Source organism: Thioalkalivibrio sp. AKL12 (assembly GCF_000377925.1).
In the GTDB taxonomy this organism is placed as follows: domain Bacteria; phylum Pseudomonadota; class Gammaproteobacteria; order Ectothiorhodospirales; family Ectothiorhodospiraceae; genus Thioalkalivibrio; species Thioalkalivibrio versutus.
Window position 1 is genome coordinate 55291 of sequence record NZ_KB898899.1, and the last position, 57671, is coordinate 112961.

The window sequence follows — 57671 nt, forward strand, 5'->3', positions numbered from 1 at the left end:
CGTACCGGTGGCACCGGAACTCTACGGGGTGTGGCTGAACTGCATGGTGGAGACGGCCCGCGAGGTGGATCCGCGCTGGGAGGAGTCCCTGGCGCAGCGCTGGCGCGGCGCGCTGAGTCCTGCGATCGATCTGTTCATCGAGCGCTACTGACGCGAGCCGGGCCGTTTCCGGCGGCCCGGTCAACCACTGCGAAGTCCCGCCCGCGGGCGTGCCCTGTTGATCTTGGGGCGCCCCCGGCGTGTAATGCGCGCATTTCCTGTTGCCGGCGTCCGCCGGAAGAAGCCTGGTCATGTCCGCAGCACCCGATTCCCTGTTCGCCCGCAAGCCCTACTGGGCCAAGCGCTTTGGCACGGCGCCGTTTCTGCCAACCACGCGCGAGGAAATGGACGATCTCGGCTGGGACAGCTGCGACATCGTGCTGGTGACCGGCGATGCCTACGTGGACCACCCGAGCTTCGGCATGGCGATCATCGGCCGGTTGCTGGAGGCGCAGGGGTTCCGCGTGGGGATCCTTGCCCAGCCGGACTGGACCTCGGCCGAGCCGTTCCGGGCCCTGGGGCGGCCGAACCTGTTCTTCGGCGTAACCGCCGGGAACATGGACTCGATGGTCAACCACTACACCGCGGAGCGGAAGATCCGCTCCAACGATGCCTATACCCCGGGGGACGTGCACGGCAAACGCCCGGACCGCGCGGTGATCGTCTACGCCCAGCGCGCCCGCGAGGCGTACAAGGACGTGCCGGTCGTTGCCGGAGGAATCGAGGCCAGCCTGCGGCGTATCGCGCACTACGACTACTGGCAGGACAAGGTGCGCCGTTCCGTATTGCTGGATTCGCGGGCCGACATCCTGCTGTTCGGCAACGCCGAGCGCGCCTTGGTGGAACTCGCCCATCGCGTCGCGGCGGGCGAGCATCCGCGCGAGATCACGGACCTGCGCGGGACGGCCCTGCTGCGGGATGCCGTGCCCGCCGGCTACGTCGAGCTGGATTCCAGCGAGGTCGATACCCCTGGACCGGTGGATGCCAACCCCGATCCCTACGCCATGGTCTCGCCCGAGACCTGCGCCGATGCCGAGGCACAGGATGCGCAGGCGGCAGGAGCGGAGGCGGGCGCGAAGGTCGTGCGTTTTCACCGGGATATCCCGCGCGGCACCCCGCGCGACCAAACGGTCATCCGTATTCCGGCCTTCGAGCAGGTGAAGGGCGACGCGGTGCTCTACGCGCATGCCTCGCGGGTGCTGCACCTGGAGACCAACCCGGGGAATGCCCGTGCGATCGTGCAGCGCCACGGGGACAAGGAGGTCTGGCTCAACCCGCCGCCGATCCCGCTGTCGACACCCGAGATGGACGCGGTGTTCGATCTGCCCTATGCACGGGCCCCGCATCCCTCCTACGGGGATGCGCGCATCCCGGCCTGGGAGATGATCCGCTTCTCGGTGAACATCATGCGCGGCTGTTTCGGCGGCTGTACGTTCTGTTCCATCACCGAACACGAAGGGCGGATCATCCAGAGCCGCTCCGAGGACAGCGTGCTGCGCGAGATCGAGGAGATCCGCGACAAGGTGGACGGGTTCACCGGCGTGATCTCGGATCTGGGCGGCCCGACCGCCAACATGTACCGCCTGGCCTGCAAGGACCCGAAGATCGAACAGAGCTGCCGGCGACTGTCCTGCGTGTACCCGGGCATCTGCAGCAACCTGGACACCGACCACGCGCCGCTCATTCGCCTGTACCGCAAGGCACGGGCGTTGCCGGGCATCAAGAAGATCCTGATTGCCTCCGGGCTGCGCTACGACCTGGCGATCGAGTCACCGGAGTATGTGAAAGAACTGGTGACCCACCATGTGGGGGGTTACCTGAAGATTGCCCCGGAACATACGGAAACCGGACCACTCTCGCGCATGATGAAGCCGGGCATGGGGACCTATGACCGGTTCAAGGCCATGTTCGAGAAGTACTCGAAGGCGGCCGGGAAGGAGCAGTACCTGATCCCGTATTTCATCGCCGCGCATCCCGGGACCACCGACCAGGACATGCTGCAGCTCGCGCTCTGGCTGAAGCGCAACGACTTCCGCGCCGACCAGGTGCAGGCGTTCCTGCCCAGTCCCATGGCCCTGGCCACCGCCATGTGGCACTCGGGGCGTGACCCGTTGCGCGGCATTCGGCGCACCACCAGCGAACGCGTCCCGGTGCCTCGCGGGGTGCGCGCGAGGCGTCTGCACAAGGCGTTCCTGCGCTATCACGATCCGAACAACTGGCCGCTACTGCGTGATGCCCTGCAACGGATGGGGCGTGCGGATCTGATCGGCAATGGCAAGCATCACCTGGTGCCGACCTGGCAGCCGGCTGGGACCGGTCAGGGTGCGGCACGTCCGTCCACCGGCGGGCGCATCACCCGTGGCGGCAAGGCGCTGAAAAAGCGCGGCCAGACCTTCCAGACGCAGCACAACGGCGTCGAGGCTGCGGCGCGTCCCGGTGGCAAGCCAGCGCCAGCGGGCAAGGCCGGGGCACGCTCTGCCGCGCCCAAGGGCGGCAAGCCGGGCGCGGGTAGTGGGAAGGTGCGCAAAGGGCGCCCGGCCGGAAAACGACCGCGCGCCTGACGCCCCTGCGGTTCAGGACGCCGCGTGGGGGACCGGGACCTGGCCTTCCAGGCTGATGTTCAGACCGGTGGTGGTGCGGTCGCCGGGGTCCAGGAAGTACAGATAGGGGCCAACCACGGCCTCGGGCTCGGGCAGTAGGTCGGGGTTTTCCCCGGGATAATGGCCGGCGCGGAAGCGGGTGCGTACGGGCCCGGTGTCGATACCGTTCACGTGCAGGAAACGCGGTTCGTTGCGATGCTCGTGCGACAGGATGTCGATCAGGCCGTCCTGGGCCGCCTTGGCCATGCCGAAGGCGCCCCAGAAGGCCTTGCGCGCGTTCTGGGTGGACACGACCAGGCTCCCGGTGGGACTGGCCTCCAGCAGCGGCAGGACGGCCTGCGTCAGGAAGAACGGGCCGTGCAGGTTACTGTTGATGACCTTGAACCACAGCTCGGGGTCGTAGTTCTTCATCGGCATCAGGGCGCCGGCCCAGCCGGCGTTCAGTACCAGCCCGTCCAGGCGGCCCAGCGAGTCGCGGATGTTCTCCGCCAGGTCACCATAGTCCTTGACCGTCGCGCCTTCGAGATTCAGTGGGTAGATCGCGGGCTGCGGGTAACCGGCCTGTTCAATCCGGTCATAGACCGCTTCGAGGCCCTTCAGGTCCTTGTCCAGCAGGACCACGATTGCGCCGGCCGCGGCACAGGCCTCGGCAACCGCGCGGCCGATGCCGTCGGCGGCCCCGGTGACCAGGATCACGCGTTCATCGAAGGCGCCGGGTTCCGGGCGGTAGGCGAGCAGGCGGGGAATATCGAGATCGGTCAAGGATGGTCCTCCAGGTACAGGTGCGCCGATTCTAGTCCAGATTGTACGGCCGCTTCGAGCGTGGACGGCAGTGCAGGCGTCAGGTAATCCCCGGCCAGATAACACCCCGGCCAGGGCGTGCGGGCCGGCGGGCGACGTGCATCCAGACCGGCTTGCGCGTCCAGCGTCGCGCGGCGTTCGCAAATGCTGTGGCCGGTCTCGGGTTCGCCCAGTTCGGGGAAGGTTTGGGCCAGGGAGCGGGCGACGGTGCGCCATCGCGCATCCGCCGTCAACGGTTCGAGGTCGTCGGCCGCGGAGATCACGACCGCCAGCCAGTGTGGCGCCCCGGCGACATTCCGCGCGATCAGCCATTGGCCATGCTGGTCCAGCAGCCCCTGTAGTGGCGGAAGATCATCAAGGCGCCGCGCATAGCGCAGGTAGACCGTGCAGATGCTGCGGGCGCCCATGGCATTCAGGCCCTGGTGCGTCGCCTCCCAGCCGGTTTCGTGCGGAAGCAGGGCAGCGGCGGCGGCTGGAGGGGCGGCCAGGATCACGCCGCGCGCCGGGCTCGCCACGCCCTGGCGATCGCGCAGGCGGTAGGGGGCGGCGTCGTGAGTCGTGCTGCGCTCAATGGCGGTGATGCGGCGGCCAAGATCCACTCTAGCGCCACGCTCCCGGAGTTCCTGGACAGCCGGTTCCGGGAACAGCTCGCCGAGTGGCCGCGCGGGGAGGAGAAGGCGCGCGGCCTCCGGGCCATGATTGAGTGCCAGGCGCAGGACGTTCTGGAAGATGCGGGCCGAGGCGGTTCGGGTCGGGGTGTTCATCACCGCCAGGCACAACGGGTCCCACAGGCTCCGAATGAGGGCGTCGGGCTGACGACGCTGGCGCAGCCAGTCGAGGACGGGGAGATCGTCGCGCAGGGGCCGGTGCAACATGGCGGCGGCGCCGGACAGTGCACGCAGGCGTGTACCAAGAGAGTGCTTCGCAAGCGCCCGGTAAAGCGCGGCGGCCAGGGCGGGCAACCGGGGCGAACGCGGTTCCAGCTGGAACGCCGGGTCCTGCGGCCGGCCGGTGGGCTCGAACATGCGCAGGCCGAAGGGCAGGGCCTGAAACGCCTGCTCGGGGTTGATGCCGACCGAACGGATCTGCTGCAGGGTCTGCTGGCAGGCCCCGACCAGGATGTGCTGGCCGTTGTCGAGCGGGGTGCCGTCCAGGTCGAGGCTGCGGGCACGGCCACCGGGGGCCTTGCCGGCCTCGATCAGGTGCACGGGGTGCCCGGCGCGTGCAAGCGCCAGCGTGGCGGTCAGGCCGGCCCAGCCCGCGCCGACCACGACGACGGGCGCGTGGGGTGAGCCGGAGATCATGGCATCAGGTCGCGCGGCGGCGTTGTTCGCGCTTCAGGCGGCGTGCGGTGCGCCACGCGATCCACAACTTGCGGATCGGGGTCAGGCGCACGCGGTGTTCCAGCACGCGGTAGCCATCGTCCGCGATCTCGTCGAGCAGGGTGCGGTAGATGGCCGCCATGATCAGGCCCGGGCGCTGGGCGTAGCGGTCGGCGTCCGGGAGGTGTTCCTCGGCGCGTTCGTAGTAGCGTTGTGCTCGTTCCGCCTGCTCCGCGAACAGGGCGCGGTGGCGGTCGTCGGTGATGTTGATCTGGAATTCCTCCGGCTTGACCCCGTGCTTGCTGAGCTCGTCCATGGGGATGTACACGCGGCCGCGCATGGCGTCCTCGTGCACGTCGCGCAGGATGTTGGTGAGCTGCAACGCCATGCCGAGGTCGTGGGCGTACTTGAGAGTGCGCCGATCGGTGTAGCCGAAGATGTGAGCGGACAGGATGCCCACGACGCTGGCCGCGCGGTAGCAGTACAGCGACAGCGTGGTGAAGTCCGGATAGCTGTCGTAGTCGAGATCCATTTGCATGCCGTCGATGATCTCGTCGAAGTACTCGCGCCCGAGGTCAAAGGCGGCGATGTGCGGCTGCAGGGCCTGGGTGATGGGGTGGCGGGGTTCGCCGGCGAACAGGCGTTCGATCTCCTGGCGCCACCAGTCGAGCTTGGTGCGCGCAATGCTCTCCTCGCTCACCTCGTCGACGATGTCGTCGACTTCCCGGCAGAAGGCGTACAGCGCCGTGATGGCGCGACGGCGATCCGGCTCCAGAAAGCGGAACGCGTAGTAGAAGCTGGAGCCGCTTTGCGCGGCCTTCTCCTCGCAATACTCGTCGGGGGACATGCGCTCTCGCGTGGCGGGTGTCGAACAGGGAGGAGAAGGCTAGCACAGGCAGCACAGGGGGCGGGAGAGGGCGCCCTGAAGGCGGATTGTTGACCTGTATCAAGCTCGGGTCCGGCCTGCGGCCGTAGTCTGCAGAACCAAGGTCGCGAGTGCGCGGCGACGGCTGTGGAGCTCCCAATGGAACAACGCCTGGTGTTTGATCCCGAAATCCTGCGCCGCTACGACGTGAGTGGGCCGCGGTACACGTCGTATCCCACCGCGCCACAGTTTCACGAGGGCTTCGACGACCGCGCCTATGCCGAGGCGGCGCAGGCGACCAACGGGGCCGATCCGGCGCGGCCGCTGTCCCTGTATGTGCATGTGCCGTTCTGCGACACGGTGTGCTTCTACTGCGCCTGCAACAAGGTCATCACCGGAAATTACCAGCGCGCTCAGCGCTACCTGCAGTATCTGGAGCGCGAGGCCGAACTGCAGGGCGAGCTGTTCGACCGGGAACGCACTGTCGGCCAGCTGCACTTTGGGGGGGGCACGCCGACTTATCTTGGCGATGACGATCTGCGCCGGGTGATGGCGACCCTGGCGAGGCACTTCCGCCTGGACGAAAGCGATGCCCGCGAGTTCTCCATCGAGATTGATCCGCGCGCGGTGCGGGCCGGGACCATCCCGCTGCTGGGCGAGCTGGGTTTTAACCGGATCAGCCTCGGGGTGCAGGATTTCGACCCGAACGTGCAGCGGGCGGTGAACCGCATCCAGCCGTTCGAGGTGACCGCGCGGGCGGTGGAGCAGGCGCGGGCCAACGGCTTCGAATCCACCAACCTGGACCTGATCTACGGCCTCCCCTTGCAGACGGTGGAGACCTATACCGCCACGCTGGAACGCGCGCTGGAGCTGCGCCCGGAGCGCCTGGCGATCTACAACTACGCGCACCTGCCGCAGATGTTCAAGACTCAGCGCCAGATCCGCGAGGCCGATCTGCCGGACGCCGCGGAGAAGCTGGCGATCCTCGAGACCACCATCGCTCGCCTGACCGATGCCGGCTATGTCTACATCGGCATGGACCACTTTGCCCTGCCGGACGACGAACTGGCCACGGCCCAGCGCGCCGGGACGTTGCAGCGCAATTTCCAGGGCTACTCCACACGGGCGGAGTACGACCTGGTGGCACTGGGTCCGACGGCCATCGGCAAGGTGGGCGCCACCTACAGCCAGAACCTGCGCGAGCTGGATGCCTATTACGCGCGGCTGGATGCCGGGCGCCTGCCGGTGTTTCGCGGACTCGAACTGAATGCCGACGATCGGTTGCGCCGGGACGTGATTACCGAGCTCATGTGCCATTCGCGCATCGATTTCGCCGCGATCGAGGCGCGCCACGGGATCGTGTTCGGAGAGGTCTTCGGGGATGCACTGGAGCGGCTTCAGGGCATGGAGGCCGATGGACTGGTACGCATCGGCGCGGAGCGCCTGGAGATCCTGCCGCGCGGGCGGTTGCTGCTGCGCAACGTCGCCATGGCCTTCGACGCCTACCTGAAGACGGAGAGCGCGCCGCGCTACAGCAAGGTAGTGTGAGCGGCTTGACGGCGATCGGTTCTCGGCGGAAGCTTTGAACAATAGCAACCGGTAACAGGGACGTTCCGGTGAAGACGACACGTTACTTCGAGACTGTACGCGAGAGGCCGGATCGGCGAATGATCCGGAATCACTGGATCAGTAGTGTAATCGACCAACCGTTGTGCGAAGAAGTCCAAGGCGATGGGCGTATCCGCAGATGGGCTCGTGTCGAGGAGGCTGAAGGACGCTACCTTCGCGTTGTTCTGCTGCCGGATGGAGAAACCGTTCACAACGCCTTTTTCGATCGAGGGTTCCAGCCATGAAACTCCAGTACTTCGGGGATACGGATACGCTTTATATCGAATTCCGAGGCGATAGCGTGGCCGAAACCCGCTCGCTTGACGAGAACACTACCCTGGATGTCGATGCCAGTGGTGGTGTTTGCGCCATTACCTTTGAGCACGCAAGCGAACGAACTGACCTCCAGCACCTTACGGTCGAGGGCATTGCCGCTTGATGCCTTTTAAGCCCTCAGCTTAACCAGGGGTTCTCGGCGGCTCGATCCCTACGGTCTTCGGCGGCGCGGTCGGAGGCTGTGGCTCAGGATGATCCAGGCGTCGCGGGTGCGCAGGCGCGGGCGGGCGAAGACGTCATCCTGCTGCCGCAGCCGCCAGAGGATGCGCGCCCCGCCGTTGATGATCGCTCGGATCTCCAGCCCCATGCGTCCGCGCAGCAGCCCGCCCAGCGGCGCCCCGGCGCGCAGCAGCCGGTCGGCGCGGGCGTATTGAAACTGCATCAGGTTGCGTAGCTGGAAGGTGGTCTGCCCAGTGGCCAGCATCGCTTCGGTCACGCCGTACTGGTCCATCTCTTCCTGCGGCAGGTAGATGCGGTTGTTCTCCCGCAGGTCCTGCTGCAGGTCCTGATAGAAGTTGATCAGCTGCAGCGCCGAGCAGATGGCGTCCGAGTACCCCAGCATCTCGTCGGTCGGGTTGCCGTTCAGGTGCAGCATGAGCCGGCCAACCGGGTTGGCCGAGCGGCGGCAGTAGTCCATGATCTCGCCGAAGGTCGCATAGCGGGGTTGTTCCAGGTCCTGCAGGAAGGCGTCGATCAGGTCGGAAAACGGCGCGGCCGGCAGGTCGAAGCGGGCGCGGGCGTCCGCCAGGGCAATCCATTCGGGTTCGTGCTCGGCGGCGGGGTCTTCCAGGATCTGCACGCGTTCCTGCATCGCCAGCAGTGCCTGGCGCCGCTCGGCGACCGGGCGCGGGTCCTCGTCGGCCAGGTCGTCGGCGTCGCGGGCGAAGCAGTAGATCGCCGCCACGGGGCCGCGCAGGCGGCTGGGCAGCAGCCAGGAGGCCACGGGGAAGTTCTCGTAATGCGCCTTGGCACGCTGGCGACAGTGGCGGTAGGCCGAACGGATACGGGGCGACATGGGTGCTCAGACCCTGTTTCCGGCGTGCGGGGCGCCGAGGTGGGCGGATTCAGCTCGCAAGCCCGGGCTCCGTGGCGGCTCCGTCGGCGTACCAGGCCCAGAAGTCGTTCGGCTGTTCCAGGGCGGCATCGGCGCCCCATTGATCCGGACGCTGGTTGGCGTCGATGTAGCCCCAGTTGGCGATCAGGGTGGGCATGCCGGCGGCCCGTCCGGCCGCGATGTCGCGTTCTGCATCGCCCCAGTAGCAGTGGCGTTCCGGCGGCAGGCCGGTCTGGCGTGCGGCCAGCCACATGGGTTCCGGGGCGGGTTTGCGCTGGGGCAGGGTATCGCCGCTGACGACGGCTGCCATGCGCGCATGCAGCCCGAGGGCCTCCAGCAGCGGATCGGTCAGCCAGCCCGGCTTGTTGGTCACCACGCCGACGGGCCAGCCGCGGGCCTCGCAGGTGTCCAGCAGGTCCGCGAGTCCGGGAAACAGGGCGGTGGTCCGGCACAGGTCGCGGGCGTAGATCTCCAGGTAGCGCTTCTTGAGATGCTCGGCGAAGGCGGGATCGGCGTCCGGGAAGGCGAGATCCACCAGGGCCCGGGACCCGTGGGAGACAAAGTTACGCACGACCTCGAACGCCAGCGGCGCACGGTCGTGTTCGGCCATCAGGGTGACCAGGGCCGCATGCATGTCGGGAGCGGTGTCCAGCAGGGTCCCGTCGAGGTCGAACAGGACCGATCCCAGTTCGCGGGTCATTCGTCGGTGCCGGCTTCGTCGCGGCGGGCGGCCATCAGGTAGTTCACGTCGGTACGGGCGACCAGACGATACCGCCCGCTCAGGGGCGAATAGGTCAGGCCGGTCATCGCGGTGACCTCGAACCCGTGGCGGCGCAGGGCGGTGCCCAGTTCGGAGGGGCGAAGGAAGCGTCCGTACTCATGGGTGCCGGTGGGCAGCATGTGCAATACGTATTCGGCCCCCACGATGGCCTCGGCAAAGGCGCGCGGAGTTCGGTTGATGGTGGACAGGAACAGCCAGCCGCCGGGGCGCACGAGCGTTGCAAGGGCATCGATCACGGCATCCGGATCGGGCACGTGTTCCAGCATCTCCAGGCAGGTCACCACGTCGTAGTCGCCGGCGTGACGTTCGGCGTGCGCCTCGGCGGTAGTGTGCAGGTAGTGGATTTCCAGCCCTGCCTCCACCGCGTGTTCGCGCGCGACCTCCAGGTGTTCGGCGCCGGCGTCCAGCGCGGTGACCTGAGCGCCGCGAACCGCCATTGCCTCGGAGAGGATACCGGCGCCGCAGCCTACATCCAGCACCTTCTTGCCGGCGAGATCGGCCTTGCCGTCGATCCATTCGAGGCGCAACGGGTTGATCGCGTGCAACGTGGCGAAGGGGCCCTTCGGGTCCCACCATTCGTGGGCCCGATGGGTGAATTTGTGGATCTCGGCGCTATCGACGTTTGCGTGCGCAGAAGTTTGGGAGAGGGGTTCGGGGCTCATGGCGTCTGTCTCGCTCAGGGAAACACTGATTGATGTACACGTTCGCGCTCGAGTCGCTGTTGCGTGCGAACAAGGCGCGGTGACTGCCGTGCAGTCATTCTGCACAAGGGAGCCGCAACGCCGTGCGGGCGCAAGAGCGGCCGAGCCCCTCGGGGTTGGCACCCCAGGTTCCCCGATCCTGCGTTGCGGCCCTTGCCGGTAGAACAACTATCGGCTGCGCACCGCGCCTTGTCTTGGAAAACCTGGGGTACCAACGCGAGCGTGTACATTGATCAGTGTTTCCCTCAGGCAGTGGGCTGCTGGGTTTCCAGCACCCGGATGCGCCAGTACTCGGCTTCGGCGTGGAGATCCTGCGAGTTCAGCGTAAGCAGTTCGCGGTCGCGTAGCAACGGCCGTCCGGCCACGTAGACATCGCGCACGGCATCGCGGGTGGCGGCGTAAACGATCTGTGCACTGGGGTCGTGCGCCGGTTGCAGTTCCAGCGTCTGCAGGTCTACTGCGACCACATCGGCCTGCTTGCCGGGCTCCAGGGAGCCGATTCGGTCCGCGAGTCCCAGGGCTTTGGCACTCCCCAGCGTCGCCATTTCCAGCGCGGCGGTGGCGGGCAGGGCGGCGGCATCGCCACTGACGCCCTTGGCCAGCAGTGCGGCGGTGCGCATCTCGCCGATCATGTCGAGATCGTTGTTGGAGGCGGTGCCGTCGGTCCCGAGGGCGATGTTGATGCCGGCGGCCTGTAACCGCGTGACCGGGCAGAAGCCGGAGGCGAGTTTCAGATTGGATTCCGGGCAGTGGGCGATGGAGACCGGGCGTTCGCGCAGTAGATCCAGATCGGTATCGTCTACCTGGGTCATGTGCACCGCGATGAAGGGCTGGTCCAGCATGCCAAGGCGTGCGAGGCGGGCCAATGGCCGTTCGCCCTGGTCGCGCAGGGCGTCGGCGACCTCGCTGGCCGTCTCGTGAACATGCATGTGGATGGGCACGTTCAGTTCGCGGGCACGGGCCGCCACGCGCTCCAGGCTTGTATCCCCCACGGTGTATGGCGCGTGCGGGGCGACATTGAAGGCGATCCGGTCATGGTGCCCCCAGTTCGCGACGACGTCCGCACCGCGCTGGAAGTACTCGTCTGCCGTGCTTGCCCAGGGCGTTGGGAAGTCGAACACGGTGAGGCCCAGCGAGGCGCGGATCCCGGTCTCGTCGACCACCCGGGCCGCATCGTCCACGAACAGGTACATGTCACTGAAGCATGTCGTGCCCCCGCGCAGCATTTCGGCTATGGAGAGGCGGCTGCCTGCGCGTACGAATTCGGGGGAGAGCAGCTTGCCCTCGGCGGGCCAGATGTATCCCTTGAGCCATTCCATCAGCGGGCGGTCGCTGCCGATGCCACGCAGCAGGCTCATGCCAGAGTGGGTGTGGGCGTTCACCAGGCCGGGGATCAGGATCTGGCCGGGGTGATCGCGGTATTCCGCTTGAGGATGGTTGGCGCGCGCGGTGGCTTGCGGTTCGATCGCGTGGATCGTTCCGTCGCGGATGATCAGGGCGTGGTCTTGCAGAAGGGTGTCGCGGGGGGCTACCGGGAGGATCTGTGGGGCAGCGAGGATCAGCGTCTGGGCATTGCTCATGGCGGAGGGTCTGCGCGGGGATCAGGGTCGCGCATGGTACCTGAAAGGGGCGGCATTGCGCCGCCCCAAGTTGCCGTGAGGACTACAGGCGGTTGATCGCGAACCGGCCCGGACCGGTCAGGGCCAGGGCGATCGCCGCGAACAGGAACATCCCCTGCAGCTCGAGGGCCCAGCCGCCGGTGCTGGTGAGCAGGAAGACCTCGTGAGCATGGGCGAGCGCGATGGCGAAGACCATGTTGATGGCGATAATCACCGCGCCGATGCGCGAATACAGCCCGATGATGACGAGGATCGGGGCGAGGATCTCGCCGATGTAGACGCCATAGGCGAGGATCGCCGGGAGTCCCGCGTTGGTAACCATGCCTTCGATGCCGCTGATCCCGCCGGTCAGTTTGGCGATGCCGTGCAGCAGGATCATGATCCCGAGGGCCAGGCGGAGTACGAGCTTGCCACTGTCGTCTAGCGTGTTGTCCATTTCCATCCTCTCCTTGTAATGCTGCGGATCGATGTCCCCAGTCGGTGCGGCCGGGCCTGTGCCCGACCGGGTTTGCGCCCAGGCAACATCCGGTCAGGGCGTGCGGCCCCTGTCGGATGTGCCTGTGGCAGGTCAGCCGGCGTCGCGCCCCAGACGCTGGGCCCGCGCGACCTCTGCGACGTGACGCCCCTGCGAGGCGGCCATGCCCAGTTCGTTTTCGCTCGGCTGGCGCGAGCCGTCGCCGTCGGCCAGTGTGGTCGCCCCGTAGGGTGTGCCGCCGCAGACCTCGCTGACATCGAGCAGGCGCTTCTCCGTGTAGGGTAGACCAACCACGGTCATGCCGTAGTGCAGCAGGTTTACGATGGTCGAGATCAGGGTGGTCTCCTGGCCGCCGTGCTGCGAGGCGGTGGAGCTGAACACGCTCCCGACCTTTCCGACCAGCTTGTCGCCGAACCACAGGGCACCGGTCTGATCGAGGAAGTTGGCCATCTGCGCGGCCATCCGGCCGAAGCGGGTAGGGGTGCCGATGATGATCGCGTCGTAGTCCGCCAGTTCTTCGGGCTTGGCGATGGGGGCGGCCTGGTCGAGCTTGGCCCCGGCATTGCGGGCCACGTCATCCGGCATCAGTTCGGGGACGCGCTTGATCGTGACTTCGGTATCCGGTACCTCGCGGGCGCCGCGGGCCACAGCTTCGGCCATCTGCTCGATGTGGCCCCAGGTGGAGTAGTACAGGATCAGGACCTTGGTGCTCATGGCGATTCGCCTCCGGTTGACTAGGTTGCAATACCCGTCACCTTAGATCCGATTTATACGAATGAAAATGGCGAAAAACGCCTCAAACCATTCGAAGAATACGAACGGTTAGGGGTGGGCTGCGGGATTTCCGTTGTCGTTCTGGCGCAGTACCAGGGCCTCAAGTTCTGCCAGCGTGTCGGGGTGGCCGTACAGGTAGCCCTGAAAGTGGCGACAGCCAAGGCCGAACAGGAAGGCCCGCTGCTGGTCGTTCTCCACACCTTCGGCGATGACGTCCAGGTCGAGGGTGTGAGCCAGGTTGACCACCATCTGGGCGATCGCGGCATCGTTGGGATCGTCCAGGACGTCGCGGACGAAGGATTGATCGATCTTCAGCTGAGCGAGGGGCAGTCGCTTGAGGTAGGCGAGAGAGGAGTAGCCGGTCCCGAAGTCGTCCAGAGAGAACTCGATGCCGAAGCTCCGAAGTTCCTCGATGTGGGCAATGACGGTCTCCACGTTTTCGAGCAGCATGCTCTCGGTCAGCTCCAGCTTCAGGCGGTGCCCCGGGGCGCCGGTAGCCTCCAGCGTCTGGGCGAGATCGCGCACGAAGTACTTGTGCCGGAATTGGCGCGCGCTGACGTTGACCGACAGGGTGAGGTCCCGAAAGGCGGGCTGGTGTTTCCAGGCAGCCAGCTGCTCACAGGCCGCGCGCAGCACCTTGCGGCCAATCGGGACGATCAGACCGGTCTGTTCGGCCACGGGGATGAACTCGGCGGGCGAAATCATCCCGCGGCTGGCGTGCTTCCAGCGCAGCAGGATCTCGGCCCCGATGACCGCGCCCGACGTGTTCACCTGTGGCTGGTAGTGCACGCTGAAGGCATCCTGATCCAGGGCGTGGCGAAGCTCGCTCTCCAGCTCGAATCGGGCCTCGACGGCGCGGTGCAGCTCGGGGTCGTAGAAGCGCACGGTGTTGCGCCCGGCGTTCTTGGCCCGGTACATGGCGAGGTCCGCCTGCTTGAGGATCTCCTCCACGCTCAGATTGCGGCCGCTGAACAGCGTGGCACCGATACTGGGCGTTACGTGCCGCCTCTGTCCCGCCAGCTTGAAAGGATCGCGCAGAATCTCGATGAGCTTGCGACCCACGGCCTCGGCCTGGGTCGCCGCGCGTGCCTGGTCCGGGTGCAGATCGTTGAGGATGATGACGAACTCGTCGCCCCCCAGGCGGGCGAGGGTGTCCGCCTCGCGCACGGAGTTCAGCATGCGTTCGGCGACCTGGCGTAGCAGGTCATCGCCGACTGCATGGCCGAGGGTGTCGTTGATGTCCTTGAAGTTGTCGAGATCGATGAACAGCAAGGCGCCATGCAGGCGGGTGCGTTCGGTATTGGCGAGACTCTGACCCAGCCGGTCGTGCAGCAGGGTGCGATTGGGCAGTTGGGTCAGCCCGTCGAAGAAGGCGAGACGCCGGATCTCGTCTTCGGCCTCCTTGCGATCGGAGATGTCGGTCATCGTGCCGAAGGTCGCCATCACCTGGTCGTGGTCATCGAAGCGGGCACTGGCGTAGATGCTGACCCAGCGGATGTCACCGTCGCGGGTGCGCAGACGGATCTCCTCGGATTGGGAATGGGAGCCGCCTTCGAGGAGGGTGGCACAGAAGCTATGGGCGTCGTCGTGGTCCTCGGGGGCTACAAAGTCGCACAGCGGGCGGCCCAGAGTCTCTTCCACGCTGAACCCCGTCAGGGCCTCCCAGGCTGGATTCAGCAGGGTCCAGTGGCCTTCGGCATCGGTACGGAAGATGACCTCGGAGATGTGGTCCACCACGTCGCGGTAGCGGTTCTCGCTTTCCGCCAGTGCATCGGTGGTGCGTCGGTGGGTGGTGATATCCAGGGTCAGGCCGCGCAGGCTCTCCCGGCCGTCCGCGTCACGGGCCCAGGAGAGGATGTCTCGCAGCCACAGCCACTGGCCGTCGCGATGGGCGAAGCGGTAGTCCACCGTGCGCGGGCTGGTCCGGCTCTCGCGGGCGGCATTCTGCACGCGCGGCAGGTCGGCCGGGTGGATATGCCGGGCGCGCAGCTCGCCCCGGCCCAGGTTGTGGGCCGGGAAGCCCAGCAGACGGCGGGTGTCGCCGGACACGAACTCCCATTCGTGGGTGCGCGGATCAGCCTCCCACAAGATCGCGTTGGCACCGCCGAGCATGGACTCCAGGCGTGCGACCGAGCGGTTCAGTTGCTGGTTCTGTTGTTCCAGGGTGGTCTGGGTGGACCCCAGATGGGCGGCGACATCGTTGAAGGTGCGCGCGAGGTCGCCGAATTCGTCGTGCGAGCGCACCGGGATGCGGTGGTCCAGACGACCGCCCTGCAACGCCTTGCCGCCCTGGTTCAGCAGGCGCAGGCGGCGAGTAATAACCAGGCTGAAGACCACCGCGGCCAGCATGGACAACACGAGCACGCCCAGCGCCAGCAGGACGTTGCGCTGCAGGAGGGTGGCGGACAGGGCGTCGATCGCATCGGTGGAATAGCCCACCGCCAGAGTCCCGAGTGGCTGCCCGGCCAGCTCAATGTCGCGCAGGATCTCGATCTGCCCGGGCGTGGTGCGCGTGCCGTCTGCGCGTTCCGGGATGGTGTCGGGCGAGATGCCCACCGACGCCATCGGCTGGTCCTGGGCATCGAGTACCACGGCATAGAGGACATTGGAGTCGTCCGCGACGAGTTCGAGCAGGTCCTGCAGCATCGCCGGATCCGCATAGGCGAGCCCGGGGGTCAACGCGCTGGAGAGCAGACGGCCCTGTTGCTCGGCAAAGCGTTCCAGCATCTGCGACTGGTTCTGCTGCACCTGGGAGATGCCGCTGAACATCAGCGCTGCGACCATCGCGACCTGGATCGCGACGGTGCCGATGATGATCTGCCAGGCGAAATTCAGACGCATGCGGGGGGCGCCGGCGCCTGTGGGACGATGCAGGCCGAGATTGGGCCAGAGCAGGTTGGAGCCGGGCCGCGGCGAGTCATGAAGGGCATCCGGGGCGCGTACGCGCCAGTCTTCGATGGTGGGACGGGAATTGATGCAAAACTTGCCATTCTACCGGGGCTGGCCGGCGGATGCCCATCAAGGTCACGCAAATTAGTGCTTCCCTTGGTCGTTCTTTGCGTCTCCAAGGGAAGGTAATTCCCTTCCAAAGGCGCTTTGACGAAAAGGGCGATAGTCGGTCTCCTCGATCGCGACGAATCCTCGGTGGCGGATGGCTCGGAGTACTTCCAGGCCATGGGGTGTGTCCTGCATGCGGATCAGCTGGTCCTCCAGGTCCGGTAAACCTGCAAGCACTTCTTCGCGGGCCAGGAGGGTCATGCCCGGAAAACTAGGTGATTGCGAAATGATTCGAACGAGCGTTCCATCGTGCAGCGACATCAGCGTCTGCGCACTCTCGTCACGACGTTGATCATCGATCAGATCGCCGTCCGTGACCAGGACCAGGGCTTCTGCTTCTCCGCGCAGAAATGTGGTGATGGCACCACTGTGGTGATGGTGGTGCCGGACGGTCGGGGGTGATGATCCGTCCGGCCAAACAAGGTTCGAGAGCATGTGGTTCAGGAACGCGGCTGCAAGGCTTTCCTCGAACGGTGCGGCGATTTTGCTGTTCGCCAAGTCTTCGATGCGGTTGAACCGTGCCTCCGGTATTACGGCGACCAGGATCGCCAAACGGTCCCGGGTTGCCGCTACAGCTCGATAATTCGTCTCCTCGATCAAGAAAGGCACAACGTGCGGTGACGTGAACACGAGATCGTAGCGTTCGGTCCAAATTCTGCCGTGGAAAACGTCGCGTGTGCGTGCCGACTCGATTCGGACGGGCACCCCGAGTTGCTCGGCAAGCCAGTCGCGCAGCGGCGCGTAGCGCTCGAAGAGAGCTGGAGCACTAAGAAACGGCTGGATGCCCAGCAGGCGTGTTTCCGTTCCGTGTGCAGGCGCCAGAGCGACGAGCATCAGAATCAGGCAGGACACTGCGGCCCGGGAGCCCTTGGACAAGAGGGGTAATTCCGGGGAGGGTCGTCGACCTAGTCGGACTCTGAACATGTCTGTGTGCCGGCCTATGTACAGGTTGTGGATTGCGCGGTGTGAGGTTGGGGTGCATCCGTGCTTGGCTGACTGCACGGATGTTTCCCAGAACCAGAAACCGGTTATCAGGGTAGCCAATAAAGTGACGCCTCTCTGGGGGGGCAGCGCGCTTCCGCTCCATGGGCGTCAATAATTGGTCGGCCGGGCGCCGGGTGCGGCCTGGTGCCAGCCTTGCCTGCACTGGCTTCTTTCTTGCTTGGAATGAAGGCGGCGATGCAAGAGCGTACTCATGGTACGACAGGAGAAGAGATGACCGGAATATTCGAAAGGATTGCCGAGGCGCTGTTGGCCACGTTGCAGGGGCTCAGTCCATTAAGCGTGATTGGCTTGTTCGCGTTGTTGCTGTTCGGGCTGTTCCTGGTGGCCCTGATGGCGACGGCCCTGCGTCGAGCGGAGGCGCTGCAGGGAGCGGCGCCGGCGCTGCTGACCACCGTGGGGATTCTCGGCACCTTCCTCGGGGTCGCCATTGGGCTGCTGGATTTTGACGCTGGACAGGTGGAGGCCAGTATCCCGGCCCTGCTGGAGGGGCTCAAGCTGGCCTTTGTGACCAGTATCGTGGGCATCTTGCTGGCTGCGGTGTTGCGGATGGTTCAGGTGATGGTACCCGCACCGGCGGCATCCCCCGAACCGTCCGCGGAGGGTGCGTCGGATGCACCATTGGATAATGCGCACCTGGCGGCACAACAACGGGATGCCTCGCTCGCCGTAGTGGAGGCGGTGCGGGCCCTCGATCAGCGCCTGGATGCCCGGCTGGAGCAACAACACCGCGAACTGACCGGTGCGCTCGATGGCATGGCCGAGCGCATCACCGAGATGAGCAGCGGACACCTGGTAGAGGCCCTGGAGCGGGTGATCCACGATTTCAACGATCGCCTGGGTGAACAGTTTGGCGAGAACTTCCGGCGTCTGGATGACTCGGTCGCCCGCCTGGTGGAGTGGCAGGATCAGTATCGCGAGCAGATGGACAACCTGCATCGGGCCTTCGACCAGGCCCGTGCCGGGGTCGAACAGACCGAGCAGACCCTGGAGCGCATGACCGGGCAGGCCTTGCAGATCACCCGGCACGTGGAGGATCAGGAATCGACGCTTTCCAGTCTGCGGCGCGAGACGGTGGAACTGGAGGCCCTGCTGGGGAGCATCGCGGCCCTGCGGGATCGTGCCACCGAGGCCTTCCCGGCGATGGACGCACGGCTGGAGGCGATGCTCGAGAGTATCGAGAATGCCGTCCAGGCAGGGCTCGCGGCGGAGACGCGCTGGGGTGGGGAACGCTCCGCCGCCATCGCCTCCGCGGGCGGGCGTAACTGATGTTTTCCTGGTTGGCGCGCCGCCGTCGGCGACAAGGTATGGCCGCGGGAAACGAGGCCGACCAGGGTTCGCACTGGCTGGCGGTGGCGGACCTGATGGCCGCGCTGATGATGATCTTCCTGTTCCTCGCGCTGCTGCACATGGTTCAGGTGGAGCGCGAGAGCGCGGTGCATACCGAGGTTCGCAACGAGGCGGCCGCCTTGCGCGCGGCCATTTATTCGGTTCTGGAGGAGGAGTTTCGCGAGGATTTGCCGCGCTGGAACGCGGAACTGGACCGCGACAGCCTGACCTTGCGCTTTCGCGAGCCGGAGGTCCTGTTCGAGCGCAGTTCGGCACGCATCCGGCCGCGCTTCGAGGCGATTCTCGAGGACTTCATGCCGCGCTACGCGGAACAGTTGCGTCCGTTCGCCGAGGTCATTCGGGAGGTGCGGATCGAGGGCCACACCTCCAGCGAGTGGGCCGGCAGCGACGATGCGCTGGAGGCCTATTTCGGAAACATGGATCTTAGCCAGCGCCGCACGCGCGCGGTGCTGGAATATGCCTATCAGCTGGAGCCCTTGCAGGACGCGGACTGGTTCCGCTCGCGGGTCGCGGCCGTGGGGTTGTCCTCTTCACGCCGGGTGCTGGACGAGCGCGGCGAGGAGGATCGTCGGGCATCCCGCCGAGTCGAGTTCAGTGTCCTGACCGATTTCGAGGCGCGCCTGCTGGGCGCGGGGGCGGCGTCCGACGAGGCAGGGCCCCGACCTCTGGAGGCTCGCGCCCGCTGACCCGGTTGCCGTCAGATGGCGCCGAGCAGGGCCTTGCGCAGGTGGGCCTGATCCTCGTCATCGAGCGCCGCGTGGCCGGGGCGGCTGAGGAGGAAACTGTCCTCGACCTGTTCCCCGGCCGTGGCGATGCGTGCAGTGCGCACGTCGATTCCCTGCTCGGCAAGGACATGCCCGATGGTCGACAGCAGGCCGGGTCGGTCCAAAGCGCGCAGCCGCATGCGCGTTGCCTGGTCGCCCGCAGCGGGTTCGAATTCGATCTGCGTATCCACGTCGAAGTGCTTGAGGCGGCGTGGAAGCTGGCGTGAGGCCGGGTTGGGGATGGTCCCTTCGCGTTCGAGTTCACGTTCGAGGCTCTGGCGGATCTCTTCGGAGCGATAACCGGCATCCACCGTCTGGCCCCCGCCGCTTTCGAGAACCAGAAAGGTATCCAGCGTGCGGCCGGCTGCGGTCGTGATGATCCGTGCGTCCACGATGTCCAGTCCCAACTGGGTCAGGGCGCTGGTGATGCGCGCGAAGATCCGGGGATGGTCGCTGGCGTAGACGAAGATCTCCGTGCTCCCGCGCGAGGTCTTCGGGCGCACCAGGATCAGGGGGAGGGCGTCCGGGGGGAGTGGCAGCAGGGCCCGGGCGTGCCAGGCGATCTCGTCGGCGGAATGGCGCAGGAAGTATTCGTCGTCCAGTTCGTCCCACAACTTCTGAGCCTGATCGGTATCGAAGCCTTGTTGTTCGATTAACGCGAGTGCCTCGGTGCGGGTTTGCCGGATCTGTTCGTCCATGTCCGGCGGGGTATCCAGACCCCGGTCCAGGACATTGCGGGTGGCGTGATAAAGGGTTTGGAGCAGGGAATCCTTCCAGCTGTTCCACAGCTCTGGATTGGTTCCGCGGATATCGGCAATGGTCAGCAGATAGAGAAAGTCCAGGCGTTCGCGGGTGACCACCTCGCGGGCGAAACCCATGACGACCTCGGGGTCGGAGATGTCCTTGCGCTGGGCCGTCAGCGACATCAGCAGGTGGGAACGCACCAGCCAGGCAACCAGGCCGGCATCCGCGTCCGACAGGCCGTGATGCTGGCAGAAATGCAGGGCATCGTGGGCCCCCAGCTCGGAATGATCACCCCCGCGGCCCTTGGCGATGTCGTGAAACAGGGCGGCCAGCACCAGACGTTCGGGGCGCACCAGTCCGGAGTAGATCTGGTGCGCCAGGGGCTGTTCGTGCGCGAACTCGGGCAGCGCCAGGCGCCGCGCGTTGCGCACCACGTTCAGGGTGTGCTCGTCCACGGTGTAGGCGTGGAACAGGTCGTACTGCATGCGTCCGATGATGCGCCCGAAGGCCGGCAGGTAATTGCCCAGCACGCCGTAGCGGTTCATGCGGCGCAGCTGGCTGGTGATCCCGCGCGGGGCGCGCAGGATGTCCATGAAGAGCTCGCGGCACACCGGATTGCGGCGGAAGTGCCCATCGATCAGGTGGCGGTGGGCCCGGATCAGGCGGATGGTGGAGGCGCGGATGCCCTGGATCTCCGGGTGTTCCTGGAGCAGGCGGAAGACCTCCAGCAGCGCCGGCGGATAGATCATGAAGACCTGATCGTGCGCCGCCTCGAGGTAGCCGCCCCGGACCTGGAAACGCTGGTGGATGCGTATGGGGTCCTGCAGGGCTTCCGGATCGTCGAGGATGGCCTCGTTGAAGTGCTGCAGCAGCAGTTCGTTCAGCCGCTCGAGATCGTTGATGGTGCGGAAGTAGCGCTGCATGAACTGCTCGACCGCCCGGTTGTGGTTCTGGTCGACAAAGCCGAAGGTGTTGGCAAGTTGGCGCTGCAGATCGAAAAGCAGGCGGTCCTCGCGGCGGCCAGCGAGCATGTGCAGGGCAAAGCGTACCCGCCAGAGGAAGTTCTGGCCCTCCATCATCTCGCGGAACTCACCCTCGCGCAGGAAGCCCAGTGACACCAGCTCTTCGATGCGCTCGGCGCCGTAATGACGCTTGGTGACCCAGCCGATCATCTGGATGTCGCGCAGGCCGCCGGGGCCTTCCTTGACGTTCGGCTCGAGGCGGTAGGCGGTTTCGCCAAAACGCCGATGGCGGGCTTGTTGTTCGGCCAGCTTGGCGGCATAGAAACTGCGCGAGTCCCAGATGCGGTCGGGCTCGATGGCGCCGCGGAAGTCGTTGAACAGGCTGAGATGGCCGGCCAGGTAGCGGGCCTCGATCAGGTTGGTCGCGACGGTGATGTCGTCGCGCGCCTCGCGGGTGCAGTCGTCGATACTGCGCACGCTGTGCCCGACCTCGATGCCGATGTCCCAGAGGAACGTGACGAAGTCGCTGATCCGGTCGAAGAGGGCGGGATCATGTTCGCCCTCGAGGATGATCTGGATGTCGATATCGGAGGCCGGGTGCAGTTCGCCGCGGCCATAGCCACCGACCGCGATCAGGCATAGCTGGTCGTCATCCGCAAGGCCCTTCTGGGCCCAGATCAGCTTGAGAAGCTCGTCGATGCGCCGGGCGTGGCCATGGATCAGCTCGGCGATCGGCATGCCGTCGCGAAAGCCCTGGTATTGCTGTTCCAGGATGGCGCGGCGCCGGTCCCGGAACAGGGCGATGTTCCCCGGGTTGCGGCTCAGCCGCTGGTAGTCCTCGCCCCAGCCGGGGGTGAAGGCCGGAGTATCGAGTTCGCCGGGGGTGCTGCCCGCAGGATTCATCGGAGCTCCGTAGGTTGGGCGGTTCGAATCGGCGGGGAACAGGCGTGATGGCCTTCGATCAGGCCGCGATCTCCTGCGGTGGGGTTTCGTCCTTGCGCAGGGTCAGGATCTCGTAACCGTCGGCGGTGACCAGCAGTGTGTGTTCCCACTGCGCCGACGGACTGTGATCCTTGGTCACGGCGGTCCAGCCATCCGCCAGGATGCGGGTGTGGCGGCGGCCGGCATTGATCATCGGCTCGATGGTAAAGCACATGCCTTCTCTCAGGGTCATACCGGTGCCAGGCTTGCCATAGTGCAGGACCTGCGGATCCTCGTGGAAGCCGCGCCCGATCCCGTGGCCGCAGAACTCGCGCACCACGGAGCAGCGTTGTGCCTCGGCGTACACCTGAATCGCGTGGCCGATATCGCCCAGCGTTGCGCCCGGGCGAACCTGCTGGATGCCGAGGTACATGCTGGTACGTGCCACGTCGATCACCCGCTGGGCCTGGATACCGGCCTTGCCGATCACGAACATGCGGCTGGTGTCGCCGTGGAAGCCGTCCTTGATCACGGTGATATCGATATTGAGGATATCGCCGTTCTTCAGCTTGCGATCCCCCGGGATGCCGTGGCAGACCTGATGGTTCACCGAGGTACAGATCGACCTTGGGAAGCCGCGATAGTTGAGTGGGGCCGGGATCGCGTCCTGGGTGTTCACGATGTAGTCGTGACAGATCCGGTCCAGTTCCCCGGTGGTCACGCCGGCTTGCACGTGGGGCTCGATCATCTCGAGGACTTCGGCGGCCAGGCGGCCGGCGACGCGCATGTGTTCGATCTCTTCGGGGGTCTTGATGGAAACGGACATGGGGGCTCCCGCCGCGGCGCCCGGAGGGGCTCGGCGTTTGGTTCGGGTAAGTGTCCTATGCTATAAAGCGCGCGCCTCGCTGGCAATTCGGCGGGGCCGGAAGCCGCCTTTTGCGGGGCGACTCCCGAAACCTTAATCCACACACGCATCGGCACGATCTGTCGGGTGCCCGCCCTCGAAGAAGATTCGGTTCGGGTTTCAGATCGGGATGCGTGGAGGCTCAACCCGTTACAGGAGAAAACTCATGTCCCTCGTGACTATGCGACAGATGCTGGAGGCCGGTGTGCACTTCGGCCACCAGACGCGTTACTGGCATCCCAAGATGGCCCCGTACATCTTCGGGGAACGCAACAAGATTCATATCATCAACCTCGAGAAGTCCCTGCCGATGTTCAACGATGCGTTGAACTTCCTCGGCAAGATCGCTGCCGACGGTGGCCAGATCATGTTCGTCGGCACCAAGCGCTCTGCCCGCGATGTGGTGGCCGAAGAGGCAAACCGTTGCGGCATGCCGCACGTGAGCCACCGCTGGTTGGGCGGCATGCTGACCAACTTCAACACCGTCAAGCAGTCGATCAAGCGCCTGAAGGACCTCGAGACGATGGACGCCGATGGCAGCTTCCAGGTCCTGAACAAGCGCGAGGCCCTGAGCCGTCGCCGCGAAAAGGACAAGCTGGATCGCAGCCTGGGCGGTATCAAGGACATGAACCGCATGCCCGATGCGATGTTCGTGATCGACGTCGGCTACGAGAAGATTGCGGTGGCCGAGGCGAAGAAGCGCGGCATTCCGGTCGTCGCCGTGGTGGATTCCAACCATTCCCCGGTAGGCGTGGATTACGTGATCCCGGGCAACGATGACGCGATGCGTGCGATTCAGCTCTATGTGGCTGCGATCGCCGATACCATCATCGAGGCCAAGGGTGCGGTGACCACGGGTGGCATGGGCGAAGCAGAAGCCGCCGAGCCGGCCGCTGCAACGACTGACGCCCCGGACACCGCGTCGCCCGCCAACCCCGCTTGATAACAGGAGCCGGTCGCCACGCTGGCGGCCGGCTCGAGCATGATTCAGGAGCAAGCAACGATGCAGATTACTGCTGCACAAGTAAAAGAACTGCGCGAGCGCACCGGCGCCGGCATGATGGAATGCAAGAAGGCCCTGACCGAAACCGGCGGCGATCTGGAAGCGGCGGTCGAGGCAATGCGCAAGTCCGGCATGGCCAAGGCCGACAAGAAGGCGGATCGTGTCGCGGCCGAAGGTCGCGTCGAGATTGCCAGCGACGGTTCGCGCGCGGTGATCGTCGAGATCAACTGCGAGACGGACTTCGTCGGCAATGACGACAACTTCCGTGCCTTCACCAGCGCCTGCGCCAATGTGGCGCTGAACACCGCCGCCGATTCGGTGGAAGGCCTGATGACCGAGACCGTCGAGGGTCAGACCCTGGAAGAGCAGCGTACTCAGCTGATCGCCAAGGTCGGCGAGAACGTCCAGGTCCGCCGTTTCGAACGCATGACCGCGGAAGGTGCGCTGGGTTTCTATCAGCATGGTGCCCGGATTGGCGTGCTGGTTGGCCTGAATGGTGGTGACGAGCAGCTGGCCAAGGATATCGCGATGCATATCGCGGCGAGCCATCCGGTGTGCATCGACGAGAGTCAGGTGCCGACCGAGATGCTCGACAAGGAACGTGCGATCTTCAAGGCCCAGGCCGAGGAATCGGGCAAGCCGGAGAACATCATCGAGAAGATGATCGAGGGGCGTATCCGCAAGTATCTGGGCGAGATCACCCTGGTGGGCCAGCCGTTCGTGAAGGATCCCGATCAGACGGTCGCACAGCTGCTGGAAAGCAAGGGTGCTTCGGTCTCCGGCTTCATCCGTTTCGAGGTGGGCGAGGGGATCGAGAAGAAGACCGAGAACTTTGCCGAAGAGGTAATGGCTCAGGCGCGCGGCGCCTGATCCAGAAGGACTCCGGGGCGGCCGCTTGATGCGGCCGCTTCCGGATAAAAGGGCCAGAAAAAACTGGCAAGCGAGAACAACCGAGCCCGAGATAAGGAACCCCATGAGTCAGGACAGCCAGCCCGCGTTCCGGCGCATCCTTCTGAAGTTGAGTGGGGAGGCCCTGATGGGTCAGCAATCCTACGGGGTTGACCCGGATGTCCTGGCGCAGGTGGCCGAAGAGGTCTCGGAGCTCTCCCGCATGGGGGTCGAGGTCGGCATCGTGATCGGTGGCGGCAACATCTTCCGCGGTGCGGGTCTGGCACAAGGCGGCATGGACCGGGTGACCGGCGACCATATGGGCATGCTGGCAACGGTGATTAATGCGTTGGCGCTGCAGGATGCGATCGAGCGCGCCGGGCGTTTTTCGCGGGTGATGTCGGCGATCCGCATCAATCAGGTGTGCGAGGACTACATCCGCCGGCGTGCGGTACGCCACCTGGAAAAGGGGCGCATCGTGGTGTTTGCGGCCGGTACTGGCAATCCATTCTTCACCACGGATTCCGCGGCGAGCCTGCGAGCGATCGAGATCAACGCGGACATCATGATCAAGGCGACCAAGGTCGACGGGGTCTACGATGCCGATCCGATGACCACCAAGGATGCCCGACGCTACGAGCGGCTGACGTTCGACGATGCGCTGGAACAACGTCTGGGCGTAATGGATACCACGGCCCTGGTGATGTGCCGAGACAATGGCCTGCCGATCCGTGTAATGAACATGTTTGCCAAGGGCGACCTGCAACGGCTCGTGATGGGCGAGGCGGTCGGCACCTTGGTCGAGGGAGCCCGTAATGAGTGACGCCACCCTGAAAGATGCGCGCGAACGCATGGACAAGAGCCTGGAAGCGCTGCGCAACGAGCTATCGAAGATCCGCACTGGCCGTGCGCACCCCACGCTGCTCGAACATGTGCATGTGGAGTACTACGGCATGGATGTGCCGATCAACCAGGTCGCGAACATCAATGCCGAGGACGCACGCACGCTCTCCGTGGTGCCGTACGAGAAGGACATGGTCGGCAAGATCGAGAAGGCCATCATGACTTCGGATCTGGGACTCAATCCGGCGAGCATGGGGACGACGATCCGTGTGCCGCTGCCGGCGCTGACCGAAGAACGCCGCCGTGACCTGGTCAAGGTCGTCCGGGCTGAGGCCGAGCACGCGCGGGTGGCCGTGCGCAATATCCGGCGGGATGCCAACAACGCCTTCAAGCAGCTGGTCAAGGACAAGGAGATGTCCGAAGACGACGAGCACAAGGCGCAGGATCAGATCCAGAAGCTGACCGACGACCACATCGCCAAGGTCGACGCGATGCTTGCGGACAAGGAAGCCGAGTTGATGGAAGTCTGACCGGCGCAGGCGATGCCGGTTACTACTTCACCCAGCGAGGCGCTCCCGGCGCACGTGGCCATCGTCATGGACGGCAACGGGCGGTGGGCCGAGGCCCGAGGTCTGAGTCGTTCCGAAGGCCACCGGGCGGGACTGGAGGCGACGCGGCATGCCGTGCGGTTTTTCGCCGAACAAGGCGTGGGCACCCTGACGCTGTTTGCCTTTAGCAGCGAGAACTGGGGCCGCCCGCGCGAAGAGGTCGAGGCACTGTTCGATCTGTTTGTGTCCGCCATCGAGGCGGAACTCCCGGAATTGATCGAGCGCGGGATCGCGCTCACCTTTATTGGCGATCGCGCAAGCTTCCCGTCGGATCTGCAGACGCGGATGGCGGAAGCCGAGCAGGCCTCTGCCGCCAACGAGGGTATGCGGGTTGTCGTGGCACTGGGATACGGTGGCCGCTGGGACATCCTGCAGGCGGCCCGCCGCTGGGTAGCTGCCGGCGATGAAGGGGCGAATCCCGAGACTTCTTTCGCCGGCTATTTGAGCACGGCCGGGATGCCGGACGTCGATCTGTTGATCCGCACCGGCGGCGAACGCCGCATCAGCAATTTCCTCCTGTGGCAGGCGGCGTATGCCGAGTTGCTCTTCATCGAGACGTTCTGGCCGGACATCACAGCCGATGATCTGCGACAGGGGCTGGCGTGGTATGCGAGTCGCCAGCGGCGTTTCGGCTGCGTGACCGGAGCCGCGGAGGCAAGTGCGCGGGAGGTGCCGAGTGCTTAAACAACGGATTCTGACCGCCGCGGCACTGGGTTTGCCGGCGCTGGCCCTGGTGGCCTGGGGCCCGAACTGGGCGGTGCTGGCGCTGGTCGCGCTGGTCCTCGGGTTGGCGACCTGGGAGTGGGGTGGACTGGCCGGGCTCGAAACCCCTTTGGCACGTGGTGCGCTGGTGGCGGCCGTGGTGGTTCCCGTGGTTGCGCTTGGTCTGGCGCCGGTTGCGGGGTTGCACTACCTGATCCTGGGCCTGGTGTTGCTGTGGTGGCTGGTGATCCTGTTGCTGTTGCCGTTTTATCGCGAGTGCGAGACGGCCGCGCCGGCATCCCGTCGGACCCTCTTTGCGGTGGCCGCGATCATGACGTTGGTGCCGGCGGGAATGGGCCTGGTTTGGCTGCATGCCCTGGCGCCGTTGCTGGTGGTCTATCTGGTGGTGCTGGTTGGCCTCGCCGACACCGGGGCGTATTTCGCCGGGAAGGCGTTCGGGCGCAACCCGCTGGCGCCGCATATCAGTCCGGGGAAGACCCGCGAGGGCTTGCTTGGCGGTCTGCTGACGGTGCTGGCCTTCGCGATCGTGGTAGCGGCCGTTTGGGGCCTCGAGCCGATGGACGCGATGGTGTTCTTGCTGCTGTCGGTGCTGATCGGGCTGGTCTCGGTTGTGGGGGACCTGTTCGAGAGCATCCTGAAGCGACAGGCTGGCGAGAAGGATAGTGGTTCCTTGCTGCCGGGCCACGGGGGTATTCTGGACCGGTTCGACAGCATGGTCGCGGCGGCTCCGGTTTTCCTGGCCGGGTTGTTGTGGCTGGCGCTGATTCCGGCCCCGCCGGTGGCGGCATAGCGCGAACGGACGCAGGTACCCATGAAGACGACGCACATCACCATTCTCGGATCAACCGGCAGCATCGGGTTGAGTACGCTCGATGTCGTGGCGCGTCAGCCGGAACGCTTCCGCGTGTATGCCCTGACGGCGCATTGCAATGTGGAGCGCATGCGCGCGCAGTGCCTGGCCCACCACCCGGAAGTGGCCGTGATGGTCGATCCCGATGCCGCCGAGGCTCTGCGCGCAGCTTTGGCGGCGGTCGGCTCGCGTACCGAGGTGCGGGCGGGTGCGGAGGCCCTGGCTGAGGTCGCCCGGGAACCCCGGGTCGACGCGGTGATGGCGGCGATCGTGGGCGCAGCCGGGCTGTTGCCGACGCTGGCCGCGGCCGAGGCGGGCAAACGGGTGCTGCTCGCCAACAAGGAGGCGCTGGTCATGTCCGGGGCCTTGCTGATGGATACCGTGCGCCGCTCCGGTGCCTGTCTGTTGCCGATCGATTCCGAGCACAACGCGATCTTTCAGTGCCTCCCCAATGGCTACGTCTGTGCCGAGTCGGTGACACCGCACGGGGCACGCCGGATCTGGCTCACCGCATCGGGGGGGCCGTTTCGCGACCGTCCGCTGGACAGCTTTGCCGGGATTACGCCGGACGAAGCCTGCGCCCACCCCAATTGGGATATGGGGCGCAAGATCTCGGTGGACTCGGCGACGATGATGAACAAGGGGCTCGAGGTGATCGAGGCCTGCTGGCTGTTTGCCGTGGCGCCCGCGACGATTCAGGTGGTACTTCACCCGCAGAGCATCGTGCATTCGATGGTGGCCTACGATGACGGGTCGGTGCTCGCGCAACTCGGCAACCCCGACATGCGCACACCGATCGCCCATGCGCTGGCCTGGCCCGAGCGTATGGAGTCGGGCGTTGAACCGCTGGATCTGCTCACGATGGGCAAGCTGGAGTTCTCCGAGCCGGAAGCCGCGCGTTTCCCGGCGCTCGGTCTCGCCTACGCGGCACTGGAGCGTGGAGGGACGGCCACCGCGGTTCTCAACGCCGCCAATGAAGTGGCGGTGGATGCCTTCCTGGGAGAGCGCCTGGCCTTCAGCGAGATCCCGGCGGTGATCGCCACGACCCTGGAGGCGATCGAGGCCGAGGCGGCCGATTCGCTGGAGCGCGTCCTGGGGGCGGACCGGCGGGCTCGCGAGGTCGCGAGCGAGTATGTCGCGAACGCACGACCCGTCCTGTCATGACGTTCCTGACGAGCCTGCTGGCGTTTGCGGTGGCCATTGGCGTACTGGTGACCGTGCACGAATATGGGCACTACCTCGCCGCCCGTCTGGTGGGGGTGAAGGTGCTGCGCTTCTCGGTGGGTTTCGGCCGGCCGATTTTCAAGCGCTACTTCGGGCGGGACCGGACGGAATTCGTGATTGCCGCATTGCCGCTGGGTGGCTACGTGAAGATGCTCGACGAGCGCGAGGGTCCGGTGGCGGAGGAGGAGGTCACGCGCGCCTTCAACCAGAAAGGTCTTGGGGCCCGTACATTCGTGGTGTCGGCCGGTCCGGCGGCGAATTTCCTGCTGGCGATCCTGGTATACGCCGTGATGTTCATGGTGGGCGTGGGCGGGATCAAGCCCATTCTCGGCGAGGTAGCGCCGGATACGCCGGCCGCCGAGGCGGGCCTCGAGCGGGGGCAGGAGATCCTGCGGGTGGGCGATCGTGAAGTGGCGGACTGGGAGCAGGCCAACCTGCGCCTGCTGGACCATGCGGTTCGCGGCGAGGCGGTCACCCTGCTGCTGCGCGGCACGGACGGTCGAGAGATCGAGCGGGAGGTGGATCTGCGGGATCGCCAGGCGTTGCTGGCAGAGGGGCAGTTCCTCGACAAGCTGGGGTTGCAGCCCTATCGGCCGATGCTGGAACCGCGGATCGGTGCCGTCGAGGGTGGGAGCCCGGCGGCGGCGGCCGGACTGGAGGTCGGGGATCGTGTGCTGGCAGTGGACGGCGAGCCGGTCGCGGACTGGAATCGCTGGGTCGAGGTGGTGCGTGCGCATCCAGAAGCCGATCTGCGGGTCACCGTGGAGCGCGACGGGCGCACCCTGGAACTACGTATGACGCCGGAGGCGACGGATCACGAGGGGGTGGCCATTGGCCGTATCGGCGCGGGCGTGGATACGGATCAATCGGCGGCACGGGACATGGCCGTACTGGTGCGCCAGGGTCCGGGATCGGCATTTGTCTCGGGGGCGGAGCGGACGTGGGATGTGACCGTCCTGACACTGGGCATCCTGTGGCGAATGATCACCGGGGATGCGTCGGTTAAAAATATCAGCGGACCGGTTACCATAGCCGAGTTTGCGGGGGTCTCGGCATTGATCGGGATTTCGGCGTTCCTGGGATTTCTCGGGCTGGTGAGCGTGTCGCTCGGGATCATCAATCTGCTGCCGATCCCGATGCTGGATGGCGGCCATTTGCTGTACTACGCCGCCGAGGCGGTGAAGGGCAGCCCGGTGTCGGAGCGCACCCAGATAATCGGTCAGCAGGTGGGTCTGCTGGCGATCGCGGGGCTGATGATACTGGCCCTGTACAATGATTTGACACGACTGTTCGGTTAGGCGAAGGCACACTGGAGCGCATCCCGGGTGCCTCGATCAGCCCACCGAACGGCCTATTTTTTGGCGGAGAGCATGGCGCGAAACAGCTTGAGAGGAATGGCCCTGGTCGGTTTGCTGGGCCTGGCGGGGACGGCCTGGGGCCAGGCCTACGAGATCGAGGATATCGAAATCGAGGGGCTGGAACGGATCACCGCCGGTACCGCGCTCAGTTATCTGCCCGTGCAGGTTGGGGATACCTTCGACGACAATCGCAGTCCGGAGGTGATCCGCGAGCTGTTCCAGACCGGCTTCTTCGACGATGTGGAGATCGCCCGGCGCGGGGACGTCCTCGTTGTGATTGTCTCGGAACGACCCGCGATCAACGAGATCAACTTTTCCGGTAACCGGGATATCCCCGACGAGGGCTTGCGCGAGGCGCTGGATTCGGCCGGCCTGCGTTCCGGGCGGGTATTCAACCGCACGATGCTGGACCGCATCGAGAGCGAGCTGCGCCAGCAGTATTTCGCGCGCGGGCGCTATAACGTGCAGGTCGATGTGGAGATCGTGGAACTGCCGCGTAACCGCGTGGACATCGAGATCGACATTACCGAAGGGCCGGTGGCCAAAATCCGCCAGGTCAATGTGGTGGGCAACGAGAGCTACTCGGGTCGTGAACTGACCCGGCGTTTCGAGTCCGGCGTGCCACGCTGGTGGGCCTTTTTCAGTCGGCGGGACAATTACTCGCGCGAGAAGCTCTCCGGGGATCTGGAACAGCTCCGTTCGCATTATCTGGATCAGGGTTTCCTGGAGTTCGATATCGACTCCACTCAGGTGACGCTGACGCCGGACCGGCGGGATTTGTTTATCACCATCAACGTCGACGAGGGCGATCGCTATACGGTGACGGGTGTGGATCTCGCCGGGGATTTCGTGATCCCGCGAGAGGAGCTGGAAAGCCTGATTGACGTGGACATCGATGCGCCGTTTTCGCGCAGTCAGGTGACCGAGTCCGCCGAACGGATCAGCGAACGCCTGACCCGGGAGGGTTTCGCGTTCGCCAACGTGAACCCGGTGCCCGACGTGGACGAGGACAACCGCGAAGTCGCGATCACGTTCTTCGTCGACCCGGGCCCGCGTGTCTACGTTCGGAACATCCGGATCACCGGCAATCAGAACACCGAGGAACGGGTGTATCGCCGCGAGATGCGGCAGATGGAGAGCGCCTGGTACAACGGGGCATTGGTCGAACGTTCCCGGGTGCGTGTCCAGCGGCTGCCGTTCGTCCAGAGCGTGAACGTGGAGACCGAGCGGGTCGCCGGCACCGATGACGAAGTAGACCTGAATATCACCGTGACCGAGCAGCAGTCCGGGGCCTTGTCGCTGGGCGCCGGGTTCTCGCAGAACCAGGGGCTGCTACTGACCGCGAGCCTGACACAGGACAACTTCCTTGGGACCGGCAATCGCTTCTCCACCGAGGTGAGTACCAGCAAGGTCAACCAGCTGTTCCGGATGAGCGTCACCAATCCGCACTTCACCCCCTCCGGTGCGAGTCGCGGGTTCTCCGTGTTCTATCGCAAGATCGATGCCGAGGAGGCCAACATCTCGCGGTATTCATCCAACCGCTTTGGTTTCGACGTGACCTACGGGATTCCGCTGTCGGAGTTCGACCGGATTCAGGTGCGCCCGGGTTTCGAGAACATTGAAATCGAGACGGTCGAACGCTCCAATAATCGTATCGGAACCCCGGACGAGATCATCGACGAGCTGGACGAATTTGGCGATTCCGCGAACCTCTACAAGCTGGAGACAAGCTATATTCACGACACTCGGGACAGCACGACCTTCGCTTCGCAAGGCCGTCGTCATCGGGTCGGCCTGGAAGTCACGGTGCCGGGCAGTGACCGCGAGTTCTACAAGCTCACCTATTCGGGTCAGGAGATCTTCCGGCTGTCCGATCGGTACTCCTTCAGCCTCTCCGCCGGGCTCGCGTACGCGGATGGTTACGGAGGGGATGACGTCCCGTTCTACGAACGGCTGTTTGCCGGGGGCATTCGCTCGGTCCGCGGTTACGAGGACAACCAGCTGGGCGATCTGCGACCGATCCGCGATGGTCAGGTGGCGACGCGCGATTCCAATGATGATCCCTACGGTGGGCGTTTCCGGACTACGCTGTCCGCGGAATTGTTCTTCCCGATGCCGTTTGCGGCCGACAATGATGCAGTCCGCATGAGTACCTTTGTGGACGCGGGGAATGTGTTCCATGATGTGTCGGACTTTGATACCAGCGAGTTGCGGGCATCGGCGGGTGTGGCGGTGACCTGGTTCTCGCCGGTGGGGCCGCTGAGCTTCAGCGTCGCCGAGCCGTTCAACGATCAGCCGGGTGACGAGCTGCAGCGCTTCCAGTTCCTGCTGGGGGCCAGTTTCTGAGGATGATCGATGCAAGCGCATCGGGAGGCGTCATGAGATCCGGGATGGCCTGGTTCGCGGCGGTGATTCTCGTCGCCAGCGGATGGCTGGTAGTACCCGCTGTCGCCGGGGCGCAGAACGTGGCATTCGTGACGATGAACCGGATTCTCGAGGATTCGCCGCAGGCCGAAGATGCCATGCGCGAACTGGAGCGGGAGTTTTCGCCGCGCGATTCGGAGCTGGTGGCGGAACGTGAGGAGCTGCAGCGGCTGCGTGACCGGCTGGAACGTGACGGGGACCTGATGAACCCATCGGAACGGGCGGATCTGGAGCGGGAGTTCTCGCAACGTTCGCGCGAATTCCGGCGGGCGCAGGAGAGCTTCAGCGAAGACCTGAATGTACGCCGCAACGAAGAGCTGGCCAAACTGCAGCGACGGATCAACGATGCCATCGTCGATCTCGCCCGGGAACGCGACATTGATCTGATCCTGACCGAGCGCAACGTGCTGTATGCCAGTGACCGGATCGACATCACGGACGACATCCTTGCCACAATGCAGCGAGACTGACGGCGGGTATTCGGCCCGCGAGCTGGCGGAGGCGCTGGGCGGGCAGCTCACGGGCGATGACCAACGCCGTTTCACCGGGTTGAGCGCGCTGGCCACCGCAGGCCCCTGCGATCTGAGTTTTGTGACGGACGCCGGGCGTCATGCCGAGGCCCTGGCAGCGAGTGCCGCGGGTGTCATCCTGGTACCGGTGGCCGCGGGGCTGAAATCGACGGCTTCCCGAACCCTGATCCACCTGGATGATGTCTACCTGGGCTATGCCCGAGCGAGTCAGTGGCTGGGCAGGCCACGTCGCGCCCGAGCTGCGGGTGTCCATCCGGGTGCATTTGTGGATCCCGAGTCCTCGGTTGCTCCCGACGCATTCGTGGGGCCTGGGGCGGTGATCGGCGCGGGGGCCACGGTGGGACCCCAGAGTGTCGTGGGGGCGCACTGCGTGGTGGGCGAGGGGGTGATGGTGGGGGCCGATACCTTCCTGCACCCCCGTGTGACCCTGCTTGAAGGCGTTGCGGTGGGGGATCGCTGCATCCTGCACAGTGGTTGCGTGATCGGGGCCGATGGCTTTGGCTTCGCCCCCGCGGGCGACCACGGTTGGGAGAAGATCGAACAGCTGGGCCATGTCGTGATCGGTTCCGATGTGGAAATTGGAGCGAACACGACCATCGATCGCGGGGCCTTGCGCGCGACGCGGATCGGGAGGGGTGTGAAGATCGACAACCTGGTTCATGTTGCCCATAACGTCGAGATTGGCGACCATACAGCCATCGCCGGCTGTGTGGGGATTGCGGGCAGTGCCCGGATCGGCGCGCATTGCGCAATCGGGGGCGGTGCCGGGATCCTGGGTCACCTGTCGATCGTGGATCACGTCACCATTCACGCGATGACCCTGGTCACGCGCTCCATTACGCGTCCGGGTCACTACGCCTCTGGAGTCCCGCATCAAGAGGCCCGGTTGTGGAATCGCATGCTGGCCCGACTGCGCCGTCTGGCGCGTTAGGCAAGCGAGGGGCGATCAATCGGCCCTGGTAGTAACTGGCCTTGCCGCGTGTGGGGAGGCCGAGTCGAACGTCGTATTGCACGTCCCGCGCAGCGGTCCGGATGCGGCACAACAAGATCAAGAGAAAGGACACCGGCGTGGATGACTTTAATGTCCAGGAGATCATGCGCTACCTGCCGCATCGTTACCCGTTCCTGATGGTGGATCGGGTGCTGGAGTGGGAGGCGGGCAGCTATCTGACGGGGATCAAGAACGTCAGCATCAACGAACCGTATTTCCAGGGGCACTTCCCGATCAAGCCGGTGATGCCCGGGGTTCTGATCCTCGAGGCCCTGGCACAGGCCACCGGCCTGCTCGCGTTCAAGACCGAAGAGGCGCGTAACGAGAACCAGGACAAGCAGCAGTTGTACCTGTTTGTCGGGATCGACGAGGCGCGCTTTCGGCGCCAGGTGGTACCCGGGGATCAACTCCATCTGCGGGTGGATCTGAAGCGTACGGTGCGGGGTATCTGGCGCTTCGACGCGGTCGCGAAGGTGGGCGACGACGTGTGCGCCACGGCGCAGCTCATGTGTTCCGGTCAGGAAATCCCGGCGTGATCGATCCGCGAGCGGACGTCCACCCGAGCGCCGAGATCGACAGCTCGGTGACGATCGGGCCGTTCTCGGTCATCGGTGCCAATGTGAAGATCGGCGCGGATACCTGGGTGGGCCCGCATGTGGTGATCAACGGACCGACCGAGATCGGGCGGGAAAACCGAATCTTTCAGTTCTCCTCGATCGGGGAGGAGCCACAGGACACCAGCTATCGGGGTGAACCCACGCGGCTGATCATCGGCGATCGCAATGTGATTCGGGAGTCGGTAACGCTGCACCGCGGAACCGAGAAGGGCCTGGGTGAGACGGTCATCGGGCACGACAACCTGATCATGGCGTATGTCCACATCGCGCACGACTGCACCATCGGGAACGGCATCATCTTCTCCAATGCCACTTCCCTTGCCGGGCACGTGGAGATCCAGGATCACGCAACGCTGGGTGGGTTCACCCTGGTACATCAGTTCTGTCGCGTCGGCACCTACGCCTTCACCAGCATGGGTGCAGCGCTGAACCGTGACCTCCCGCCGTATTGCCTGGCGAGCGGCAACTATGCGCGGCTGATCGGGATCAACAAGGTTGGCCTCAAGCGCAACGGTTTCTCCAATGACGCCATTCAGGCGCTACACCGGGTATTCATCCAGGGAATGCGTGGACGCGCCGGGCGCGAGAGTCATCTGGACGCCATGTTCGAGGAGACCGAGGTGCCCGAAGTGCGCAATCTGATCGGTTTCGTGCGCGGCAGTCGTCGCGGCATTCTGCGCGGCGGTCGTCCGCACTGACGCGGTCGCCGCTGGGCAGGACCCTGCGTGCTGCCCAAGCGTTTGCCCCCAAACGAACCGTCGCCCTTAGATCGGCTTCTCGCTGTCCCTTAGTTGGTCGTGGTGCAGGAGTTCCTGCGCCATTTCGGCCACGCGGCGGTCGGCTCCACCATTGCCCAGGCGATCGCGTACCTGCGCCAGGCGATCGCGCATCGCTTCCAGGGCCGCGGGGCGGTCGAGCAGATCCGCGGCGTCGCGGGCCAGGCGCTCGGCGGTGGCCTGCTGTTGCAGGTACTCGGGCACCAGGCGCTCGCCGCCCACGATGTTGACCAGGGCGATATTCTCGACCCGCACGAGACGCGAGAAGACGGCGTGGCTCAGGGTGCCCATGCGGTAGAACACCAGCATCGGGGCCTGAAGCAGACCGGCCTCCAGGGTTGCCGTGCCCGAGGCGATCAGCAATAGATCCGCCCCCGCCATCAGGGAGTGGGTGGCGGTGTCGCCGCCCACGAAATGGACGGGGAGATCGTCACAGGTGGCGAGGGCCCCCAAGTGTTCCGTGGTGACCCCCGGCGCCATGGAGGCCACGAACTGGATGTCCGGGTGCGATACGTGGAGGCGGCGGGCGGTGTCCACGAGCATGGGCCAGTGGCGCTTCAGTTCGCCGTTGCGGCTGCCGGGGAGAAGACCGACCAGGCGCGTATTGGCCGCGAGGCCAAGCTGTTCGCGAATCGGCTGTTTGGGCGGCTGCACCCGGTCCACAAGCGGGTTACCGACATAGCGTACTGGCACCCCGGCCTTCTCGTAGACGTCGGTCTCGAAGGGAAAAAGTACCGCCATCGCGTCCACGCTGCGCTGGATGCGTTTGATCCGGCCGGAACGCCACGCCCACAGTTGCGGGCTGACATAGAACAGCACGCGGATACCGAGGCGGCGGGCGTGGGCGGCCAGGCGCAGGTTGAACTCCACGTAGTCCACCAGGACCAGCAGGTCCGGGCGTTGGGTCTCCAGGTGCTGGCACATGCGCCGGAACAGGCGGCGCAGGCGCGGGTAGTTGACCAGCACATCAACCAGGCCCACCACGGCCAGTTCGGAGACGTCGATCAGGGTGTCGACCCCGGCGGCGCGCATCTGCGTCCCGCCCATGCCCGTGTAACGGAGACCGGGCTCCAGCCCCGAGAGTTCGTGGACCAGCCCCGCCCCGAGTGCGTCACCGGAGCTCTCGCCGGCGCAGATCACGACATGCTGCGTCATGACCGGTTGAGGCCCCCTGTGGAAGCGATGTCGCGTGGCGTCACGCGAGGGCGGCGCGGATCTTCCCGCAGATCATGTCGATGGTCGCATCCTCGAGTTCCGGGAACACCGGCAGCGACAGACAGCGCGCAGCGACGTCTTCGGTGACGGGCAGCGATTCCGGCCGGTTCGGGAGATCGGCGAAGGCCTTTTGCTGATGCAGGGGTACCGGGTAGTAGATCGCGCAGGCCACGTCCGCGGCCTTGAGGGCCTCCATGATCGCGTCGCGATGATCGGTCAGCAGCGTGTACTGGTGGTAGACGTGGACCCCGATGCCGTCCTCGAACGGAACCTCGACCGGCAGCCCGGCCAGGCCGTCGCGATAACGTGCCGCCACCCGGCGGCGTTCGGCGTTGTAGGTGTCGATATGCGGCAGCTTCACCCGCAGGATCGCCGCCTGCATCTCGTCCAGCCGGCTGTTGTAGCCGATCTCGTCGTGGTAGTAGCGCACGCTGGAACCGTGGTTGCGCAATCGGCGCAGGGTATCGGCGGCAGACGGGCAGTTGGTGGTCACCAGACCCCCGTCGCCGAAGGCCCCGAGGTTCTTGCTGGGGAAGAACGAAAAACAGCCGAAGGCGGTGGCCGCGCCGGTCTGTACGCCATCGACCGTCGCGCCGAAGGACTGTGCGCAATCCTCGACGATCATCACCTTGTGTTTCTCGGCGATGGCCTGCAGGCGCGGCATGTCGGCCGGCTGGCCGAACAGGTGGACCGGCAGGATCGCGCGGGTGCGCTCGGTGATGGCCGCCTCGACCTGGTCCGGGTCGATGTTGAAGGTCCGCGGGTCGATGTCCACGAATACCGGGTCGGCCCCGACATAACGGATGGCTTCGGCGGTGGCAATGAAGGTAAACGGGGTGGTGATGACCTCGTCGCCCGGGCCGATGCCGGCCGCGGCCAGCGCCAGATGCAGGGCATCCGTGCCGGAGGCACAGGTGATCGCGTGTTCCACGCCCAGGTACTCGGCGAGCTCCTGTTCCAGGGTCTGGACGTTGGGGCCGAGGATAAAGCGCGCACCGGCCAGCACGTCCTGTAGCGCGGCATCGATTTCGGGGCGCAGGGTCTGGTACTGGCGCTGCAGGTCGACCATCGGGATCACGGCTTGACTCCTTCGAGGTGGCTGTGCGGACCGTCGGCCCGGCTCATGATGTTCAGGTTCTCGTAGACCAGGTCGGTGATGCGGCTGGCCGTTTCCAGGGCCCGCTGGCCGTCACGGCCGCTGACCACGACCGGCCCCTGACCGCGCACGGCGGCGACAAAGGCCTGGATCTCGGCCAGCAGGGCATCCGCCTCGTCGAAGACACTCTCCGTGCGGTGAATCGCAGGGGCTCCCGTCTCCGGATCGGGTGCGCCAATATGGTTCAGCGACAGGATGCGGTTCTGGAAGTCCACCGAGGCGTAGGCATGTGACTGGAAGATGCGCATGCGCCGCTCGGACTTGGTGCTGATGCGACTGGAGGTCACGTTGGCTACGCAGCCGTCCGCGAATTCCAGCCGGGCATTGGCGATGTCGATGTCGCCGGTCAGCACGCGTGCGCCGGAGGCGCGAATCTCGGTCAGCGGGGCATCCACCAGCGACAGGATGATGTCGATGTCGTGGATCATCAGATCGAGCACGACCGACACGTCGGTGGCGCGCGGCTTGTAGGGTGCCAGGCGGTGCGACTCGATGAACCGCGGGTGCAGCGGGGTCTCGGTCAGTCGGCGTAGCGCGGCATTGAAGCGTTCCAGGTGCCCGACCTGGAGGACCACGCCCTGTTGCTCGGCGATCCGGTTCAGCGTCTCGGCCTGCTCCAGGGTGGCGGTAATCGGCTTCTCGACCAGAACATGACAACCGGCCTCGAGGAAGTCCCGGGCGATGTCGAAGTGCAGGGTGGTCGGCGCGGCGATGGAGACCGCATCGACCTGACCGATCAGGGCGCGATGGTCGGTCTCCGCGCGGCAGCCGTGCTCCGCCGCGACGCGGCTGGCGGTTTCGGAATCGGCATCGACTACGGCAACCAGTTCGGTGTCCGGCAGCGCGGCGTATTTGGCGGCATGCCATTTGCCAAGATGGCCCACGCCGATGGCGGCGCAGCGTAACGGAGATTGGGACATGAGTAGGCTCGGATCCGGAGGGGGTGTGCTAGGATTTTCGGCGCTATTGTAACGGATCCCCGGCGCGGCGCATGTTCGCGTTCGGGCGATTGCCCGCAGTTCACCGTGGTGGAGACTCCATGTCCGATTTAGAGGCAGCGCAGCGCTACGTCGCCGGCGTGGACGAAGTGGGGCGCGGGCCGCTGGCCGGGCCGGTCGTGGCGGCCGCCGTCATCCTGCCGGAAGGCTACACCTGCCCCGGCTTGACCGACTCCAAGAAGCTCAGCGCGAAACGCCGCGAGACGCTGGACGTGCAGATCCGTGCCGACGCGCTGGCATGGTCGCTGGGCCGGGCCGATGCGGCGGAGATCGATGAACTGAACATCCATCATGCGACGCTGCTCGCCATGCAGCGGGCGGCGGCCGGGCTCGCCATCGCGCCGGCACATCTGCTGGTGGACGGGCGCTTCACACCGCAGGGTCCCTGGACTGCCGAGGCGATCGTCGGCGGGGATGGCTCGGTGGCTGCGATCAGCGCCGCCTCCATCGTCGCGAAGGTGGCGCGCGACGGCTGGTTGCGCGATCTGCATCAGGACTACCCCGATTACGGCTTCGACCGCCATTCCGGCTACCCCACGGTGGCGCATCGCGAGGCCCTGGAACGGTTGGGTCCGTGCCCGCAACACCGCCGTAGTTTTGGCCCGGTCGCGCGTGCGCTGGCGGCGCGTGAACAGGAGATGGGGGCATGAGCGAAGGCCATACCGGTTTCGTGCACCTGCGGGTGCATTCGGAGTATTCCCTGATCGACGGGCTGGTCCGCCTGAAGCCACTGGTGAACGCGGTGGCCGAGGGCGGGATGCCGGCCGTCGCAGTGACCGATCACTGCAACCTGTTCGGGCTGGTGAAGTTCTACCGTGCAGCGATCGCAAAGGGTGTACAGCCCATCATCGGTGCGGACGTTCTGGTGCGCGATGCCCGCGCCGACGGCAGCCTGGCACGCATGACCCTGCTGGCGCAGAACGACCCGGGTTACCGCAATCTGACCCGGCTGATCTCGCGCGCCTGGCAGGAAGGTCAGGAGAAGGGCATTCCGCGAGTGGACTGCGCCTGGCTGGATGCGGCCGCCGAGGGTTTGATCGCATTGTCTGGCGGGATCGACGGGTTATTCGTGAACGGTTCGGGGGCCGCGCGCGCGCTATTGGCCGAGGATCTCGAGCCGTGGATGCAGCGCTTCCCGGGTCGCTTCTATCTGGAACTGGTGCGCAGCGACCGCCCGGGCGAAGAGGCCTGGATCGAACAGGCGCTGGCCGCGGCCGAGGCGTTCGATCTGCCGGTGGTGGCCACCAATGATGTTCGCTTCCTGCGGCCCGAGGACTTCGAGGCCCACGAGGCGCGCGTCTGCATCCATGACGGCGTGACTCTGGACGACCCACGGCGCCCGCGCCGTTACTCGGAGGCGCAGCACCTGCGTACCCCGGAGGAGATGGCGGAGCAGTTCGCGGATATCCCGGAGGCCCTGGCCAACAGTGTGGCGATCGCGCGACGCTGTTCGGTGAGCCTGACCCTGGGCGAGTCGGTCCTGCCGGACTTCCCGGTCCCCGAGGGCTATACCGTGGAAGATCACCTGCGCGAGACCTCGGCGCAGGGGTTGGCGGGTCGCCTCGAGCGCTTCTGCTTCGCGCCGGCGGCGGATTACGAGGCGCGCTTGCAGCGCGAGCTGGATGTGATCTGCCAGATGGGCTTCCCCGGGTACTTCCTGATCGTGGCGGACTTCATTCAGTGGGCCAAGGACAATGGCATCCCCGTGGGCCCGGGTCGTGGCTCCGGTGCGGGGTCCCTGGTGGCCTATGCACTGGGTATTACCGACCTGGATCCATTGCGTTACGATCTTCTGTTCGAGCGATTTCTCAATCCCGAACGTGTCTCCATGCCCGACTTCGATGTCGATTTCTGCATGGAGCGGCGCGACGACGTGATCGACTACGTCGCCGAGCGCTACGGGCGCGACAAGGTCTCGCAGATCATCACCCACGGCACCATGGCCGCCAAGGCGGTGGTGCGCGACGTCGGGCGTGTGCTGGGCCATGGCTACGGTTTCGTCGACCGCATTGCCAAGCTGATCCCGTTCGAGCTGGGGATGACCCTGCAAAAGGCCCTGACCGAGAGCGCGGACCTCAAGACGCAGTACGACGAAGACGAGGAGGTGCGCGCGATCATCGATCTCGCGCAGAAGCTGGAGGGGCTCACCCGGAACGCGGGCAAGCATGCCGGCGGGGTGGTGATTGCGCCGTCGGCGCTGACCGATTTCTCGCCGCTGTACTGCGAGGACGACGGCGGCTCGCTGGTGACCCACTTCGACAAGGACGACGTCGAGGCGGTCGGCCTGGTGAAGTTCGACTTCCTCGGTCTGCGCACGCTCACCATCATCGACTGGGCGGTGGACAACGTCCGCAAGATGGATGCCGCGGTACAGGTCGATCTCGATGCCATCCCTCTGGATGACGCCGAGACCTTCCGGCTGCTGAAGGACTATCAGACCACCGCCGTGTTCCAGCTGGAATCCGGTGGCATGAAGGACCTGATCCGCCGCCTGCAGCCGGACAGCTTCGAGGAGATCATCGCGCTGGTGGCGCTCTACCGCCCGGGCCCGCTGCAGTCGGGCATGGTGGACGACTTCATCGACCGCAAGCACGGTCGTGCCCAGGTGGAATACCCGCATCCGGATCTGGAACCCATTCTCCAGCCCACCTACGGCGTGATCCTGTACCAGGAGCAGGTCATGCAGATCGCCCAGGTGCTGGGCAATTACACCCTGGGTGGTGCGGATCTGTTGCGCCGCGCGATGGGCAAGAAGAAGCCCGAGGAGATGGCCAAGCAGCGCGAGATCTTCCTGGAAGGCGCGCTGGGGCGCGGGGTGGACGAAGGGGTCGCGACCTACATCTTCGACCTGATGGAGAAATTCGCGGGCTACGGCTTCAACAAGTCGCACTCCGCGGCCTATGCCCTGGTTGCCTACCAGACCGCCTGGCTCAAGGCGCATTATCCGGCGCCGTTCATGGCGGCGGTGCTGTCCGCGGACATGGACAACACCGACAAGGTGGTGGGGCTGATCGAGGAATGCCGCAACATGGGCCTGGAGGTCCTGCCGCCAGACGTCAATCAGTCGGACTACCGCTTTACCTGCCACGACGCGCAGACCGTGGTCTATGGCCTGGGCGCGATCAAAGGCGTCGGGGAGTCGGCCATCGACACCCTGCTAAAGGCGCGCGGCGAGGGCGGTGAATTCCACGGGCTGGTGGACCTGTGCCAGCGGGTGGATCTCGGCAAGCTGAACAAGCGTGTGCTGGAGACGCTGGTGCGCGCCGGCGCGATGGATCGGATCGGCGCCAACCGTGCGACGCTGCTGAACGACATCCCGATGGCGGTCGCGGCAGCCGAACAGAGCGAGCGCAATGCCAATCTGGGTGTGGTGGACCTGTTCGGGGATCCGGCCGCGGCCGTGATCCCGGATAGCGCGACCCTGGCCGAGATGGAGGACGACGATCGTCTGCGCGGCGAGAAGGACACCCTGGGGCTTTATCTGACCGGCCACCCGGTGGAGCGCTACCGCGCCGAGTTGCTGCGCCTGACTGGCACCACGCTGCAGGCGCTGGAGGCCAAGCTGGAGGATCGCCCGGACGAGCCCCAGGGCCAGAAATGGCGGGGCAAGCAGGAGACCGTGCGCATCGCCGGTCTGATCGTCGGGGTGCGGGTGCGCAACACGCAGAGCGGGCGCATGGGCATCGTCACCCTGGACGACCGCAGCGGGCGGGCCGAGGTGGTGTTGTTCAACGACGACTTCACCACCTACAAGGACCGTCTGGAGCCGGATGCCCTGCTGGTCGCGGAGGGCACGGTCACGCTCGACGACTATGCCGGCGGGATCCGCATGCGGGCCCGTACCGTGTACAGCCTGGACGAAGCTCGGGTCCAGTGGGCCCGCGCGCTACACCTGTGCCTGGAAGGGGTGGTTCCCGAGCAGGTGGCCCATCTGCGCGGGCTGATGGAGCCGCATCGTGAGGGGCCTTGCCGTGTGCACCTGTGCTATCGCCGTGACGGGCTGGAGGCGGATATCAGCCTGCCGGAGGGGTGGACCATCCGCCCGGACGAGCGGCTGTTGCGTGGCATTCAGCAGTCCCTGGGTCCGGGTTGCGAGGCCGAGGTGCTCTACGGCCGATAGCTGGAAACAAGGCGTCGCCGCACCTGCATTGGAGCGGGGATCGCCGCAATTGGTTACAATTCGCGTCCTTCGTCGGTATCCACAACCAAGTCTTCGGGACCCTGCATGAATCCGGACTTTCTCGACTTCGAACAGCCCATTGCCGAACTGGAAGCGAAGATCCGCGATCTGCGCTACGTCGGCGACGATGCCGAGGTCAACATCCAGGAAGAGATCCAGCGCCTGGAAGGCAAGTGCCGGTCTTTGACCGAGAGCATCTTCGCCAAGCTGACCCCGTGGCAGGTCTCGCAGATGTCGCGGCATCCGCGGCGACCCTACACCCTTGACTACATTCCCGACTTGTTCGACGAGTTCGAGGAACTGCACGGCGACCGTGCCTTTGGGGACGACCCGGCGATCGTGGGCGGCGTGGCGCGCCTGGACGGGCGGCCGGTGATGCTGATCGGGCACCAGAAGGGGCGCCAGACCCGCGACAAGGTCTACCGCAATTTCGGCATGCCGCGCCCGGAGGGCTACCGCAAGGCCCTGCGCTTGATGGAGATGGCCGAGCGCTTTCGCATGCCCGTGCTCACTTTCATCGACACGCCGGGTGCCTACCCGGGCGTGGGGGCGGAAGAACGCGGCCAGAGCGAGGCCATCGCGCGCAACCTGCGAGTGATGGCGCGCCTCGACACGCCGATCATTGCCACGGTGATCGGCGAAGGCGGCTCCGGTGGGGCCCTCGCGATCGGGGTGGGCGACGCCACCCTGATGTTGCAGTACTCGACCTACTCGGTGATTTCGCCGGAGGGCTGTGCCTCCATCCTCTGGAAGAGCGCCGAAAAGGCCTCGGAGGCCGCGGAGGCCCTGGGCATCACGTCGGAACGCCTGCGCGAGCTGGGGCTGGTGGACCGCATCGTGCCGGAACCCCTGGGCGGTGCCCACCGCGATCCCGACACCATGTCCTCCAGTCTGCGCGCCGCGCTTCTGGAAACCCTGGACGGCCTGGAAGGGCTGGACCCGGGCAAGCGCCTGGAGCGGCGCTATCGCCGGCTGATGGATTACGGTGCCTTCCAGGAAGCCGCTTCCTGATCCCGGTGCCGGGGCGCTCGATCCTGTAGCCGCGGCGCTGCGGGACTTCCTCCAGGCGCATCCCGGCTATCGCCAGGTGCGCATCGCCTTCAGTGGCGGTCTCGACTCGACCGTGCTGCTCCACGCCGCGGTGCGCCTGGGTACCCCCAACCTCGAGGCCATGCACGTGGATCACCGCCTGCGTCGGGACTCCGGTGAGCAGGTCGAGCACTGCCGCGCATTCGCGCAGGCACTGAACTGCCCGTTCCGGCTCCGTACCCTCGGCTCACTCGACACCCGTGCCCTCGGTGTGGAGGCCGCGGCGCGCGAGGCACGCTACGCGATGCTGCGCGAAGGGCTGGGCGAGACGGGCATCATCCTTGCCGCGCAGCATGCGGACGATCAGGCCGAAACGTTCCTGCTGGCTGCCCTGCGTGGCAGCGGTCCCGAAGGGCTGCAGGCCATGCGGCCGCTGCGCCGCGAGGGCGAGACCTGGCTGGGGCGACCCTTGCTGGGCCTGCCCCGCGAGGCGCTGGCCGCCTTGGCGGAGCAGGAGGGCCTCGACTGGTATGACGATCCCAGTAATGAAGATCCTCGATTCGACCGCAATTTCCTGCGCCAGTCGGTGCTGCCCTTGTTGCAGGAGCGATTTGATGGCGCGGCCGGGCTGGCGCGCGCTGCTGCCTGGCAGCAGGAGGCGGTCGGCCAGCTCCGTCAGCATTTCGGCGAGCTTCTGGAAGAAGTGCGGGATCCGCTGACCGGCAGCCTGGACCTCCAGGGTTTGCGCGGGCTCGACGCGGATAACCAGCGTGGCCTGCTGCGGCACTGGCTGCGCGAGCAGGGCCTTCGTCCGCCCGGCCACGACCGCCTGGGTGAATTCCTGCGCCAGGTCCTGGTGGACAACCCGGAGGCCTCCCCCGCCGTGGAATGGGATGGCGGATGGATGCGGCGTTATCGCGATCAGCTGCACGCCGGGCCGAAGGAGGAGGCTGCGGGCCCGCCGCCCGAACAGCCCTGGCCAGCCGATCAGTCGGAACTGATTCTGGCAGACGGACGCCGCCTGACCCGGGAGATGCTGCCGCGGCTCGGCGTGGACCGCGAGGCCGCCCTCACCGTTAGCTATCGAAGCGGGGGCGAGGTGGTCGCGACCCCCGCCGGGCGCCGATCCCTGAAAAAGCTGATGCAGGAGCGCGGGATCGCCCCCTGGGAACGCAGCCGGATTCCGCTTTTGCGTCAGTTGGATGGAGCGATTGTGGCGGTGCTCTGGCCCGGGTTGGTTCACGCTGGGAGTTGACGCGCCCGTCCAAATCGGACAATTCTTGGGTCGTATTCAGGGGTGCGGGTGAGCGGTACGTGACAGGTTTCGCGGCACAGTGCGGACGACGTACGGGCATGGGGGTGCTGGCGGCCGGGATGCTGCTGGCCGCGCCTCTGGCCGCGGATTCGCTGATGCTCACGACCGAGAGCTACCCCCCGTTCAATTTCGAGACGGAAACCGGCGAGCTGGACGGGATCTCGATCCGGGTGATGGATGCCCTGCTGGATGTCGCACAGGTGGACGCCGAGATCCGCCTGCTGCCGTGGAGTAGGGCCTATGCCGAGGCTCAGTCGGAACCCGGTACCTGCGTCTTTTCCACCACGCGCACCTCCGAACGTGAAGACCTGTTCACCTGGGTCGGTCCTCTCGTGGAAAACCAGTGGCATGCGTTCGTGCTTGAAGATGCCAAGGTGGATGCGCAGTCGCTGGAGGATCTGGAACGCTACCGCGTCGGGGGCTATCGAGACGATGCCGTGGCGCTCTTCGTGGAGGGCCGGGGCATCCCCGTGGATACCGCACCGAATGACCGGCTGAATGCGCGCAAGCTCGCGGCCAACCGGATCGACGTATGGGTCAGCGGCGAGCATCTGGCCCCCTGGTATGCCCGCCAGGAGGGGATCGGGGAACTCCGGTCCCTGTTCGCGTTCAACGATACCGTGATGTCCCTGGCCTGCCACCCGGAAACCGCGCGAGCCCCGCTGGACCGCATGCAGGAGGAACTGGATGCGATGCGCGCGGACGGGCGCTATGCGGCCATCGTGCAGGATGTCCTGGACAGTAATGGAGAGCGCAATGACTGACGCAGCCGAGGCCCGGACGGAATCGTCGGCCCTGATCGCCGAGGAGGTGCTGGGCTTTCAGCGCAACATGACGCGGCGCGGCATCATCTTTTCGTTCACTGGCTACATTTCCGAGGGCATCCTGAAGGCCCTGGGGGATGCGCTGCGGCAGAAAATCCGACTGGAGTCCACCGATACGAAGACCGTGAACCGCGTCTTCTCCGTGTTCGTGGAACAGGTGCAGAACGTGATTCGCTATTCAGCCGAGCGTATCGAGCACGATGCGGAGCCCCCCGTCGAGCTGAGCTCCGGGATGATTACCGTCGGGTCGGAAAACGGCCGCTTCTTCGTTATTTGCGGCAATGTGATCGGGCGCAAGGATGCCGACACCCTGGCCGTCCGCCTGCGTGAGCTCGCGGGCATGGACAGCGATGAGTTGCGCCGCTTTTACAAGGAAAAGCTGCGGGAACCACCGGACGAAGGCAGCAAGGGCGGCAGTATCGGCCTGATCGAGATCGCACGCCGCGCAAGCGAGCCCATCCAGTTCGACTTTCAGCATCTCTCCGATGCGCAATCCTATTTTGTCCTGAAGGCCTATATCTGATGGCAGTCGTCGAGACCATTGAACACGAGGCAACCGACCGGACCCCGGCTGTCGTTTTCGATTTCGCGGCGGGGCAGTACCGGCTGTCCGGCGAGTCGTATCCGGAAGATGCCGCGAACTTCTACGGTCCGCTGACTCAGGGGTTGCGGCAGGCGGTCGAGGACCGGGCCAGCGACGAGGTGGAGTTCACCGTGGAGATGATCTACTTCAACAGTTCGACTGCGAAGGCCTTGATGAACATGTTCCAGATCCTGGAAGACGGCGCCGAGTCGGGTCTGAACGTACGGATCAACTGGTGTTACCACGATGACGACGAGACCATGGAGGAGTTCGGCGAAGACTTCTCCGAAGATTTCGAACACGCTGACTTCCGAATGTGTCCGCTGACATGAAGGCCCCCTCCCGAGACGACCCGATGAATCCTGCTAGCCGGCCACGGGAGGGCCAGGAAATGGAGAGTCTCGCGGACTTCTCCCTGTTCGAGCAGGAAAAGTCCGTCATGCAGCGCTCCGAACAGATGCTCGAGGCGCTGGATGCGGTAGGCGATGGCGTGAAGGTGCTCGCCAAGGCCTATTCCGAGAGCTATCGGGCGCAGCGTCGCATGATGCGCATGAGCGACCGCATGCAGGCGGATCTGCAGGAGGCCAACCGCCAGTTGCGCGAACAGGCGGAGCACCTGGCACAACTTAACAATGCATTGTCCGACGAGGTGCGCGAGCGCGAGCGCCTGACGGCCGAACTGGAACGCCTGGCGCTGGAGGATGCCCTGACCGGCCTGTTCTCGCGTCGCCGGGTGATTGACTGCGTGGAGGGCATGGCGGATAGCGTCGGCGAGGAATCGCGTTCGCTCACCGTGATGATGCTGGATCTCGACGACTTCAAGGCGCTGAACGACACCCACGGCCATGCTGCTGGCGATTTCGCCCTCGAGAGCTTTGCCGACATCCTGAGGGGCGAGCTGGGGGCGGAGCAGTACGCTGGGCGCATGGGTGGGGAAGAGTTCCTGGTAGTGGCGGCGGATCTGGATGCCGAAGAGGCAGTCGCACTGGCCGAGCGCATTCGTTCGTCAGTGGAGAATGCATCGCTGCACTGGAAGGACGAACCGCTCGCGCTGGCGGTTTCCATTGGCCTGGTCATCACCACGAACCCGTGGCCGGATGCCGGCGAGCTGGTGGCTCTGGCCGATGACCTGCTCTACCGGGCCAAGAACGAGGGACGCAACCGTGTCATCGTGCAAATGCACGGCGAACGCGGGTGATGGCGGGCGGTACCCGCCGGAATCGTAGCCTTGTCGCCAAGCTGGCCGTCGCCACGCTGCTGGCGGCGCTGGCGCTGAGCCTTCTCAGCAGCGCCTATGTCATTGCCTCGGACTGGCATGCCTTCCGTGCCGAGACCGGGGAACAGATCGACCGTCTGCAACGCCTGGTCGAACCACCCGCCGCCGAGGCGGCCTTCCAGTTGAGCGCTGCCCAGGCCGATTCCCTGGTCCAGGGCCTGCTGGTTTTCGACGAGATCCGGCGGGTCGAGATCCTCGACGACTTTGGCAACACCCTTGCGGAAGATGCCCAGGAGCGCACCCAGACCGGTGGTGAGTGGGCGCACTGGCTCTTCGGTGATCTGCAAACCCATGAGCGCGAGCTGCGCCACCCTGATACCCGCGGAAATATCCAGGGCGTGGGCGTCCTGCGCGTGGAACTGGACCCCGGCGTGCTGGGGCGGGCCTTCGTCAACCGTCTGCAGACCGGGGTCGTGACCAGTGTGACCCAGGCGGTGATCGTCTCTCTGGTGGTGGTTGTACTTTTCTATCTGCTGATGCTCCGTCCGATGTTGAAGATTTCACGTGCGGTGGCGGACACCGACCCGGAGCAGCCCGCGCACTGGCCGATGCCGCGCCTGGGCCATCACGAAAACGATGAGCTGGGGGCGCTGGGGCGTTCGCTGGATCGTTTGCTGCGGGCCTTTCAGGCGGGGCTGGACGCGCGCGACGGGGCCCGGGGCGAGCTCAAGGCCCTGAATGCGGACCTCGAGCGGCGCGTCGAGGACCGCACCCGGCAGTTGGAGGCCGAGAAATCCGAGACGGAACGGGCGCTGGCCAAGGTGGACGAGGCCAACCGTGAGCTCGAGCGCAGTAATCGCCTGGTGGTGGAGAGCATCCGTTATGCCCGCCGCATCCAGACTGCCATGCTGCCGGACAAGCATGCCCTCGATGGTCACATGGACGAGGTGCAGATCTACTGGGAGCCCCTGCACCTGGTGGGTGGCGACTACTTCTGGGTCGAGGCCATCGACGGACACAGCATCCTGGTGGTGGCGGACTGCACCGGCCACGGTGTACCGGGTGCCTTCATTACCCTGGTGGTGGCCTCGGCGCTGGATCGCATCCTGCACGAACACCGCTTGTTGGAGCCCTCGGCCATCCTGCGCGAGATGGATCGACTGGTTCGCTCGCGGTTGCGTCAGGATGGCTATGACTCCGACTCGGACGACGGGCTGGAGGCCGCGGTCTGCGTGTATCGACCGGAGGACCGCAAGCTGGCCTTTGCCGGGGTCGGGCTGCCGTTGCTGATCGACCGCGGCGGCGAGGTCGAGGAGATCCGGGGCGTACGTGGCGGCCTTGGCTACCGCAGCCTGGAGCCGGCCCAGCCCGTGGACCACGAGGTCGACGTGGAGCCGGGCACCGAATTCTTCCTGATCACCGATGGCGTGCACGATCATGTCGGCGGAGAGCCGCCGCGATTGTTTGGTCGGCGGCGGTTGCGCCAGGTGCTGACGGACAAGAGTGGCCGCGATCTGTCGGCCAAGATCGATGCCGTGGTCCGGGTGCTGGAAGATTATCGCGACGGCGAGCCGCGGCGTGACGATATGACCCTGGTGGCCTTCCGGCCGTTGTCATCCCGGGCTGGAAACGAGGCACTGCCCCCACCTTCCGATTGAGCGGGGGCGGGTGCTCTGGTACTCTCTCAGGGGTTTTCCGCCTGCCCCGGATTGCGTGTGCGAACCGGGGCAGGGTGCTTGTCAGCTCCCAGCCAGGTTTCCCGCATGACGCGTTTTGTTTTCATTACCGGAGGCGTGGTCTCGTCTCTGGGCAAAGGTATTGCATCCGCCTCGCTGGGGGCGATCCTGGAGGCGCGTGGCCTCAAGGTGACGCTGCTCAAGCTGGACCCGTACATCAACGTGGATCCGGGCACCATGAGCCCGTTTCAGCATGGCGAGGTGTTCGTCACCGATGACGGCGCCGAAACGGACCTGGATCTCGGGCACTACGAACGCTTCGTGCGCATTCGCACCTCGCGGCGCAACAATTTCACCGCCGGGCAGATCTACGAGAACGTGATCCGCAAGGAGCGTCGCGGGGATTATCTCGGCGGCACGGTGCAGGTCATCCCGCACATCACCGACGAGATCAAGCGCTCGATCCACGAAGGGGCCGGCGATGCCGACATCGCCCTGATCGAAATCGGCGGTACGGTCGGTGACATCGAATCCTTGCCGTTTCTCGAGGCGATCCGTCAAATGGGCGTGGAGCTGGGGCACGACAACGCCCTGTTCATGCATCTGACGCTGGTGCCGTATATCGAGGCCGCCGGCGAGATCAAGACCAAACCGACCCAGCACTCGGTCAAGGAACTGCGCTCCATCGGTATCCAGCCGGATATCCTGCTGTGCCGCTCCACCCAGGCGATCCCCGAGGGTGAACGGCGCAAGATCGCGCTGTTCACCAACGTCGAGGAGAAGGCGGTCATCTCTGCAGTGGACGTAGACAACATCTACAAGATCCCGCTGTGGCTGCATTCGCAGAAGCTCGACGAGATCGTGCTGCGCAAACTCCATATCGAGGTCCCGCAGGCCGATCTTTCGGACTGGAAGCACGTGGTCAATGCCATGGAGTTCCCGGAGTCCGAGGTGACGGTCGGCATGATCGGCAAGTACGTCGATCTGACCGAGTCGTACAAGTCGGTGAACGAAGCCCTGACCCACGCGGGCATCCAGGCGGGTACCCGGGTCCGGATTCGTTATCTCGATTCGGAAAAGCTGGAAGGGGCCGAGAACGAGGCTGCGCGCGAACTCGAGGGCCTGGACGCCATCCTGGTTCCGGGTGGCTTCGGCGAACGCGGCGTGGAGGGCAAGATTGCCGCGGTGCGCTACGCCCGCGAGAACGATGTGCCCTATCTTGGAATCTGCCTGGGCATGCAAGTGGCGGTCATCGAGTTTGCGCGCGATGTGGTCGGGCTGGAAGGTGCGCACAGCACCGAGTTCGCCCCCGACACGCCGCATCCCGTCATCGCGCTGATTACCGAGTGGCAGGACAAGGAAGGCCGCATCGAACAGCGAGATGCCGACAGTGACCTTGGTGGCACCATGCGTCTGGGCGCCCAGAGCGCGCGCCTGACCCCGGGGTCACGCATTGCCGAGGCCTATGGTCGCGAAGAGGTGGGAGAACGCCATCGTCATCGCTTCGAATTCAACAACGCTTATCGTGAACGCCTGGAGGCCGCAGGTCTTCGACTCTCCGGGGTCTCGGAATCCGGCGAACTGGTAGAGGCCGTGGAGCTGGCCGACCATCCGTGGTTTGTGGGCTGCCAGTTCCACCCGGAATTTACCTCGACCCCAAGGGATGGCCACCCGCTGTTCACCGCGTTTGTGTGTGCCGCCCGGGATTACCAGGATTCCCGCGAACCGGAAACCACCACGGCGCTGACGGAATAGGCGCCCGTTCACTTTTTTGTGGCCGCACCCGGAGGGTGATGGCCACCAGACAGGACAGAGCATGCAGCTTTGCGGTTTTGAAGTTGGCCTTGATCGGCCCTTTTTTCTGATTGCCGGCCCCTGCGTCATCGAATCCGAGGCCATGGCCCTGGAGACGGCCGGCGCGCTGAAAACGATGGCGGACGATCTCGGCATTCCGTTCATCTACAAGTCCTCGTTCGACAAGGCCAACCGGTCGTCGACGAAGAGCTTCCGCGGCCTGGGCATGGAAGAGGGCCTGCGCATCCTGGAGAAAGTGAAATCGGAGATCGGCGTGCCGATCCTGACGGATGTCCACGAGGACACCGCGCTGGACGAAGTTGCCAGTGTTGTTGATGTGCTGCAGACCCCGGCCTTCCTTTGTCGGCAGACCAACTTCATCCAGAACGTTGCGCGTCAGGGCCGGCCGGTGAACATCAAGAAGGGCCAGTTCCTCGCGCCCTGGGACATGGGCAATGTCGTGGACAAGGCCCGCGAGGTCGGTAACGATCAGATCATGGTTTGCGAGCGCGGGGTCTCGTTTGGCTACAACACCCTGATCTCCGATATGCGCGGCCTGGCCCAGATGCGTCAGACCGGCTGTCCCGTGGTCTTCGATGCGACGCACTCGGTGCAGCAACCGGGCGGGCAGGGCGCCTGCTCCGGTGGGCAGCGCGAGTTCGTTCCGGTGCTGGCACGGGCGGCGGTGGCCGCTGGCGTATCCGGCCTGTTCATGGAGACCCATCCGGATCCCGAGAAGGCCTTGTCCGACGGTCCCAACGCCTGGCCGCTGCCGAAGATGGCCGAGCTGTTGCAGACGCTCAAGGCGCTGGACGCCGCCGCCAAGGCGCAGCCGTTTGCGGAAGCGGAGTACGGTCTCGGTTAACGACCGAAAGAATCGATAAAACGTCCCGGACGGGCCCGTCCGGGCGGGTATTTTCAAGGAGAGAGCATGTCCAAGATTGCGGAGATTCACGCCCGCGAGATCATCGATTCTCGGGGCAACCCGACGGTCGAGGCCGATGTTGTCCTGGATTCCGGCGCCATGGGGCGAGCGGCGGTGCCCTCCGGTGCTTCCACAGGGGCCCGCGAGGCCCTGGAACTGCGCGACGACGAAAAGCGTTACGGCGGCAAGGGCGTGCTGAAGGCCGTCAGCCACGTGAACGGCGAGATCCGCGACGCACTGCGTGGGATGGAGCTGGATCAGACCGCAGTCGATCGCCGCATGCTGGAACTGGACGGGACCGACAACAAGGCACGCCTGGGCGCCAATGCCCTGCTGGCCGTCTCCATGGCCACTTCGCATGCCCTGGCCGCGGATCGCGAACAGCCACTGTTCGAGACCCTGGGCGGCGACGACGCCACGCTGCTGCCGGTACCGATGATGAACATCATCAATGGTGGTGCCCATGCCGATAACAGTGTGGACATGCAGGAGTTCATGATCCTGCCAGTGGGGGCGGACTCGGTACGCGAGGCCGTGCGCTACGGCGCCGAGGTCTTCCACGCGCTGAAAAAGGTGCTGTCCAAGCGCGGGCTGGCGACGGCGGTGGGCGACGAGGGCGGTTTTGCGCCCGACCTGCCGTCCAACTCCGCCGCGATCGAGGTGATCCTGGAAGCGGTTCACAACGCCGGCTTCAAGGCGGGCGAGGACATCTGGATCGGCCTCGACTGCGCCAGCTCCGAGTTCTACCGTGACGGGCGCTATCACCTCGATTCCGAAGGCAAGGCCTTCTCTGCCGACGAGTTCTCCGAGTATCTCGCCCACTGGGTGGACCAGTACCCGATCCTGACCATCGAGGACGGGATGGCCGAAGATGACTGGGACGGCTGGAAGACGCTGACCGAGCGCCTGGGCAATCGCGTGCAGCTGGTGGGTGACGACCTGTTCGTGACCAATACCCAGATCCTGCAGGAAGGCATCGAAAAGGGCGTTGCGAATTCCATCCTGATCAAGCTCAACCAGATCGGCACCGTGACCGAGACGCTGGAAGCCATCGAGATGGCGCGCAAGGCCAATTACACTGCAGTGATCTCGCATCGCTCGGGCGAGACCGAAGACGTGACCATCGCGGACCTGGCCGTGGCCACGCGCGCCGGCCAGATCAAGACCGGTTCGTTGTCGCGTTCCGATCGGGTCGCCAAGTACAACCAGCTGATCCGTATCGAGGAACACCTGGGTTCGCGGGCGACCTATCCGGGCATGTCGGCGTTCACCTTCGGGCGCTGATCGAGACCCGGGACGGCCTTGGTCACCACGCAGTCCTCAGCCTGCGGCGCGGTTCCTGTCCCCGGTCGTCCGGGGCTCGTAGAATGCCGGGCATGCCGGCCACTTGCGAAAGCCCTCGTCTCCACGTTGTCGCGTCTGTCGCGGTGCGCGGGCGAGGGCTTTCTCTGTTCAACCATACGGAGTGCGGGTGATGCGCGGCCTGTTGATCGGTCTGGCCCTCGTGCTGCTGGCCCTGCAATGGCCCCTGTGGCTGGGCGAGGGGAGTTGGCGCGATGTGCGCGATCTGCGCGAGCAGGTTGCGCAACAGCAAGCCGCAAATGCCGAGCTGGAACAACGCAACCAGGCCCTGGAGGCCGAGGTGCGCGATTTGCGCGGCGGTACCGCGGCGGTCGAGGAGCGCGCGCGTCGCGATCTGGGGATGATCCGCGAGGACGAGATCTTCTTCTTCGTGGTGGGCGAGGACGAGCCCACGAGGCTGCAGGTCGAGCCGCTACCGGGCCCGGCTGGAGAGACCGATGCGGGCCCGGACGCGCAAGTCCCGGAGGATGCGGAGCCCGCCACCGACACCCTGCCACCCGAGGACCCCTTTGATGGCTGACGCGGAACACGTGCCGACTCGGGAGCCAGCGTTCTGGGCGTTGATCCCGGCGGCTGGAATCGGTCGGCGCATGGGATCCAACCGTCCGAAGCAGTACCTGACACTCGGATCGCACACGATCCTCTCCCACACCCTGTCGATCTTTCTCGAACACCCGCGGATTCGGGGGGTGGTTCTGGTACTCGGTCCGGACGTCGACCCGGATGCCCTGGACCTGCCGCTGGCCGGCGGCCGGCTGTTCCGTGCGGCCGGAGGGGCGGAGCGCGCGGATTCGGTCCAGAACGGGCTCGATTTCCTTGCCGAACGGGCGCACGAGGAAGACTGGGTACTGGTGCATGACGCGGCACGACCCTGTCTGCCGCTAGCGGATGTGGACCGGCTGCTGCACGAGTTGCGAGACGATCCGGTGGGTGGGCTGCTCGCCAGTCCCAGCACCGATACCATCAAGTGGAGCGATGGTGCCGGGAAGGTCGAACGGACGCTGGATCGCGAACGGGTCTGGCGGGCCCTGACCCCGCAGATGTTCCGGCTGGGGATGCTCCGCACGGCCAACGCGCAAGCGCGTGCCGAGGGACATCCGGTGACGGACGAGGCCAGCGCCATCGAGTTCCTGGGCCAGGCACCCCGACTGATCGAGGGCTCCCCGATGAACATCAAGATCACCCGCAGCGAAGACCTTGAGCTCGCTCGCCTGTATCTGATGCAGCAGGGACGCCTGGAAGGCGGGTTTCGCGCATGAGCGGCTTGCGGATTGGCCAGGGCTTCGACGTACACGCCTTCGGCGAAGGCGACCACTTGGTACTCGGTGGCGTTCGTATCCCGTTCGAGCGTGGATTCGTGGCCCATTCGGATGGGGACGTGCTGATCCACGCGGTGTGCGACGCCCTGCTGGGCGCCGCAGCGCTGGGGGATATCGGCCTGCACTTTCCGGATACCGATCCGGCGTTTCGAGGGGCGGACAGCCGCGTCCTGCTGCGGGAGACGCTCGAACGAGTGGCCGGGGCCGGCTGGCGCCCGGTCAACATCGACACCACGGTGATCGCGCAGGCGCCCAAGCTTGCACCGCATGTGCGCGCGATGCGCGAAAACCTGGCAGCCGATACCGCGCTGAATATCGCCGATGTCAGCGTGAAGGCGACCACTACCGAGCACCTCGGCTTTACCGGGCGCAAGGAAGGGGTGGCGGCCCAGGCCATTGTGTTGCTCGAACCGGCCTCGGGGGTGATGCGGGTATGACTTCGGCGAAGCGGCTAGAACCCGGTATCCTGCGTCTGCATCACGCAAGCCTGGTGATTGCGGACACGCGGGTGGCGGCGGCCTTTTACGGGGAGCAGCTTGGCCTGGTGCCGCTGGAACGCCCGGATCTCGACTTTCCCGGTCTGTGGTATGACCTGGGGAGCGGACAGGCGCTGCATCTGTTGCAGGTGCCGAACCCCGATCCGACCGAGCGCGGCGTGCGCTGCGGTCAGGACCGTCATCTGGCGTTGCGCGTCCGGGGCCTGGAGGCGCTGGCAGCGCGTCTGGAAGGCGCGGGGATTGCCGTGGAGCGCAGTCGTTCCGGGCGCCCGGCCGCATTCGTGCGCGATCCCGACGGCAACGCCATCGAGCTGATCGAGGAAGGCGGCTGAGGCCGGCCTGGGGGGGCGGCCACGAACCAGCGCCCCTGCACCCGTTGCGGGGCCATCCTTCGCCACGGAACGGATCGTGGGATCACCGGATCCAGCCCCAAGCCTAGCTGGGTGGCCCGCGACGCCATCCATAGCCACCTTGGCTCCCAAAGCCCCTTCACCGCAGCCGTAACGAACCGAAGAGCCGTGGTTTTCTGCATGAGTGCGAGACAGCGGGTCGGGGCTTGGTCCACGCGGTGAGATCCCGGATAACCGCTGTGCGGCTTCCGGGATGACGAAAGCGATGGGTGGCGAGGGAGCAAGGATCACCGGTCGGGTGATCTTCCTTGACGTCATCCCGGCCGTAGCGGAGCGAAGAGCCGGGATCTCTGGCGCGGGTGCCAGGCAGCAGGTTGGGGGCTTTGGGCCACGCGGTGAGATCCCGGATAACCGCCGGGCGGTTTCCGGGATGACGAAAGCGTCAGGTGGCGGGGGATGCAAGTACCGGTCGGGTGATCGTCCCTGGCGTCATCCCGGCCGTAGCGGAGCGAAGAGCCGGGATCTCCGGCGCGGGTGCCAGGCAGCAGGTTGGGGGTTTGGGCCACGCGGTGAGATCCCGGATAACCGCTGGGCGGTTTCCGGGATGACGGAGAGGGGGGAATCGCGCGAGGAACTTGCGGGATGATGGGCTGGTTCGAGGTCAGTCCATGCTGGCTGGTTCGGCGGCGAGCTGGCCGGACTGGTAGTCGCTGATGGCCTGTTCGATCTCGTCGGAGGTGTTCATCACGAACGGGCCGTAGTGGGCGATCGGTTCGCCCAGCGGCCGTCCCTTGAACAGCAGTACCCGGGCATCCTGCTGCGCGATCAGGTGGACCTGGGTGTGGCCGTGCCAGACGCCCAGTTGGCCCGTGCCGAGGCCGGTCAGCTCGCCGTCGAACACGTAGGCCAGCACGCGATCTTCCAGTTGCACCGCAAGCGACAGGCGATAGCCGGCCGGTAGCGTGAGATCGGCCATGGCGGCGCCTTCGCCGATCTGTGGAAGCGCGCCTTCGGTGTCCCCGGCGCTGGTCTGCCAGGAGCCGGCAATGGCCTTGAAGCGCAGCGAATCGTCGTCTTCCGGCAGGTGGCGCATCGCGTCGGCGCGCACGTCGCGGTAACGCGGCGGGTCCATCTTGCGCGCGGCGGGCAGGTTTACCCAAAGCTGGAAGCCGTGCAGGCCGTCCGCGTCCAGAAGCGGCATCTCGGAGTGGATTACACCGCGCCCGGCACTCATCCACTGGGCCTCGCCGGCCTCGACGCGGCCCTGGTTGCCCATGGAGTCCTCGTGAGTCAGGCCGCCGTGGACCAGGTAGGTCAGCGTCTCGAAACCGCGGTGCGGGTGCGAGGGGAAGCCGCCGATGTAGTCCTCGCGCGCGCTGGCCTTCAGTTCGTCCAGCATCAGGAAGGGATCCAGGCCGCCGCGGAAATCATGGATGCGCCGAATCTTCACCCCGGCCCCGTCCTGGGTGGGATGAGAGGTCTTCACGCTGTCCGGCGGTGTCGGGTTCATGGCGTTCTCCTTCGCAACAGATCTGCACCATACCGACCATGAAACGAAAAGAAAATTGCATCGTTTCCCTTCATGGAGCGTTCTGTCAGGGCACGGGGAGCTCCCAGGAATCGGCAAACGCCTCGAGGCTCTCGACGAAGTCCGGGTCGTGCTCCTGGCGATTGATGGTCAGGTGCAGGGTGACGGCCCGCGGCTCCGGCGGGTGACC

General features: G+C 65.6%; 53 protein-coding genes (2 of these 53 only partly in view). 35 read left to right on the plus strand and 18 right to left on the minus strand.

Annotation, left to right across the window (positions count from 1 at the left end):
• On the plus strand, positions 1-151 hold the end of the coding sequence (locus D579_RS0110035) for a globin (protein WP_018938586.1). The gene continues 248 nt to the left of window position 1, outside the view; the window shows 151 of its 399 coding nt (coding positions 249-399); its start codon lies beyond the left edge, outside the window; its stop codon occupies positions 149-151.
• Positions 152-290: 139 nt separating this feature from the next.
• A complete protein-coding gene (locus D579_RS0110040) occupies positions 291-2600 on the plus strand; it encodes a YgiQ family radical SAM protein (protein WP_018951919.1) in 2310 nt (769 codons plus the stop codon).
• A gap of 12 nt (positions 2601-2612) precedes the next feature.
• On the opposite strand, the gene D579_RS0110045 is transcribed toward D579_RS0110040, so the two are convergent.
• Genes D579_RS0110045 through hpnD form a run of 3 tightly spaced genes read right to left on the minus strand, consistent with a single transcriptional unit; the run spans position 2613 to position 5609 of the window.
• Entirely contained in the window at positions 2613-3401 is a 789-nt protein-coding gene (locus tag D579_RS0110045; RefSeq protein WP_018951920.1) for an SDR family NAD(P)-dependent oxidoreductase, read from the minus strand.
• The gene (hpnE, locus tag D579_RS0110050) at positions 3398-4744 is read right to left on the minus strand and encodes a hydroxysqualene dehydroxylase HpnE (RefSeq protein WP_018951921.1); all 1347 of its coding nucleotides are present in this window, start codon (positions 4742-4744) and stop codon (positions 3398-3400) included. The genes D579_RS0110045 and hpnE overlap by 4 nt, the downstream gene beginning before the upstream one ends.
• A gap of 4 nt (positions 4745-4748) precedes the next feature.
• Positions 4749-5609, minus strand: coding sequence for a presqualene diphosphate synthase HpnD (gene hpnD, locus D579_RS0110055; RefSeq protein WP_018951922.1), 861 nt, complete (start codon positions 5607-5609; stop codon positions 4749-4751).
• A 177-nt stretch (positions 5610-5786) separates the two neighbouring features.
• Between hpnD and hemN the strand changes: the two genes are divergently transcribed.
• The gene (gene hemN / locus D579_RS0110060) at positions 5787-7175 is read left to right on the plus strand and encodes an oxygen-independent coproporphyrinogen III oxidase (RefSeq protein WP_018951923.1); all 1389 of its coding nucleotides are present in this window, start codon (positions 5787-5789) and stop codon (positions 7173-7175) included.
• 301 nt (positions 7176-7476) lie between these two features.
• Positions 7477-7674 carry a DUF2283 domain-containing protein gene (locus tag D579_RS0110065; RefSeq protein ID WP_018145559.1) on the plus strand — a complete coding sequence of 66 codons (198 nt, stop codon included), beginning with the start codon at positions 7477-7479 and terminating at the stop codon, positions 7672-7674.
• 48 nt (positions 7675-7722) lie between these two features.
• Here D579_RS0110065 and hpnC read toward each other — a convergent pair whose 3' ends face one another.
• The 8 genes from hpnC to D579_RS0110105 all read right to left on the minus strand — a co-directional run bounded on the left by hpnC (position 7723) and on the right by D579_RS0110105 (position 16908).
• Positions 7723-8586 carry a squalene synthase HpnC gene (gene hpnC, locus D579_RS0110070; protein ID WP_018951924.1) on the minus strand — a complete coding sequence of 288 codons (864 nt, stop codon included), beginning with the start codon at positions 8584-8586 and terminating at the stop codon, positions 7723-7725.
• Between the two features lie 49 nt (positions 8587-8635).
• Entirely contained in the window at positions 8636-9325 is a 690-nt protein-coding gene (gph, locus tag D579_RS0110075; protein ID WP_018938593.1) for a phosphoglycolate phosphatase, read from the minus strand.
• On the minus strand, positions 9322-10068 hold the full coding sequence (gene ubiG / locus D579_RS0110080; protein ID WP_018951925.1) for a bifunctional 2-polyprenyl-6-hydroxyphenol methylase/3-demethylubiquinol 3-O-methyltransferase UbiG: 747 nt from the start codon (positions 10066-10068) through the stop codon (positions 9322-9324). Before ubiG ends, gph begins: the two co-directional genes overlap by 4 nt.
• Positions 10069-10352: 284 nt before the next feature.
• Entirely contained in the window at positions 10353-11687 is a 1335-nt protein-coding gene (locus tag D579_RS0110085; protein ID WP_018951926.1) for a TRZ/ATZ family hydrolase, read from the minus strand.
• An 82-nt stretch (positions 11688-11769) separates the two neighbouring features.
• Complete coding sequence (locus D579_RS0110090) at positions 11770-12162, minus strand: DoxX family protein (RefSeq protein WP_018951927.1); 393 nt, start codon at positions 12160-12162, stop codon at positions 11770-11772.
• Between the two features lie 132 nt (positions 12163-12294).
• The gene (wrbA, locus tag D579_RS0110095) at positions 12295-12915 is read right to left on the minus strand and encodes an NAD(P)H:quinone oxidoreductase (protein ID WP_018951928.1); all 621 of its coding nucleotides are present in this window, start codon (positions 12913-12915) and stop codon (positions 12295-12297) included.
• Between the two features lie 108 nt (positions 12916-13023).
• Entirely contained in the window at positions 13024-15816 is a 2793-nt protein-coding gene (locus D579_RS0110100; protein ID WP_018951929.1) for an EAL domain-containing protein, read from the minus strand.
• Positions 15817-16008: 192 nt separating this feature from the next.
• A complete protein-coding gene (locus D579_RS0110105) occupies positions 16009-16908 on the minus strand; it encodes a phosphate/phosphite/phosphonate ABC transporter substrate-binding protein (protein ID WP_018951930.1) in 900 nt (299 codons plus the stop codon).
• 339 nt (positions 16909-17247) lie between these two features.
• Here D579_RS0110105 and D579_RS0110110 point away from each other — a divergent pair, with 339 nt between their 5' ends.
• Both D579_RS0110110 and D579_RS0110115 read left to right on the plus strand, forming a co-directional pair.
• A complete protein-coding gene (locus tag D579_RS0110110; protein ID WP_018951931.1) occupies positions 17248-18303 on the plus strand; it encodes a hypothetical protein in 1056 nt (351 codons plus the stop codon).
• Entirely contained in the window at positions 18303-19070 is a 768-nt protein-coding gene (locus D579_RS0110115) for an OmpA family protein (RefSeq protein ID WP_026289504.1), read from the plus strand. Before D579_RS0110110 ends, D579_RS0110115 begins: the two co-directional genes overlap by 1 nt.
• Positions 19071-19081: 11 nt before the next feature.
• Here the strand turns inward: D579_RS0110115 and glnD are convergent, their stop codons facing one another.
• A complete protein-coding gene (gene glnD / locus D579_RS0110120; protein ID WP_018951933.1) occupies positions 19082-21757 on the minus strand; it encodes a [protein-PII] uridylyltransferase in 2676 nt (891 codons plus the stop codon).
• A 58-nt stretch (positions 21758-21815) separates the two neighbouring features.
• A complete protein-coding gene (map, locus tag D579_RS0110125; RefSeq protein WP_018145571.1) occupies positions 21816-22601 on the minus strand; it encodes a type I methionyl aminopeptidase in 786 nt (261 codons plus the stop codon).
• A 244-nt stretch (positions 22602-22845) separates the two neighbouring features.
• On the opposite strand from map, the gene rpsB reads away from it, so the two are divergent.
• The 13 genes from rpsB (at position 22846) to lpxA (ending at position 35436) form a co-directional block, all read left to right on the plus strand.
• Positions 22846-23622 carry a 30S ribosomal protein S2 gene (gene rpsB, locus D579_RS0110130; protein WP_018938603.1) on the plus strand — a complete coding sequence of 259 codons (777 nt, stop codon included), beginning with the start codon at positions 22846-22848 and terminating at the stop codon, positions 23620-23622.
• Positions 23623-23682: 60 nt separating this feature from the next.
• A complete protein-coding gene (gene tsf / locus D579_RS0110135; protein WP_018938604.1) occupies positions 23683-24552 on the plus strand; it encodes a translation elongation factor Ts in 870 nt (289 codons plus the stop codon).
• Between the two features lie 103 nt (positions 24553-24655).
• On the plus strand, positions 24656-25393 hold the full coding sequence (gene pyrH / locus D579_RS0110140) for a UMP kinase (protein WP_018145574.1): 738 nt from the start codon (positions 24656-24658) through the stop codon (positions 25391-25393).
• A complete protein-coding gene (gene frr / locus D579_RS0110145) occupies positions 25386-25943 on the plus strand; it encodes a ribosome recycling factor (RefSeq protein ID WP_018145575.1) in 558 nt (185 codons plus the stop codon). Before pyrH ends, frr begins: the two co-directional genes overlap by 8 nt.
• A gap of 12 nt (positions 25944-25955) precedes the next feature.
• Complete coding sequence (uppS, locus tag D579_RS0110150) at positions 25956-26705, plus strand: polyprenyl diphosphate synthase (protein ID WP_018145576.1); 750 nt, start codon at positions 25956-25958, stop codon at positions 26703-26705.
• A complete protein-coding gene (locus tag D579_RS0110155; protein ID WP_018951934.1) occupies positions 26698-27534 on the plus strand; it encodes a phosphatidate cytidylyltransferase in 837 nt (278 codons plus the stop codon). The genes uppS and D579_RS0110155 overlap by 8 nt, the downstream gene beginning before the upstream one ends.
• Positions 27535-27555: 21 nt before the next feature.
• Complete coding sequence (gene ispC / locus D579_RS0110160) at positions 27556-28758, plus strand: 1-deoxy-D-xylulose-5-phosphate reductoisomerase (RefSeq protein ID WP_018951935.1); 1203 nt, start codon at positions 27556-27558, stop codon at positions 28756-28758.
• Positions 28755-30116 (plus strand): RIP metalloprotease RseP, encoded by a 1362-nt coding sequence (gene rseP / locus D579_RS0110165; protein WP_018176724.1) that lies wholly within the window; start codon positions 28755-28757, stop codon positions 30114-30116. Before ispC ends, rseP begins: the two co-directional genes overlap by 4 nt.
• Before the next feature lie 72 nt (positions 30117-30188).
• Positions 30189-32522: an outer membrane protein assembly factor BamA gene (gene bamA / locus D579_RS0110170; RefSeq protein ID WP_369773013.1), complete on the plus strand. Its 2334-nt coding sequence runs from the start codon at positions 30189-30191 to the stop codon at positions 32520-32522.
• A 44-nt stretch (positions 32523-32566) separates the two neighbouring features.
• Positions 32567-33070: an OmpH family outer membrane protein gene (locus D579_RS0110175; protein ID WP_018176726.1), complete on the plus strand. Its 504-nt coding sequence runs from the start codon at positions 32567-32569 to the stop codon at positions 33068-33070.
• Entirely contained in the window at positions 33048-34061 is a 1014-nt protein-coding gene (gene lpxD / locus D579_RS0110180; protein ID WP_018176727.1) for a UDP-3-O-(3-hydroxymyristoyl)glucosamine N-acyltransferase, read from the plus strand. Before D579_RS0110175 ends, lpxD begins: the two co-directional genes overlap by 23 nt.
• A 101-nt stretch (positions 34062-34162) precedes the next feature.
• On the plus strand, positions 34163-34657 hold the full coding sequence (gene fabZ / locus D579_RS0110185) for a 3-hydroxyacyl-ACP dehydratase FabZ (protein WP_018145583.1): 495 nt from the start codon (positions 34163-34165) through the stop codon (positions 34655-34657).
• A complete protein-coding gene (gene lpxA / locus D579_RS0110190) occupies positions 34654-35436 on the plus strand; it encodes an acyl-ACP--UDP-N-acetylglucosamine O-acyltransferase (RefSeq protein ID WP_018145584.1) in 783 nt (260 codons plus the stop codon). Before fabZ ends, lpxA begins: the two co-directional genes overlap by 4 nt.
• 66 nt (positions 35437-35502) lie before the next feature.
• Here lpxA and lpxB read toward each other — a convergent pair whose 3' ends face one another.
• The 3 genes from lpxB to D579_RS0110205 are packed head-to-tail and all read right to left on the minus strand — an operon-like array spanning position 35503 to position 38805.
• Positions 35503-36669 carry a lipid-A-disaccharide synthase gene (gene lpxB, locus D579_RS0110195; protein ID WP_018951936.1) on the minus strand — a complete coding sequence of 389 codons (1167 nt, stop codon included), beginning with the start codon at positions 36667-36669 and terminating at the stop codon, positions 35503-35505.
• 40 nt (positions 36670-36709) lie between these two features.
• Positions 36710-37807, minus strand: coding sequence for a DegT/DnrJ/EryC1/StrS aminotransferase family protein (locus D579_RS0110200; protein ID WP_018951937.1), 1098 nt, complete (start codon positions 37805-37807; stop codon positions 36710-36712).
• A complete protein-coding gene (locus tag D579_RS0110205) occupies positions 37804-38805 on the minus strand; it encodes a Gfo/Idh/MocA family protein (RefSeq protein WP_018951938.1) in 1002 nt (333 codons plus the stop codon). The genes D579_RS0110200 and D579_RS0110205 overlap by 4 nt, the downstream gene beginning before the upstream one ends.
• A 119-nt stretch (positions 38806-38924) precedes the next feature.
• Here D579_RS0110205 and rnhB point away from each other — a divergent pair, with 119 nt between their 5' ends.
• The 16 genes from rnhB (at position 38925) to D579_RS0110285 (ending at position 55935) form a co-directional block, all read left to right on the plus strand.
• Positions 38925-39533 carry a ribonuclease HII gene (rnhB, locus tag D579_RS0110210; protein ID WP_018951939.1) on the plus strand — a complete coding sequence of 203 codons (609 nt, stop codon included), beginning with the start codon at positions 38925-38927 and terminating at the stop codon, positions 39531-39533.
• Positions 39530-43003, plus strand: coding sequence for a DNA polymerase III subunit alpha (dnaE, locus tag D579_RS0110215; protein ID WP_018951940.1), 3474 nt, complete (start codon positions 39530-39532; stop codon positions 43001-43003). Before rnhB ends, dnaE begins: the two co-directional genes overlap by 4 nt.
• Positions 43004-43108: 105 nt before the next feature.
• Positions 43109-44074 (plus strand): acetyl-CoA carboxylase carboxyltransferase subunit alpha, encoded by a 966-nt coding sequence (locus D579_RS0110220; protein WP_018145590.1) that lies wholly within the window; start codon positions 43109-43111, stop codon positions 44072-44074.
• Between the two features lie 76 nt (positions 44075-44150).
• Entirely contained in the window at positions 44151-45347 is a 1197-nt protein-coding gene (tilS, locus tag D579_RS0110225; protein WP_018951941.1) for a tRNA lysidine(34) synthetase TilS, read from the plus strand.
• A gap of 98 nt (positions 45348-45445) precedes the next feature.
• Positions 45446-46171: an ABC transporter substrate-binding protein gene (locus D579_RS0110230; protein WP_018951942.1), complete on the plus strand. Its 726-nt coding sequence runs from the start codon at positions 45446-45448 to the stop codon at positions 46169-46171.
• Positions 46164-46754, plus strand: coding sequence for a SiaB family protein kinase (locus tag D579_RS0110235; RefSeq protein WP_018145593.1), 591 nt, complete (start codon positions 46164-46166; stop codon positions 46752-46754). Before D579_RS0110230 ends, D579_RS0110235 begins: the two co-directional genes overlap by 8 nt.
• Positions 46754-47146, plus strand: coding sequence for a DUF1987 domain-containing protein (locus D579_RS0110240; RefSeq protein ID WP_018938619.1), 393 nt, complete (start codon positions 46754-46756; stop codon positions 47144-47146). Before D579_RS0110235 ends, D579_RS0110240 begins: the two co-directional genes overlap by 1 nt.
• A 59-nt stretch (positions 47147-47205) precedes the next feature.
• Positions 47206-48012: a GGDEF domain-containing protein gene (locus D579_RS0110245; protein WP_018951943.1), complete on the plus strand. Its 807-nt coding sequence runs from the start codon at positions 47206-47208 to the stop codon at positions 48010-48012.
• Positions 48012-49688 (plus strand): SpoIIE family protein phosphatase, encoded by a 1677-nt coding sequence (locus D579_RS0110250; protein ID WP_018951944.1) that lies wholly within the window; start codon positions 48012-48014, stop codon positions 49686-49688. The genes D579_RS0110245 and D579_RS0110250 overlap by 1 nt, the downstream gene beginning before the upstream one ends.
• Before the next feature lie 105 nt (positions 49689-49793).
• On the plus strand, positions 49794-51461 hold the full coding sequence (locus D579_RS0110255; RefSeq protein WP_026289505.1) for a CTP synthase: 1668 nt from the start codon (positions 49794-49796) through the stop codon (positions 51459-51461).
• Between the two features lie 61 nt (positions 51462-51522).
• Positions 51523-52365, plus strand: a complete 843-nt coding sequence (gene kdsA / locus D579_RS0110260) for a 3-deoxy-8-phosphooctulonate synthase (protein WP_018951946.1) — start codon at positions 51523-51525, stop codon at positions 52363-52365.
• A gap of 66 nt (positions 52366-52431) precedes the next feature.
• Positions 52432-53709: a phosphopyruvate hydratase gene (gene eno / locus D579_RS0110265; protein ID WP_018951947.1), complete on the plus strand. Its 1278-nt coding sequence runs from the start codon at positions 52432-52434 to the stop codon at positions 53707-53709.
• A 190-nt stretch (positions 53710-53899) separates the two neighbouring features.
• Positions 53900-54307: a cell division protein FtsB gene (gene ftsB, locus D579_RS0110270; RefSeq protein ID WP_018951948.1), complete on the plus strand. Its 408-nt coding sequence runs from the start codon at positions 53900-53902 to the stop codon at positions 54305-54307.
• Positions 54300-55046 (plus strand): 2-C-methyl-D-erythritol 4-phosphate cytidylyltransferase, encoded by a 747-nt coding sequence (gene ispD / locus D579_RS0110275; RefSeq protein ID WP_026289506.1) that lies wholly within the window; start codon positions 54300-54302, stop codon positions 55044-55046. Before ftsB ends, ispD begins: the two co-directional genes overlap by 8 nt.
• Positions 55043-55543: a 2-C-methyl-D-erythritol 2,4-cyclodiphosphate synthase gene (gene ispF / locus D579_RS0110280; protein ID WP_018169848.1), complete on the plus strand. Its 501-nt coding sequence runs from the start codon at positions 55043-55045 to the stop codon at positions 55541-55543. Before ispD ends, ispF begins: the two co-directional genes overlap by 4 nt.
• A complete protein-coding gene (locus D579_RS0110285) occupies positions 55540-55935 on the plus strand; it encodes a VOC family protein (RefSeq protein WP_018951950.1) in 396 nt (131 codons plus the stop codon). Before ispF ends, D579_RS0110285 begins: the two co-directional genes overlap by 4 nt.
• Positions 55936-56614: 679 nt before the next feature.
• Here the strand turns inward: D579_RS0110285 and D579_RS0110290 are convergent.
• Positions 56615-57463 carry a pirin family protein gene (locus D579_RS0110290; RefSeq protein ID WP_018951951.1) on the minus strand — a complete coding sequence of 283 codons (849 nt, stop codon included), beginning with the start codon at positions 57461-57463 and terminating at the stop codon, positions 56615-56617.
• Between the two features lie 85 nt (positions 57464-57548).
• Positions 57549-57671, minus strand: partial view of a hypothetical protein gene (locus D579_RS0110295; RefSeq protein ID WP_018951952.1) — the 3' end only. The gene runs 243 nt beyond the window's last position; the window shows 123 of its 366 coding nt (coding positions 244-366); its start codon lies beyond the right edge, outside the window; its stop codon occupies positions 57549-57551.

Coding starts and splice junctions, on each gene's coding strand:
- D579_RS0110040 (WP_018951919.1), top strand. CDS start 291: ATGTCCGCAGCACCCGATTCCCTGTTCGCCCGCAAGCCCTACTGGGCC.
- hpnE (WP_018951921.1), bottom strand. CDS start 4,744: ATGATCTCCGGCTCACCCCACGCGCCCGTCGTCGTGGTCGGCGCGGGC.
- hpnD (WP_018951922.1), bottom strand. CDS start 5,609: ATGTCCCCCGACGAGTATTGCGAGGAGAAGGCCGCGCAAAGCGGCTCC.
- hemN (WP_018951923.1), top strand. CDS start 5,787: ATGGAACAACGCCTGGTGTTTGATCCCGAAATCCTGCGCCGCTACGAC.
- D579_RS0110065 (WP_018145559.1), top strand. CDS start 7,477: ATGAAACTCCAGTACTTCGGGGATACGGATACGCTTTATATCGAATTC.
- hpnC (WP_018951924.1), bottom strand. CDS start 8,586: ATGTCGCCCCGTATCCGTTCGGCCTACCGCCACTGTCGCCAGCGTGCC.
- gph (WP_018938593.1), bottom strand. CDS start 9,325: ATGACCCGCGAACTGGGATCGGTCCTGTTCGACCTCGACGGGACCCTG.
- ubiG (WP_018951925.1), bottom strand. CDS start 10,068: ATGAGCCCCGAACCCCTCTCCCAAACTTCTGCGCACGCAAACGTCGAT.
- D579_RS0110085 (WP_018951926.1), bottom strand. CDS start 11,687: ATGAGCAATGCCCAGACGCTGATCCTCGCTGCCCCACAGATCCTCCCG.
- D579_RS0110090 (WP_018951927.1), bottom strand. CDS start 12,162: ATGGACAACACGCTAGACGACAGTGGCAAGCTCGTACTCCGCCTGGCC.
- wrbA (WP_018951928.1), bottom strand. CDS start 12,915: ATGAGCACCAAGGTCCTGATCCTGTACTACTCCACCTGGGGCCACATC.
- D579_RS0110100 (WP_018951929.1), bottom strand. CDS start 15,816: ATGCGTCTGAATTTCGCCTGGCAGATCATCATCGGCACCGTCGCGATC.
- D579_RS0110110 (WP_018951931.1), top strand. CDS start 17,248: ATGACCGGAATATTCGAAAGGATTGCCGAGGCGCTGTTGGCCACGTTG.
- D579_RS0110115 (WP_026289504.1), top strand. CDS start 18,303: ATGTTTTCCTGGTTGGCGCGCCGCCGTCGGCGACAAGGTATGGCCGCG.
- glnD (WP_018951933.1), bottom strand. CDS start 21,757: ATGAATCCTGCGGGCAGCACCCCCGGCGAACTCGATACTCCGGCCTTC.
- map (WP_018145571.1), bottom strand. CDS start 22,601: ATGTCCGTTTCCATCAAGACCCCCGAAGAGATCGAACACATGCGCGTC.
- rpsB (WP_018938603.1), top strand. CDS start 22,846: ATGTCCCTCGTGACTATGCGACAGATGCTGGAGGCCGGTGTGCACTTC.
- tsf (WP_018938604.1), top strand. CDS start 23,683: ATGCAGATTACTGCTGCACAAGTAAAAGAACTGCGCGAGCGCACCGGC.
- pyrH (WP_018145574.1), top strand. CDS start 24,656: ATGAGTCAGGACAGCCAGCCCGCGTTCCGGCGCATCCTTCTGAAGTTG.
- frr (WP_018145575.1), top strand. CDS start 25,386: ATGAGTGACGCCACCCTGAAAGATGCGCGCGAACGCATGGACAAGAGC.
- uppS (WP_018145576.1), top strand. CDS start 25,956: ATGCCGGTTACTACTTCACCCAGCGAGGCGCTCCCGGCGCACGTGGCC.
- ispC (WP_018951935.1), top strand. CDS start 27,556: ATGAAGACGACGCACATCACCATTCTCGGATCAACCGGCAGCATCGGG.
- rseP (WP_018176724.1), top strand. CDS start 28,755: ATGACGTTCCTGACGAGCCTGCTGGCGTTTGCGGTGGCCATTGGCGTA.
- bamA (WP_369773013.1), top strand. CDS start 30,189: ATGGCGCGAAACAGCTTGAGAGGAATGGCCCTGGTCGGTTTGCTGGGC.
- D579_RS0110175 (WP_018176726.1), top strand. CDS start 32,567: ATGGCCTGGTTCGCGGCGGTGATTCTCGTCGCCAGCGGATGGCTGGTA.
- fabZ (WP_018145583.1), top strand. CDS start 34,163: ATGCGGCACAACAAGATCAAGAGAAAGGACACCGGCGTGGATGACTTT.
- lpxB (WP_018951936.1), bottom strand. CDS start 36,669: ATGACGCAGCATGTCGTGATCTGCGCCGGCGAGAGCTCCGGTGACGCA.
- D579_RS0110205 (WP_018951938.1), bottom strand. CDS start 38,805: ATGTCCCAATCTCCGTTACGCTGCGCCGCCATCGGCGTGGGCCATCTT.
- rnhB (WP_018951939.1), top strand. CDS start 38,925: ATGTCCGATTTAGAGGCAGCGCAGCGCTACGTCGCCGGCGTGGACGAA.
- dnaE (WP_018951940.1), top strand. CDS start 39,530: ATGAGCGAAGGCCATACCGGTTTCGTGCACCTGCGGGTGCATTCGGAG.
- D579_RS0110220 (WP_018145590.1), top strand. CDS start 43,109: ATGAATCCGGACTTTCTCGACTTCGAACAGCCCATTGCCGAACTGGAA.
- D579_RS0110230 (WP_018951942.1), top strand. CDS start 45,446: ATGGGGGTGCTGGCGGCCGGGATGCTGCTGGCCGCGCCTCTGGCCGCG.
- D579_RS0110235 (WP_018145593.1), top strand. CDS start 46,164: ATGACTGACGCAGCCGAGGCCCGGACGGAATCGTCGGCCCTGATCGCC.
- D579_RS0110240 (WP_018938619.1), top strand. CDS start 46,754: ATGGCAGTCGTCGAGACCATTGAACACGAGGCAACCGACCGGACCCCG.
- D579_RS0110245 (WP_018951943.1), top strand. CDS start 47,206: ATGGAGAGTCTCGCGGACTTCTCCCTGTTCGAGCAGGAAAAGTCCGTC.
- D579_RS0110250 (WP_018951944.1), top strand. CDS start 48,012: ATGGCGGGCGGTACCCGCCGGAATCGTAGCCTTGTCGCCAAGCTGGCC.
- D579_RS0110255 (WP_026289505.1), top strand. CDS start 49,794: ATGACGCGTTTTGTTTTCATTACCGGAGGCGTGGTCTCGTCTCTGGGC.
- kdsA (WP_018951946.1), top strand. CDS start 51,523: ATGCAGCTTTGCGGTTTTGAAGTTGGCCTTGATCGGCCCTTTTTTCTG.
- eno (WP_018951947.1), top strand. CDS start 52,432: ATGTCCAAGATTGCGGAGATTCACGCCCGCGAGATCATCGATTCTCGG.
- ftsB (WP_018951948.1), top strand. CDS start 53,900: ATGCGCGGCCTGTTGATCGGTCTGGCCCTCGTGCTGCTGGCCCTGCAA.
- ispD (WP_026289506.1), top strand. CDS start 54,300: ATGGCTGACGCGGAACACGTGCCGACTCGGGAGCCAGCGTTCTGGGCG.
- ispF (WP_018169848.1), top strand. CDS start 55,043: ATGAGCGGCTTGCGGATTGGCCAGGGCTTCGACGTACACGCCTTCGGC.
- D579_RS0110285 (WP_018951950.1), top strand. CDS start 55,540: ATGACTTCGGCGAAGCGGCTAGAACCCGGTATCCTGCGTCTGCATCAC.
- D579_RS0110290 (WP_018951951.1), bottom strand. CDS start 57,463: ATGAACCCGACACCGCCGGACAGCGTGAAGACCTCTCATCCCACCCAG.